This window comes from Mesorhizobium sp. P3_A10 (genome assembly GCF_056403175.1).
Genome location: NZ_JBFUFZ010000010.1, coordinates 57672 through 114557 on the forward strand (window position 1 = coordinate 57672; position 56886 = coordinate 114557).

At 62.4% G+C, this 56886-nt stretch carries 54 protein-coding genes and 1 tRNA gene (2 of these 55 running past the window's edge); 38 read left to right on the top strand and 17 right to left on the bottom strand.

Going from position 1 to position 56886, the window contains the following annotated elements:
• From kduD to recQ, 3 genes are all read left to right on the top strand, one after another.
• A protein-coding gene (gene kduD, locus AC1DXU_RS28015) for a 2-dehydro-3-deoxy-D-gluconate 5-dehydrogenase KduD (RefSeq protein ID WP_477374370.1) crosses the window boundary here: on the top strand, positions 1-367 show its end. Its footprint begins 413 nt before the window's first position; only the last 367 of its 780 coding nucleotides appear in the window; its start codon lies off the left edge, out of view; its stop codon occupies positions 365-367.
• An 8-nt stretch (positions 368-375) separates the two neighbouring features.
• Positions 376-714: a cupin domain-containing protein gene (locus tag AC1DXU_RS28020; RefSeq protein ID WP_477374231.1), complete on the top strand. Its 339-nt coding sequence runs from the start codon at positions 376-378 to the stop codon at positions 712-714.
• Positions 715-987: 273 nt separating this feature from the next.
• Positions 988-2826 carry a DNA helicase RecQ gene (recQ, locus tag AC1DXU_RS28025; protein ID WP_477374233.1) on the top strand — a complete coding sequence of 613 codons (1839 nt, stop codon included), beginning with the start codon at positions 988-990 and terminating at the stop codon, positions 2824-2826.
• A gap of 143 nt (positions 2827-2969) precedes the next feature.
• Here recQ and AC1DXU_RS28030 read toward each other — a convergent pair whose 3' ends face one another.
• The 3 genes from AC1DXU_RS28030 to AC1DXU_RS28040 form a co-directional block, all read right to left on the bottom strand.
• Positions 2970-4568, bottom strand: coding sequence for a caspase family protein (locus tag AC1DXU_RS28030; protein ID WP_477374235.1), 1599 nt, complete (start codon positions 4566-4568; stop codon positions 2970-2972).
• A 174-nt stretch (positions 4569-4742) separates the two neighbouring features.
• Positions 4743-5015, bottom strand: a complete 273-nt coding sequence (locus AC1DXU_RS28035; RefSeq protein ID WP_477374237.1) for a hypothetical protein — start codon at positions 5013-5015, stop codon at positions 4743-4745.
• 1007 nt (positions 5016-6022) lie between these two features.
• Positions 6023-6241, bottom strand: coding sequence for a hypothetical protein (locus AC1DXU_RS28040; RefSeq protein ID WP_477374238.1), 219 nt, complete (start codon positions 6239-6241; stop codon positions 6023-6025).
• Positions 6242-6838: 597 nt separating this feature from the next.
• Between AC1DXU_RS28040 and AC1DXU_RS28045 the strand changes: the two genes are divergently transcribed.
• The gene (locus AC1DXU_RS28045; protein ID WP_477374240.1) at positions 6839-7048 is read left to right on the top strand and encodes a hypothetical protein; all 210 of its coding nucleotides are present in this window, start codon (positions 6839-6841) and stop codon (positions 7046-7048) included.
• A 71-nt stretch (positions 7049-7119) separates the two neighbouring features.
• Here AC1DXU_RS28045 and AC1DXU_RS28050 read toward each other — a convergent pair whose 3' ends face one another.
• Entirely contained in the window at positions 7120-8244 is a 1125-nt protein-coding gene (locus AC1DXU_RS28050; RefSeq protein ID WP_477374242.1) for an acyltransferase family protein, read from the bottom strand.
• A gap of 464 nt (positions 8245-8708) precedes the next feature.
• On the opposite strand from AC1DXU_RS28050, the gene AC1DXU_RS28055 reads away from it, so the two are divergent.
• Entirely contained in the window at positions 8709-8909 is a 201-nt protein-coding gene (locus AC1DXU_RS28055) for a hypothetical protein (RefSeq protein WP_477374244.1), read from the top strand.
• 236 nt (positions 8910-9145) lie between these two features.
• On the opposite strand, the gene AC1DXU_RS28060 is transcribed toward AC1DXU_RS28055, so the two are convergent.
• The 6 genes from AC1DXU_RS28060 to AC1DXU_RS28085 all read right to left on the bottom strand — a co-directional run bounded on the left by AC1DXU_RS28060 (position 9146) and on the right by AC1DXU_RS28085 (position 15073).
• Positions 9146-10156, bottom strand: a complete 1011-nt coding sequence (locus tag AC1DXU_RS28060; RefSeq protein ID WP_477374246.1) for a hydroxyacid dehydrogenase — start codon at positions 10154-10156, stop codon at positions 9146-9148.
• 487 nt (positions 10157-10643) lie between these two features.
• Positions 10644-10856: a hypothetical protein gene (locus tag AC1DXU_RS28065; protein WP_477320285.1), complete on the bottom strand. Its 213-nt coding sequence runs from the start codon at positions 10854-10856 to the stop codon at positions 10644-10646.
• A 1673-nt stretch (positions 10857-12529) separates the two neighbouring features.
• Positions 12530-12781, bottom strand: a complete 252-nt coding sequence (locus tag AC1DXU_RS28070) for a hypothetical protein (RefSeq protein WP_477374248.1) — start codon at positions 12779-12781, stop codon at positions 12530-12532.
• A gap of 331 nt (positions 12782-13112) precedes the next feature.
• A complete protein-coding gene (locus tag AC1DXU_RS28075) occupies positions 13113-13652 on the bottom strand; it encodes a DnaJ domain-containing protein (RefSeq protein ID WP_477374250.1) in 540 nt (179 codons plus the stop codon).
• Positions 13653-13810: 158 nt separating this feature from the next.
• Positions 13811-14521, bottom strand: a complete 711-nt coding sequence (locus AC1DXU_RS28080; protein ID WP_477319972.1) for a pentapeptide repeat-containing protein — start codon at positions 14519-14521, stop codon at positions 13811-13813.
• A 462-nt stretch (positions 14522-14983) separates the two neighbouring features.
• Positions 14984-15073, bottom strand: a tRNA-Ser gene (locus AC1DXU_RS28085).
• Between the two features lie 371 nt (positions 15074-15444).
• On the opposite strand from AC1DXU_RS28085, the gene AC1DXU_RS28090 reads away from it, so the two are divergent.
• The 4 genes from AC1DXU_RS28090 to AC1DXU_RS28105 all read left to right on the top strand — a co-directional run bounded on the left by AC1DXU_RS28090 (position 15445) and on the right by AC1DXU_RS28105 (position 17758).
• Complete coding sequence (locus AC1DXU_RS28090) at positions 15445-16125, top strand: 50S ribosomal protein L21 (protein WP_477374252.1); 681 nt, start codon at positions 15445-15447, stop codon at positions 16123-16125.
• Between the two features lie 101 nt (positions 16126-16226).
• Positions 16227-16496 carry a 50S ribosomal protein L27 gene (rpmA, locus tag AC1DXU_RS28095; protein ID WP_013529063.1) on the top strand — a complete coding sequence of 90 codons (270 nt, stop codon included), beginning with the start codon at positions 16227-16229 and terminating at the stop codon, positions 16494-16496.
• Between the two features lie 119 nt (positions 16497-16615).
• Complete coding sequence (locus AC1DXU_RS28100; protein WP_477374254.1) at positions 16616-17203, top strand: GNAT family N-acetyltransferase; 588 nt, start codon at positions 16616-16618, stop codon at positions 17201-17203.
• Between the two features lie 6 nt (positions 17204-17209).
• The gene (locus tag AC1DXU_RS28105; RefSeq protein WP_477374255.1) at positions 17210-17758 is read left to right on the top strand and encodes a GNAT family N-acetyltransferase; all 549 of its coding nucleotides are present in this window, start codon (positions 17210-17212) and stop codon (positions 17756-17758) included.
• An 11-nt stretch (positions 17759-17769) separates the two neighbouring features.
• Here the strand turns inward: AC1DXU_RS28105 and AC1DXU_RS28110 are convergent, their stop codons facing one another.
• On the bottom strand, positions 17770-18633 hold the full coding sequence (locus AC1DXU_RS28110; protein ID WP_477374257.1) for an endonuclease/exonuclease/phosphatase family protein: 864 nt from the start codon (positions 18631-18633) through the stop codon (positions 17770-17772).
• Between the two features lie 158 nt (positions 18634-18791).
• Here AC1DXU_RS28110 and obgE point away from each other — a divergent pair, with 158 nt between their 5' ends.
• Positions 18792-19823 carry a GTPase ObgE gene (obgE, locus tag AC1DXU_RS28115; RefSeq protein WP_477319964.1) on the top strand — a complete coding sequence of 344 codons (1032 nt, stop codon included), beginning with the start codon at positions 18792-18794 and terminating at the stop codon, positions 19821-19823.
• A 2-nt stretch (positions 19824-19825) separates the two neighbouring features.
• Positions 19826-20953, top strand: coding sequence for a glutamate 5-kinase (gene proB, locus AC1DXU_RS28120; protein WP_477374259.1), 1128 nt, complete (start codon positions 19826-19828; stop codon positions 20951-20953).
• Between the two features lie 26 nt (positions 20954-20979).
• Here proB and AC1DXU_RS28125 read toward each other — a convergent pair whose 3' ends face one another.
• Complete coding sequence (locus tag AC1DXU_RS28125; RefSeq protein WP_477374261.1) at positions 20980-21465, bottom strand: hypothetical protein; 486 nt, start codon at positions 21463-21465, stop codon at positions 20980-20982.
• Between the two features lie 78 nt (positions 21466-21543).
• Here AC1DXU_RS28125 and AC1DXU_RS28130 point away from each other — a divergent pair, with 78 nt between their 5' ends.
• The 12 genes from AC1DXU_RS28130 to AC1DXU_RS28185 all read left to right on the top strand — a co-directional run bounded on the left by AC1DXU_RS28130 (position 21544) and on the right by AC1DXU_RS28185 (position 34228).
• The gene (locus AC1DXU_RS28130) at positions 21544-22824 is read left to right on the top strand and encodes a glutamate-5-semialdehyde dehydrogenase (protein WP_477374263.1); all 1281 of its coding nucleotides are present in this window, start codon (positions 21544-21546) and stop codon (positions 22822-22824) included.
• 163 nt (positions 22825-22987) lie between these two features.
• Positions 22988-23575 carry a nicotinate-nucleotide adenylyltransferase gene (locus tag AC1DXU_RS28135; RefSeq protein ID WP_477374264.1) on the top strand — a complete coding sequence of 196 codons (588 nt, stop codon included), beginning with the start codon at positions 22988-22990 and terminating at the stop codon, positions 23573-23575.
• The gene (locus tag AC1DXU_RS28140; RefSeq protein WP_477374266.1) at positions 23572-24342 is read left to right on the top strand and encodes a glycosyltransferase family 32 protein; all 771 of its coding nucleotides are present in this window, start codon (positions 23572-23574) and stop codon (positions 24340-24342) included. Before AC1DXU_RS28135 ends, AC1DXU_RS28140 begins: the two co-directional genes overlap by 4 nt.
• A gap of 76 nt (positions 24343-24418) precedes the next feature.
• Positions 24419-25708: an MFS transporter gene (locus AC1DXU_RS28145; protein ID WP_477374268.1), complete on the top strand. Its 1290-nt coding sequence runs from the start codon at positions 24419-24421 to the stop codon at positions 25706-25708.
• A gap of 177 nt (positions 25709-25885) precedes the next feature.
• Positions 25886-26263 (top strand): ribosome silencing factor, encoded by a 378-nt coding sequence (rsfS, locus tag AC1DXU_RS28150; RefSeq protein ID WP_477246006.1) that lies wholly within the window; start codon positions 25886-25888, stop codon positions 26261-26263.
• A gap of 34 nt (positions 26264-26297) precedes the next feature.
• The gene (gene rlmH, locus AC1DXU_RS28155; RefSeq protein ID WP_477374270.1) at positions 26298-26780 is read left to right on the top strand and encodes a 23S rRNA (pseudouridine(1915)-N(3))-methyltransferase RlmH; all 483 of its coding nucleotides are present in this window, start codon (positions 26298-26300) and stop codon (positions 26778-26780) included.
• Between the two features lie 127 nt (positions 26781-26907).
• Positions 26908-28251 carry a murein hydrolase activator EnvC family protein gene (locus AC1DXU_RS28160; RefSeq protein WP_477374272.1) on the top strand — a complete coding sequence of 448 codons (1344 nt, stop codon included), beginning with the start codon at positions 26908-26910 and terminating at the stop codon, positions 28249-28251.
• A 1-nt stretch (position 28252) separates the two neighbouring features.
• Positions 28253-29578, top strand: a complete 1326-nt coding sequence (locus AC1DXU_RS28165; protein ID WP_477319948.1) for a S41 family peptidase — start codon at positions 28253-28255, stop codon at positions 29576-29578.
• A 201-nt stretch (positions 29579-29779) separates the two neighbouring features.
• Positions 29780-30961: a divergent polysaccharide deacetylase family protein gene (locus AC1DXU_RS28170; RefSeq protein WP_477374274.1), complete on the top strand. Its 1182-nt coding sequence runs from the start codon at positions 29780-29782 to the stop codon at positions 30959-30961.
• Between the two features lie 155 nt (positions 30962-31116).
• On the top strand, positions 31117-31635 hold the full coding sequence (locus AC1DXU_RS28175) for an RNA pyrophosphohydrolase (RefSeq protein ID WP_477374276.1): 519 nt from the start codon (positions 31117-31119) through the stop codon (positions 31633-31635).
• 85 nt (positions 31636-31720) lie between these two features.
• Positions 31721-32872 carry an alanine racemase gene (gene alr / locus AC1DXU_RS28180; protein WP_477374278.1) on the top strand — a complete coding sequence of 384 codons (1152 nt, stop codon included), beginning with the start codon at positions 31721-31723 and terminating at the stop codon, positions 32870-32872.
• Between the two features lie 99 nt (positions 32873-32971).
• Positions 32972-34228 carry a D-amino acid dehydrogenase gene (locus AC1DXU_RS28185; RefSeq protein WP_477374280.1) on the top strand — a complete coding sequence of 419 codons (1257 nt, stop codon included), beginning with the start codon at positions 32972-32974 and terminating at the stop codon, positions 34226-34228.
• Positions 34229-34331: 103 nt separating this feature from the next.
• Here AC1DXU_RS28185 and AC1DXU_RS28190 read toward each other — a convergent pair whose 3' ends face one another.
• The 3 genes from AC1DXU_RS28190 to AC1DXU_RS28200 form a co-directional block, all read right to left on the bottom strand.
• On the bottom strand, positions 34332-36470 hold the full coding sequence (locus tag AC1DXU_RS28190) for a phospholipase D-like domain-containing protein (protein ID WP_477374282.1): 2139 nt from the start codon (positions 36468-36470) through the stop codon (positions 34332-34334).
• Positions 36471-36484: 14 nt separating this feature from the next.
• Positions 36485-36925 carry a hypothetical protein gene (locus AC1DXU_RS28195; RefSeq protein WP_477374284.1) on the bottom strand — a complete coding sequence of 147 codons (441 nt, stop codon included), beginning with the start codon at positions 36923-36925 and terminating at the stop codon, positions 36485-36487.
• Between the two features lie 135 nt (positions 36926-37060).
• Positions 37061-37942 carry a LysR family transcriptional regulator gene (locus AC1DXU_RS28200; RefSeq protein ID WP_477374286.1) on the bottom strand — a complete coding sequence of 294 codons (882 nt, stop codon included), beginning with the start codon at positions 37940-37942 and terminating at the stop codon, positions 37061-37063.
• A gap of 379 nt (positions 37943-38321) precedes the next feature.
• Here AC1DXU_RS28200 and AC1DXU_RS28205 point away from each other — a divergent pair, with 379 nt between their 5' ends.
• Both AC1DXU_RS28205 and AC1DXU_RS28210 read left to right on the top strand, forming a co-directional pair.
• A complete protein-coding gene (locus AC1DXU_RS28205) occupies positions 38322-39818 on the top strand; it encodes a CoA-acylating methylmalonate-semialdehyde dehydrogenase (protein ID WP_477319934.1) in 1497 nt (498 codons plus the stop codon).
• A gap of 280 nt (positions 39819-40098) precedes the next feature.
• Complete coding sequence (locus AC1DXU_RS28210; protein ID WP_477319932.1) at positions 40099-40416, top strand: hypothetical protein; 318 nt, start codon at positions 40099-40101, stop codon at positions 40414-40416.
• A 9-nt stretch (positions 40417-40425) separates the two neighbouring features.
• On the opposite strand, the gene AC1DXU_RS28215 is transcribed toward AC1DXU_RS28210, so the two are convergent.
• On the bottom strand, positions 40426-41079 hold the full coding sequence (locus AC1DXU_RS28215; protein ID WP_477319982.1) for a GntR family transcriptional regulator: 654 nt from the start codon (positions 41077-41079) through the stop codon (positions 40426-40428).
• A gap of 108 nt (positions 41080-41187) precedes the next feature.
• On the opposite strand from AC1DXU_RS28215, the gene AC1DXU_RS28220 reads away from it, so the two are divergent.
• From AC1DXU_RS28220 to AC1DXU_RS28230, 3 genes are read left to right on the top strand one after another with little or no spacing between them, the layout of a single operon-like run.
• Complete coding sequence (locus tag AC1DXU_RS28220) at positions 41188-42081, top strand: dihydrodipicolinate synthase family protein (RefSeq protein ID WP_477374288.1); 894 nt, start codon at positions 41188-41190, stop codon at positions 42079-42081.
• 39 nt (positions 42082-42120) lie between these two features.
• Entirely contained in the window at positions 42121-43371 is a 1251-nt protein-coding gene (locus AC1DXU_RS28225) for an NAD(P)/FAD-dependent oxidoreductase (RefSeq protein ID WP_477374372.1), read from the top strand.
• An 11-nt stretch (positions 43372-43382) separates the two neighbouring features.
• Positions 43383-44384 (top strand): 4-hydroxyproline epimerase, encoded by a 1002-nt coding sequence (locus tag AC1DXU_RS28230; protein WP_477319926.1) that lies wholly within the window; start codon positions 43383-43385, stop codon positions 44382-44384.
• Here AC1DXU_RS28230 and AC1DXU_RS28235 read toward each other — a convergent pair.
• Complete coding sequence (locus tag AC1DXU_RS28235; RefSeq protein WP_477374290.1) at positions 44377-45294, bottom strand: LysR substrate-binding domain-containing protein; 918 nt, start codon at positions 45292-45294, stop codon at positions 44377-44379. The genes AC1DXU_RS28230 and AC1DXU_RS28235 overlap by 8 nt on opposite strands.
• A gap of 174 nt (positions 45295-45468) precedes the next feature.
• Between AC1DXU_RS28235 and AC1DXU_RS28240 the strand changes: the two genes are divergently transcribed.
• The 10 genes from AC1DXU_RS28240 to AC1DXU_RS28285 form a co-directional block, all read left to right on the top strand.
• Entirely contained in the window at positions 45469-45855 is a 387-nt protein-coding gene (locus AC1DXU_RS28240; RefSeq protein ID WP_477374292.1) for an ectoine synthase, read from the top strand.
• A 435-nt stretch (positions 45856-46290) separates the two neighbouring features.
• Positions 46291-47193: a branched-chain amino acid ABC transporter permease gene (locus AC1DXU_RS28245; protein ID WP_477374294.1), complete on the top strand. Its 903-nt coding sequence runs from the start codon at positions 46291-46293 to the stop codon at positions 47191-47193.
• A 4-nt stretch (positions 47194-47197) separates the two neighbouring features.
• Positions 47198-48820 (top strand): high-affinity branched-chain amino acid ABC transporter permease LivM, encoded by a 1623-nt coding sequence (gene livM / locus AC1DXU_RS28250; protein WP_477374296.1) that lies wholly within the window; start codon positions 47198-47200, stop codon positions 48818-48820.
• Positions 48820-49935, top strand: coding sequence for an ABC transporter ATP-binding protein (locus AC1DXU_RS28255; RefSeq protein WP_477374298.1), 1116 nt, complete (start codon positions 48820-48822; stop codon positions 49933-49935). The genes livM and AC1DXU_RS28255 overlap by 1 nt, the downstream gene beginning before the upstream one ends.
• Complete coding sequence (locus AC1DXU_RS28260; protein WP_258606637.1) at positions 49935-50663, top strand: ABC transporter ATP-binding protein; 729 nt, start codon at positions 49935-49937, stop codon at positions 50661-50663. Before AC1DXU_RS28255 ends, AC1DXU_RS28260 begins: the two co-directional genes overlap by 1 nt.
• Before the next feature lie 112 nt (positions 50664-50775).
• Positions 50776-51123, top strand: coding sequence for a DUF6867 family protein (locus AC1DXU_RS28265; RefSeq protein WP_477319913.1), 348 nt, complete (start codon positions 50776-50778; stop codon positions 51121-51123).
• A gap of 137 nt (positions 51124-51260) precedes the next feature.
• Positions 51261-52379: a branched-chain amino acid ABC transporter substrate-binding protein gene (locus tag AC1DXU_RS28270; protein ID WP_477246042.1), complete on the top strand. Its 1119-nt coding sequence runs from the start codon at positions 51261-51263 to the stop codon at positions 52377-52379.
• Positions 52380-52670: 291 nt separating this feature from the next.
• A complete protein-coding gene (gene pyc / locus AC1DXU_RS28275) occupies positions 52671-56129 on the top strand; it encodes a pyruvate carboxylase (protein ID WP_477374300.1) in 3459 nt (1152 codons plus the stop codon).
• Between the two features lie 149 nt (positions 56130-56278).
• Positions 56279-56539 carry a DUF2312 domain-containing protein gene (locus tag AC1DXU_RS28280; RefSeq protein ID WP_477246046.1) on the top strand — a complete coding sequence of 87 codons (261 nt, stop codon included), beginning with the start codon at positions 56279-56281 and terminating at the stop codon, positions 56537-56539.
• Positions 56540-56716: 177 nt separating this feature from the next.
• On the top strand, positions 56717-56886 hold the 5' portion of the coding sequence (locus AC1DXU_RS28285; RefSeq protein WP_477374302.1) for a hypothetical protein. 277 nt of this gene lie beyond the right edge of the window; only the first 170 of its 447 coding nucleotides appear in the window; the start codon lies at positions 56717-56719; its stop codon lies beyond the right edge, outside the window.

Sequence of the window (56886 nt, forward strand, 5' to 3'; positions counted from 1 at the left end):
CGAGCCGGGACGGCGCGGCAAGATAGTCAATATCGCCTCGGTGCTGAGTTTCCAGGGCGGCATTCGCGTTGCGTCGTATACCGCCTCGAAACATGGCGTGCTCGGCATCACAAGGCTGCTCGCCTGCGAGTGGGCGGCAAAAGGTATCAACGTCAATGCCATCGCGCCGGGCTATATCGAAACCAACAACACCGAGGCGTTGCGCGCCGATCCCGACCGCAGTGCGTCCATCCTGGCGCGCATTCCCGCCGGGCGCTGGGGCGGACCGGAAGACATCGGCGACGCCGCCGTGTTCCTGCTGGCGCCGGCGTCCAACTACATGCATGGCGCGGTGGTGCCGGTGGATGGCGGCTGGCTGGCGCGATAGGAGTAGCAATGAACAAAGCAAAGATCTTTGCGCATGCCGGCGAGGGCGCGTGGACGCCGACCCCGGACGGCAATCGAAGGCGGGTTCTGCTGCACACCGATGAGCTGATGATGGTCGAGTTCGGCTTCGACGCGGGCGGCGTTGGCGCGCTGCATTCGCATCCGCATGTCCAGGCGAGCTATGTCGCCGAGGGCCGCTTCGAGGTGACCGTCGACGGCAGAAGCGAAATCCTGGAGACGGGCGGCAGCTTCATCGTCCCGTCGAACCTCGTGCATGGCGTCAAAGCGCTCGAGGCCGGTCGGCTGGTCGACAGCTTTACCCCGCACCGCGCCGATTTCCTGGACTGACACAGTCTTCTCCAGGGTTCCGAAACGAAAAGCCCGCGCCTCGAGAGAGGCGCGGGCTTGTTGCCTGGGCGCTTGTGGCGCCGCGGTACTCGATACATCACCGCAGGGTCGGGACGGTGCCGCAAGATGGTGAAAATAGATTTAACAGGGCTGGATTAGCCCCGCTTTATCGGCCAAGCAGGACGGCAGGTCTTTGGCGAGCCGAATGCCGGCGGAACGAATGGCGCGGGCGGACTCAACCATGCATCCGCTTCAACAGCAGGCGACAAGGTGATGCAAATATCGGCGGCGAGCCTCCCGGCGCAGGATCCCAAGCGGCGTGTCTTGAAGGACGTGTTCGGCTTCGACGACTTTCGTCCCGGCCAGGCCGATGTGATGGAGGCGCTGCTGGCCAGGCGTCATGTGCTGGCCGTCATGCCGACGGGTGCGGGCAAATCGCTCTGCTACCAGGTTCCGGCGCTGGTTCTGGGCGGGCTCACCATTGTCGTTTCGCCGCTGGTGGCGCTGATGCAGGATCAGGTCGCGGCCTTGCGGCTTGCTGGCGTTGCCGCCGATACGATCAACTCCTCGATCGAGCGCGATGCCAATATCGCGGCGTGGCGCCGTGTCGCGGCGGGCCAGACGCGCCTGCTCTATCTCGCACCGGAGCGGTTGATGACCGCACGCATGCTCGAGGCGCTGGCCAGGCTCGATGTCCGGCTGATCGCCGTCGACGAGGCGCATTGCATCTCGCAATGGGGGCCGGCGTTCCGGCGCGAATATGAAGAACTGTCGCGGCTGCGCGATATTTTCCCCGATGTGCCGATCATTGCGCTGACGGCGACGGCCGACGAGGCCACGCGCACCGACATCGAAGCGCAATTGTTTGCCGGACGCGTCGAAACCGTGGTGCTGGGTTTCGACCGGCCGAACATCAAGCTTGCCATCGAGGCCAAGCAGGACAGCAAGCGCCAGCTCTTGAGCTTCGTCCAGGGTCATCAAGGCCGCAGCGGCATCGTCTATTGCCTGTCGCGCAAGAAGACCGAAGAGATGGCGGCGTTCCTCGACAAGAACGGCGTCACCGCTCTGGCCTATCATGCCGGCATGAGCAAAGAGGCGCGTGACGCCAACCAGAACAGTTTCATGACCTTGTCCGGCGTCGTCATGGTAGCGACCATCGCCTTCGGCATGGGCATCGACAAGCCGGATGTCGCCTATGTCTTCCACACCGACCTGCCGGGCAGCCTGGAGGCCTACTATCAGGAAATCGGCCGTGCCGGCCGCGACGGGCGGACGGCCGAGGCGCATATGCTGTTTGGTCTCGGCGATATCCGCATGCGCCGGCTTTTCATCGACGACGAGGACGCGCCGGCGGAACACAAAAGGCGCGCCCATGGCCGACTCAATACGCTGATCGGCTATTGCGAGACGGCTGAGTGCCGCCGCCAGGTCCTGCTTGGCTATTTCGGCGAAGAAGCATCGGCTTGCGGCAATTGCGACACCTGTCTCGACGAGGCGCCGCGCGCCGATGGCGGCGCGGAGGCGCGGATCATCCTCGCTGCTGTGCGCGAGACCGGCGAACGCTTCGGCGCGGGCCATGTCGTCGACATTCTGCTCGGCCATGAAACCGAGAAGGTGCTGGCCAGGGGGCACCAAAGGCTCGCCAGCTTCGGGACCGGACTGGCACACAAGAAGGATTTCTGGCTGTCGCTGATCCGCCAGCTTGTCGCAGGTGGCTTTCTGGTACCGGATCCCGGTGGCCATGGCGGCCTTGCCATCGCGGAAAAAGGCCATGCGCTTGGGCGAGGCGAAATGGCGTTCCAGTACCGCGTCGAAATGCGACTCCGTGCATTGCGCGGCAAGGCCCGCGCCGGCCAGACTCCCAAGGGCGAAAATGTGGATGCGTCGCTGCTGGCCACGCTCAAGACGCTGCGCCTGCGTCTCGCCAAGGAACGCCGGGTGCCGGCCTACGTGGTGTTTTCCGATCGCACGCTGATCGACATGGCCGAGCGTCGCCCGCATGACCTCGACGCCTTCGCCGAGGTCAATGGCGTGGGTGCGGCGAAGCTCAAGGAGTTCGGCGAGATTTTTCTGAGCGCGATCGACGCGCATCCGGATCCGGCGTCCGGTTGAGAGGGTTTGGGCCCTAGTCCGGGTAGCTAGCGCCCTGCTGCAACGGGAGTGGCCAATTTGCGCCGCACATGGCTGGGGTTATCGAAACACCTAGCGCGGGAGGCTATAGCCTGCCGGAGAAAAGGGGCGACGACAATGACACATTAACGAGCGGCGTAGCCGCTTACCGGGCAGTTCTGCGTTATGGGAACAGAATAGGGACCTTCAATGCCCTTGCAGGTGCGAAACTTTCCCGTCGCTGGCTTGGCCGGCTTTGGCTTCGGCGCCTGCCGCGGATTTGCCGCCTCGCGTTGTGGCTCACGTCTCGGCTTCGCACGGACAACCGGCTGCGGTTTCCCCGCCTTTTGCGGCGTGACGCTGTCCTGCTTGCTCGCCTCCGCCGCGGACGCCCGTTGGGCGCGATAGGTCTTCAGGGCGGCGTCGGAATCGAGCTTCAGGCGAGCATATTGCTTTGGGGTCAAGAAGGTGGTCGCGGACAGGCCGTTCGCTTCCTGCCAGAGGCCGATGGCCCGGCGCGTCTTGGCGCCGAAAGTGCCGTCGGCATCGTCCAGATCATAGCTGAGCGCCAGCAACCTCTCCTGCAGCTCGACTTTTGCCTGACGATCAAGCCCGAGCGCACTCTCCGTCAATTCCGTGCCGGTCTCGTTGCCGGGATCGGCGTTCGCGGCCGGAGTTTGCTCCGGGGTGGTGGATCTTGCCGTATCGGTTTCCGCCTTGGCCGCCACTTTCCCCTTCTCGATCTCATCCAGGTTGAGACGCGCCAGAGCGGCGAAAGCTCCGTTCGGAAACTGCTTCAGATAGGCTTCATAGTGGGCAACCGTGTTGCGCTTGGAGGCCTCGTCCCACACGCGTTGTTCGACGTCCCATGAGCGAGAGTCGCTGCCAGCGGCCTGGTTCGAAGGTTCGCCGCTCGGCGCCTGCGGAGGTGCAACCGCTGCCGCCGGCGCCTGCGGCCCGAGGAAGACCTCGCGACCAAGCGAAGCATTGTGCCAGGGCCGCTGGCGGCCGTTTGTCTCGGCCGCCACCTCACCCCGCACGCGGGTCAGCGCGCTCTGGATTTCCACGCCGGGCTCGGCGAGATGCCTGGCGAGAGAGGTCGTATAGGGGCTGTTGGCGCCGTTGCCGTCATAAGACACCGCGCCGGGGTCGGTCGCAAAGGCGATCAGCACGCCCCCGGTGCCAACATCCGTCGGGCTGATATTGATCGGCGCCAGGCCCGGCGCTGTGGTCGAGCGGCTCTTCGGCAACGAAGCGGCCAAGGTTCTGGCCAGAGGATTGTCCCGGCAGGCATCGAGGATGACGATGCCGACGGCCGGATCCGGCGGCAGGGCGGCCAGCAGCTCGTCGATCTGGATGGTGCGCGTCTTGAGATGCGACGGCGCCGTCAATTCGGCGTCGACCGGAATGAGGTAGTTCTTGCCGTTCACCTGCATGCCGTGGCCGGCATAGTAGATGAGCGCCGTGTCCGCGTCGTAGGAGGCCTCGGTAAACCTGTTGAGCCGGTCACGCATGCCGGCATAGTCGAGGTCGACGCCTTCGATGACATTGAACCCGGCATGCCGCAGCGTCTCGGCCATCAGGCGCGCATCGCTTGCCGGGTTGGGGAGCGCCGGCGCATAGACATATTTGCTGTTGCCGATGACCAGGGCCACGCGATTGCTGTCAGCCGCGAACAGGCTTGCCTGCGACAGGTCTGCCGCAGTCAGCAAAAGCAATCCAACAATGATGGCCCAGAACCTCATCGGTCGCACTCATGATCAAGTTGCGTGCTTTGCCAACTTAACCCGTGCTGCCAGTCTCCACTATGAGATGGCTCACTCTTCGCGCCAAGCAACCAGTGTAGCACACCAGGGTGGCCTTCGCATTCAATTCAGCGAACTGCTTACGGCGATGCCGGGTTTATCTTCGGCACGGCCTCACGGCCAGGAACGCACCATTGCGTTCGTCGAAAGCCAGGCCATCAACGGCAGCGCCACCAGGAGCGCCAGCGGAGCCCCCGCCAATCGTGCCGCGTTCAGGTCGTCATGCTGGAGCCGGCGCCATATTTGTACGGTCGCCGAGACAATGAGCAATGCGTAGAGGCCTGCCAGAACCCAGCCGAGTTGCTTGCCCGTAACCGGAATGCCGGCCCGATTGAGCGCGTCAGGGTATTGGCGTCGATGCTGGCGCAGTCGCCTTCCAGCAAGCAAGCTCGGCCACCGTCAACGATGGCAACTGGCACACCGTCGCCTTGAATTACAACACCAACAATGGTGGCGCGAACTCGTACTATATCGACGGCAACTCGGAATGGTCGGCAACTCTGCATTTACGTGGACGCTAGGCTCCGGCCCGCCACGGATTACTCTCGGCAACGGCTATAATGCCTTCTGGCCCCAGTTCGTCGGCGATCTGGCTGAGGTCGCTGTCTGGAACAGGCAGTTGGATGCGGCTGAGATCAATGCACTAACAAAGGACTTTTCGCCGGCAGGTGTGGCGAAGAACGCCCTGAAGTTCCATGCGCCGCTGGTTCGGCCGGCGCGTGATCGGTTCGGCTCCACCATGACGGCCCGACAGGAACGACGGTCAGCGACCATGGTCGGGTTGTCTATCCGGCGTTCTAGGCGAGAGCCGGCGATTGCCACGCCGCCGGCTGCGGCCTTTCCGAGATCCTAGTTGTCGATCGTGACGCGACCGGCAGGTCCGGTCGAGGCGAAAGTCTGTTGGATGCTGCTAAAAATCTGATCCGTATACCGGCCATTGTTTGCCACAAGGTCCAGTGCGAAGAACGCGAAAACCGCGACCAGCATCAGCATAAACGTCCGCATCGGAACTCCCTCAAGAGGGAATTAGGCCGCCTGAAGGTTCCAGACAGCGTGTTTGCGCATCCTCAACACCAGCAGGCGCGTAGCCGCAAACGGTGTCATGACGAGGAACGCCATGGCGACGCTGATCATGAACGACAACAAACAGAATGCGCTGGGGACGTAACAAACGGCTTCCATAAACCTAACCCCTTCAAAACCACCCATTTACCCTGGTGGCCTCCTCCGTCCGCTCTCTAAGAATGATCCTGCTTCGGGAGAAATACAAGCTGCCGCTAATACACGATAGCGAGATGATTTAGGATGCGTGACAGCGAGCTTACGGAGCGTCCCGGCCGCGGCTGGTCTCGCTGGGCCGAGGGTTGCCCGGCGATATCGAGCGCAAATAGTTTTCAGTTACGGTTCGGCGGCTTGTAGCTCTCCCACCGCGATAGATCGGTCTCGATGTCGAAGCGGGACGCCTCGAAGTTGGTGCCGCCGCTGATGACCTTGTTTTTGACGTCGATCAGCCGATACAGCTCGTCGACCTCGTCGTCGACAGGGCGGGTCGATCGCACTACCCGCAGCCATAGCGATCGTGCTCGATCGCAAACGTCCTTGACCCGGCTCATTTCTTCCTCCCGTCAGTCTCCGTGCTGCTCGAGGTTCTCTAAGCATGATCCCGCCTTGGATCGAATGCAAGCGGTCGCTAATGGAGGCGAGATCGGAGGCGAGATCAGCCGGCGATTGCCAGTCCGAACGCTATTCCCAAGCCGATAGCGAGGCCCATCATGAGCTTGCCGGCCATATCTAGGGCGATGGTGCGGACGGCAGCGCGCACGTCTGTGCGGGGCTGCGAGAGGGCTCTGGAGAGGTCATCAAATACCGTGTCCATGCGCCGATAGTAGATCGGAAAGCGGCGAATGTGAATCCCAGCCTCATGGTGTTACCGCACCAGTGCTTAGCGGCTGCTAATTTAAGCCGCGCTGGCGAGGCTCCTACCCAGGCAGGTAGGGGCTAAGGTCTTACACCATCGCGCAAAAGTCTGATGCGCCAGAACAGGCTGGAACAATAGCGCACTCTGCAGGTTGGACCTGCGCCGGGCCTCCAACGCCCTGAGCCAACTAGCGCCTGCCGCTACCGTGAATGGAGCGGCAGGCTTTTCCGTAATCAGGCGAGGAAGACTTTCGGCATGCCTCGCTGCAGGATTTTCAGGAGGAGGAGTAACCATGCCTATCAGGCGAAAGGCTGTGGATGCCGGGATTCTTGATACCGCCGAACTAGCCTTGCTGGGGCGGGTTTTCGACCATCTCAAACTCGCTGACCAATCAGCTGATGCGCTGGGCAGACTAGCCTCACGGATCATCGCCAACTACATGGCCGGCGTGATTGATGAAGCGGAACTGATATCGCTTTCTAAGCAACCGCTAGGCCGGTAGCAGAGCGACAGAAAGTCGTTGCGACCTGTGCGCGAGCGTCAGGACGCGATGCGGACCCATGGCCTGATCAACTAAGGCCGCCTGCCTTCGACCGCCTCAAAGCGGCGCTTGAACTGGGCGATCCATTTTTCGAAGGCAAAGTAGCTGACGCTGGCAGCACTCACCGCGAGCGTCAGCGCTGTCAGCCAAACCATCCAATAGTCCGAGGCATTGTTTCCGATATCGATGGGTCGACCTTGCATCATTGCAACCCTGCCGATCGAAAAGACGATGCAGAAGAAATGGAACACGTAAAGCCCATAGGAAATTCGGCCCAGGTAGCGCATCGGGGCGGTTGAAAGAAACCAGGCCAGAAGGGGTGCTCGCAAACCGGCATCCACGGTTGCTGCAAACATGAGCGCGGCCAACGGATAGCTCAAGGCGGAGCCGGTAGCTGATGCCCAAGGCGGGGTCATATTCAGAAAAGCCACGGCCGCCGCTACAGCCGCCGCCAGGGAATAAACCCAATGCCATTGCGGCCGAATGACGTACAGGGCCATCCCGGCAAGTACGGACTCCGGCCGCAGGAACGGTGTTACCCACACCAGCGGGTGCCTGATCCCGAGGCTGAAGAAAAGCATTCGAGCGAGGAAGCAATAGGCGAACACTGCCGCAAGCGCCGCCAGGAATGCGCTCCTGCCGCAGCGACGGTAGGCCAGGAAGACGAACGGGATAAGCAGGTAGATCTGGAACTCGAAGGATAGCGTCCAGAGATGACCTGTGTTCGGGATAGAGATGTCGACGCCATGAAACCAGGCGATGACATTGTCGAGAAAGAGCGCATGGCCCGCCAAGCGTAGGAGGCCATTCCCATCGGTACTGCCATACACTGCAAGCATGATCACCGGAAACACGATCATGAGCGGGTAGATGCGCAGGAAGCGGCGCACATAGAAGTTTCGAATGCTGATGCCGCCTGTCTTCAGCCGCTCAGCGTCGAGCAAATGAAAAAATAGAAACGACGAAATTACGAAGAACAACTCGACACCGACCCAGCCGTGGTCGTGCAATATCGTCAGCGCGCTGGAATGTGCGAATGGCGGGACATGGTGAAAGAAGACGGCCAGGAAGGCCAGGAAACGAAGACCGTCCAGTGGTGCGATATAAAGGCGAGGCGTTATCGTCGGCGCCTCTATTAACTTTTGCTGAATATTCACCCGCAAGTCCCGTGAAAGGAGTACCCCCTAACTTGGTCACAGCAGCTTAGCAAGGGCGCAAGCATCGCCCCGGCCGGCTGGGCAGGCGAGGCGCTCACAGGAAGCATTAGGGCCACGGCGCCGTGCTCAGCGAGGTAGAGCGAAAAACAGCCAATGGATCTATGCGGGCTCATTCGCCCAGCGCTCAACCACCTTGCACAGGAAAGGATGCGCCGTTCATTCGCTGGTCGGACTGGCGCATTGGGGCTTTCGCGATGCCAAGTGGACCATGCGCTTGCCGCCTGCCGATTGGAAGTCTATGCCGGCCGGATATGGGCAGGAGGCCGAGCAGGCTTGGTTGCGGTGGCACGCTGCCACAGGCGCGCGCTAGGACGCGCGGCACGCTTGCGAACACCCTCGAATGGCTAAGCTCACAGCTTATGGCGATCGTGCTACCGCTACTCGATCGGTGACTGGGTGCGACCATGGACGGCAAGCATGCGATTGCGGACGCCGCTCAGGATATCATGGATCAGCTTGATGCCACGCTGCGGGCACTTCTTGCGACAGGCATACCGGACGACACGAAATTGGCTGTTGGCCAGCATATCAGCTATGCAACTCTGTCACTCGAGCACTTTATCCAGCAACTGCACGACGCATTCGATGCCCAACCCGACGAGTGATCCTCGGCCCTTGTGATATCCCTTGAGGATCGGCCTTATTCGCCCCGTCACCGACTGAAAACTCTTTTACGAATTGCCAGGAGCATGCAGGGACGGCGCCCAAGGGCATGAAGCGACCGGCGACGCAATGGGTCAAGCCGGGGCTGATTGGCCGTGTGAAGCACCTACGGGGCGAGGATGACCTGCGGCATGCCTCGCTGCAGGATTTCTAGGACGAGCCATCGTAGCGCGGCTTACTACACTGCTCTCAAGCGCTGTCTGGCTTGCGGGTTGACGATATCAGCGCGTCCTTCCCCGCTCATCATCGCCCACAGGTTCTTGGCCGCATGCCAGCCGATTGCTTGGGTTCCTTCTGTCGTCCAAGCCGCTACATGCGGTGTGCACAAAACATTGGGTAGCAAAAACAATGGGTCGTCGGTCTTCGGCGGCTCCTGGTCGAACACGTCGAGGGCCGCACCAGCGATCTGCTTGTTGGCTAGCGCTGCCCGCAGGGCGGTGTAGTCGATAAGCGATCCGCGCCCGGTGTTAACCACGATTGCCGACGGTTTCATCTTCGCGAACGCGGCGGCGTTCAGGATGTGATGGTTATCAGGACTCGGCGTTGCGTGCAGCGTCAGGAAGTCGGATTGCTCGACAAGTGTGGAGAACTCGACGAGTTCGATGCCTAGAGGCACTTCCTTCAGGAAGGGATCATAGGCGAGGATGCGGGCCTCCCAGCCCGACAGCCGTTGCGCCACGCCGCGGCCGATGCGGCCGAGGCCAAGGATGCCGACGGTGGCGCCGCGCAACGTCGCGCCATGGGTCAGGCCTCGCCATCCGCCACTCCGCATGAACTCGGGCGTCCATGTGCCAAGTTGTTTCGCCACTGCCAGCATGAGGGCGACGGCGTGCTCGCTGACCGTGAATATCTGAAAATCGTTGGGCGTGCTGGAAACCAGAATGCCGTGCTCGGTGGCAGCGTCGATGTCGATGCTGTCAACGCCAATGCCGTATTTGGAGATGTAGCGCAGATCCGGAAGCGCCTGCATGACGCGCCTGGTGATGCGCGTGCCACTTGCCCCCATCAAGGCGACGCATCCGCGCGCCTTGTCGATCAGCTCATCCTCGGTGAAGCGTTTGAACGGCATTTCCCAGAGCGCGTTGCCGAAAATGACGTTGACCCCACGCTCGCGCAGCCAGCCAAGCGAGGCGTCTGTTGGGTCGTAGCGTTCGAACGCGAGAACGTTGAGCAAACCTTGATTGCTCATGATGGTTCCCCTCAATTTGCCTCTCGAAATACCCCGGCGAAAAAGTTTCTGCCGATTTCAATCCGCTTGGGGCACCTCTACCTAGCCAAGGCATACGTTACGGCCAAATGCAGGATCGGTACATAGATGTTGCCATCCAACGTCGCATAGCGATGGTTAGGCCACTCGCGGCTGATCGCGGAAGCCCTTGGCAATTTCCCCGACATCAGGAATATAATCCTCCCGTTGCGGCGATCCCCTCAAACGGAGTTCGCTACCATGGCCAGGACCAAGCTTTCCAAGCAGCTATCAGAGACTGAAATCGAGCGCTTTCTCGTGGCAGCCGAAGCGCTGCACAGGAGCGTTGTCCAGCCGCTGCTGTCGCCTGGCTGCGATCACTTCCGAGCGCTTCAGGAAGCCCATGGGGCCATGCTGAAGACGGTCAAGGATATCACCGGCAAGGATGCGCCGTTCATTCGATGGAACGGGACAGGACCGGTGCGGCCCCCTACGGCTGGGTAGCGCCGGCTACCTTCCGCAAAATCCAATCCAGTAAGTCTGAATCGACATCATCGCTGTCGGTAAACTCGCTGATCAAACGCGCGGCAACCGACCGCCATTTGTCTTCAGGGATATTCTCTTCGATGACGGATTTTCTAAAAGCTTCGCGAATGATGTCGCAATCAAAGGCGGAAACGTAATTGTGTTGAACTTGGTCCACGCCAGCCTCCCGCGTTCATTAAAGGCGGGAGCACCTGAGTTGACTTCCAAGCGCTCGTTGCCGTGCAGACTGAGCGACAATCTAACTCTACGCTTTGGCGGCGGTTTGGCGAGTCATTTATCTGCGGAACTGGAAGCCCGTTGGCACGTTGCGCCGTTGGCATGACCGAAATACCGCCGAGCGCTGTAACCGTTGCAGTTCAGCGCTTGGTCAAAGAGACAGGCATCACCGAAGCACAAGCACGCGAGCTTATCGGCTTCCTTGGCCCCTACAATTGGTCGTCGCTGTTGCGCGAAGCGCGGATATTAAGGAAACCTACCGCCCGATGATCCGGCTGATAATGCTCTCGTCTGGCTCGTGGTCGAGCAAGTCCTGAAAGAGCATCTTGACGTGGCTTGCCCATTCGAGACGATCATGGCGAATCCCGGAGAAGCGCAGGCGAAATTTCAGGAAGGCTGAGGTCGGAAAGACCCGCGCGGCCTGGCTTTCGCTTCTGGCGAGCTTTCCGATGGGTTTGCAGCCAATCTGGCGGATCGCCGATCTTTTAGGAACAGGGATTTCTCTTTTCTAGCCAGCTTATCCTCTGTGGTCGCTCGGGCATGCCTCGCAGCAATCACGTAGTCGGCTCTGTTGGTTCGATAATCTTCTTTTGGCGCTGACATCGTTGTGATCTCCTATCGAGATCAACGCAGCGTCGCGGCAAGCCGTTCCAAAGAGTTTTCGATTTGGATTGCTCTTAGCCGCCACCGCCTCCAAGGCGCTAGCGCAACAGCATATAGGTGCCCATGCCGGCCATTAGGAGGCAGCGGCCATGCCGACCATGTCGCGCTGCCTGTAACGCCAGACGGCGCCAGCGAACATGGATGCAGTGATGGCGGCGAGGTAGAGAGGTAGCAAATGCAAGGCGCAGCCTGGAGGCCTATTGGACAGTTGGTTTGGGTATGAACTTGGGCGATTGTAAATCGTGGCCCAACTTTGTTGCCTGATCAATGCTAAGGACGATCGGGAATGGTTCACCTGCTGTCGGGAACATGAGCAAGACAACTTGGCCCATTTCTTCGCTCATAGCTACATTCCATTTCTGGAGAGCTATTGTCCTTTTCTCGAGAGCTATTGCCCTTTTTCCGGCCGTCATTTGATCCCCTCCGTCCATCCCCAAGGGAATAGTCGCGCAACCTGAAGGCGAGCGCAAGTGGACTCCTCGCGCGGGAGCTTATGGTCGGGGCGTCGGCGCCGACGTCATCTCAGTTGCCGAGCTACGCCTATTGGACGAGGCCCGGCATAACTCGATATAGCGGGACCACTTTCCGTTCGTGAAACGTGCAAGACACGTTCTTACGTTAGGTAATGCTAAACAACCCGCTGCCATGCCCCTGGCAGCGGGCCGTTGTCAGTCAAGCGGCTATTCACCTCCGCTGTCCAATAAGCTAACAGACGCGGCCGACAGCGCCTATGGTGTGATCGCGCTAAGCTATGCCGCCATCAACCCGGCCCACACCAGCAGGCGATAGACCGCAAAAGCCGACCAGATACAGCGACAGGGGGCGCAAGAACTGGCGATGGCCCAGGACGGAGTCAAGGTGCAGATCGAGGAGATCGCGCCAAAGTCGAAGAAGCGCTAGCAGCCGGCAAGAACGCGCTTGGTGAGGCTGCTCGACCGGCAGAGTGCTTCGTCAATCGTCTTTGTTTGGGTCGCTGCCAGAGTGCAATTTGGCTCGGATAGCTTCAAGCTCGGCGTGTCTCTTCTTGCGCTTGGCGTCCCTGGCCTTTTGCTCGGGAGTAGCAGTGCCGTTTGCTATGGCTGCTTCGTCGGCTGCTATCTGCAATTGCTTCCTGAGGCCCTTCCCCTTGGCCATAGCCGGTTGCGGAAAGGTCATGGCGCTTACAATTAAGACGGTCAAAATTGTCAGTAATGCCTTTCTCATGTTCCACCTCCTTCGCTTGATCGGGCAGGGTGCAACGCCTCGGCGGGGCCGTTTTCGACCCAACGGTGAGCGCCCGACGCTCGCCGAAGCTGGAATCGAGAGACGGGTGAAGCCCCCAAGCCCCGTCTACAATGTGCCCCTAACATAGGCCGGTGGCAAACGCGCGCTTTGCGTCTATTTCTTCCTCAGCCTAACCCCCGGCGCCGCCGCCATTCTCGGCGATGAACTCGACGCCGGCCGAGACCAAAGCACGCTCGATCGCAACCAATGCATCTTTCCGAGCCGCCGTATATCAGGAAGAACGTGCGTTGGTCGGGTGCCCAGGGCCGCCCTAATGAGCGTGATCCAGTAGTCTGGTCACCGCAGCCCTACGAGGATATTCGGAGTTCGCGCGATCTATGCCTTCAATGGTGATCGCAATGGTTCCGTTTTCGATCCTCGAAATCCAGCCTTTTGCTTTCATATACCAGATATGAAACTCCAGATGTTCCCGAGGGCAGCCTGACAATCGTTCGATTTCCACGTCGCCAATGCCCGAATCGTTGACATCCTTTCGACGTTTTACATACAGCAACGAGAGAACTTTAGCCTGGATGACGCTATCGCGTTCGATGCCTTTGGTGTCGGTGGCTTCCTGGGTCAGCTCGCGATGTATATTCAGCTGCTCATTGTAGTGAATGTCATATTGCGCGCGCTTGACGGGATCTTTGAGCGTATCATGTGCCTCGACGATTTCGCTGAAGCGCGCTTCGTCCCCGGTATTCTGGTTGTCGGGATGATAGCGCATGGCAAAATAGCGAAACACGCGCTCTATCGTTTCTGAGTTGGCGTTTCGGCTGACTTCTAAAAGCTCGTAGTAGTCAACGAACAAAGCGGTGCTCCCTCCAGCGCTATTATAAAAGCACTCGCCGAACGGCACGGCAAATTAATCATTAGTAAAGGGTTAATCACCTCCACCAGCACCGCAGGCTTCGCCCCAGCAAGGGCGCGCTTGACGATTTCGGCCTCGGCAGCGACACGGCGCCGAGCCTATGGCTCGCTACAGGGCCAATCTTCAGGCCTCGTCAAGCCAGAAGGCAACTCGGTCCGGGCGTCTCCGCAAGCCATGTTGAGCTGCCACTGGGACAGACCCGCCGAATCGGAAAGATCGAGGCCCTCGATACGGGTCAGAAAGAAAAAAGCGCTGTCAAAGTCTATCGGCGCGGTGAACGTCGCTCCTCGGAAGTCCGCCCGCGCGAGATTGGCAAACGAAAAGCGGCTGCCGCTGATATCGGCGTCATGGAACTGCGCTCGCCCCAATTCCGCCTTTGTGAAATCAGCATTGGTCAGATTGGCGTCCTGGAAATTCGAGCGCTGCACTTCCGCGCTCGTAAACACAGCGCCCTGCGCGTCCATACGGCTGAAGTCGGTCCTGTAAGCCTCGATTTTGTCGAACCGGGCGCCCTTGGCGGTCGAGTCGGCCAGGGAAGCACGCACAAGCGTTGCCTTCTCAAAATTTGCCCCAAGGAGATTGCTGTTCCTTAGGTCGGTCGAAGTGAAATCAACACCAAACAGGTTCGCCCCGCTCAGGTCCTGTCCTTTTAGGATGAGAAGCTTTTTGTCACAGTCCTGCCAATTGACGCCTGGCGTCGCCGCTGCGTCGCAATCTTGAGCGGCAGCGGCGTTCTGCCAAGCAAATACAATGCAAACCGCTAGAACCAAGCCGGATGCGCCGTAAGCTCTGGTTCGTCTCAAAGTCATTGTCGCTGGACCTCTGCTACTCGCCGACAATCAACCTTACCACATCTGCTGACACTCGAAAGCGACGGCGTTTTGCCCGCTAATCCCGCTAGTCCCCACCGCCAAATGAACAGCCCGCCACCGTTGAGGCAGCGGGCTAAAATGGTGGGCGTCGGACCTATTGAATGCAAGAGCCCGGCGGGTAGCGCTCAGGGTCGTAGTGCGACGGCGAGACGAGCATGAAATCGTCTTGAGTGCGCACAGGGATCATTCCGAAGTTGTTGCGGTAAGCGTGGTGGAACGGCAGAACGATCATGTTGGGTGCACAATTGCCAGTTCACTGAGGGGCCATAACGTGCAGCCAAGAAAACGTGGGGGAAAGCCCGGAAAATAATTTGGTGGGGCACCGCCGTGGGGCACCAGCATCAGGCCGCGCCGTAAATGGCGAAGCAAAATCAATTAGTTAGGAGGGCATCGGAAGAATGGCGGAGAGGGAGGGATTCGAACCCCCGATGGGCTTGCACCCATGCCGCATTTCGAGTGCGGTGCATTCGACCACTCTGCCACCTCTCCGCGGTCATGGTCGGCCGTTGCCGGCGCGGCGCACTAGATAACGGCTGCATCGGCAGGTTACAAGGCCCAATCTGCCTGTTATCCGGCTTCTTCGGCACAGCACCGTTTCCGAGGGGTGCGAACGTCCGGCGCCTTACCGTTTTGGGGGCGATTGCGGGACGTGGATGGTGTACAGCCGCAAACAGCCGGCGCAGAGGCGCTTGTCCTGGCCGATTGCCTTGACTTCACCGCAACCTTCGGTTAGGGACAGCGCGCAATCGGCGTGGAGGGTTCTTCCGCGCCGCTTGTTTTTTGAACCCGCAGACTGACAAAAAGACGGCCGAACCGCCAACGCGGTTCATCAAGGCCGACCGAACAGCGAAAGGCAAAAAATGTTCGCAGTCATTAAAACGGGCGGTAAGCAGTATCGCGTTGCCGCCAACGATCTCCTGAAGATCGAAAAACTCGAAGCCAATGTCGGCGATATCGTCGAAATCGGCCATGTTCTCGCCCATGGCGAGGGCGAGAATGTCACCTTCGGCGCACCGTTCGTCGATGGCGCTCTGGTCACGGCGGAAGTCGTCGAGCAGGGCAAGAACCGCACCGTCATCGCTTTCAAGAAGCGCCGCCGGCAGAATTCGCGCCGCAAGATCGGCCACCGCCAGCTTCTGACCACCGTGCGGATCGCCGAGATCCTGCTGGGTGGCGCCAAGCCGACGAAGAAGGCCGCCGTGAAGGCTGAGGCCAAGGCCAAGGCAGAAATTGCCCCCGAGGCGAAGGCCGAGGCCGCGCCGAAGGAGGCCAAGGCCAAGAAGGAAGCCAAGGTCGAGGCTGCTGAAGCCGTCGCCGCGCCGCTGTTCAAGGCGCCGAAGGGCGAGCCGGACGACCTGACCGTGATCAAGGGCATCGGCCCGGTCGCCGCCAAGGACCTTGCCGAGCAGGGCATCATCACCTTCGCGCAGCTGGCCAAGCTGTCGGACAAGGATGTCGCCAAGATCGACGAGCATATGCCGTTCAGCGCCGAGCAGATCAGCGACTGGCGCGAGCAGGCCAAGGAACTGGCGAAGAAGTAAAACGAACCGGCGAAACGATCGCCGGATCGGACTTGAAACGGAACGCGAACGCGTTCATAAGACCATTCAAGCGCCCTCGAGGGCGCATCGGAGTTAGTTAGATGGCACACAAGAAAGCTGGCGGCTCGTCGCGCAACGGTCGCGACTCGCATTCCAAGCGCCTGGGCGTGAAGAAGTTCGGCGGCGAAGCCGTGATTCCGGGCAACATCATCATTCGTCAGCGCGGCACCACGTGGCATCCCGGCGTCAATGTCGGCATGGGCACGGATCACACCCTTTTTGCGCTCGAAACTGGCGCAGTCACCTTCAACAAAAAAGCCAACGGCCGAACCTACGTATCGGTCAATCCGATCGCCAAAGCCGCGGAGTAGCCGGTTCCGTACGAGAACACCGGCACCCATCTCGGGAACCGGTGTCTGGCCAAGCCAGGAAATGGATCAGGGGAGATGGGTTTTCCATCTCCCCTTTTTCTTGTGCCTGGAGGACTGACATGGTTGCCGAAGCGGAAGACACGGACGACGAAAGTTACGCGATAGACTGCCCGGTGCTAGCCACCGAGCGGCTGGTGATGCGTGCACCGCGTGAAAGTGACATCGGCCAACTGGCCGCACTCGCCGACAACCGTCATGTCGCCGAAATGCTGGCCCGCATGCCGCACCCCTATGGCGAGGCCGAGGCGCGTACCTTCCTGGCGATGACGGCCTCGCGCCGGGCCGGAATCGCCTTTGCCTTGACGCTGGCGGGAACCGACACTTTCGTCGGCTGCGCCGGCCTCAACACCACCGATCGCGGGCTGGAACTCGGCTACTGGATCGGCGAACCCTTCTGGAAGCGCGGCTATGCGACAGAGGCCGCGCACGCGCTGGTCGACCTCGCCTTCCAGAGGACGACGATCCAGGTGCTGCATGCCTCGACGCGGGTCATCAATCCGGCTTCACGCAGGGTCATCCACAAATGCGGCTTCCAGTATGCCGGCCAGGGCATGCTGAACTCGATCGTCGCCGGCCAGGTGCCGGTCGAGCGCTACCGGCTGGATCGCAAGACCTGGACCAGCCTCAGGAACTGGGTGCATTTTTGATGGTTTATGCCGGTCAAGCCGATGGCTGATCATAGCAACGATATCGAAGCAGTCACGATTGCGCCGATAACGCCGCGCGATGTCGAGAGTTTTCACCAGGCGCTCGACATCGTTGCGCGTGAGCGGAAGTACCTGTCTTTCCTGGAAGCGCCGCCGCTCGATCAAACCCGAACATTCATATTGGACCGCATCGAAAGAGGCGATCCAGGGTTCGTGGCCGTTGTCGGTGGCGAGGTTGTCGGTTGGTGCGATATCTCGCGGCATGATCGGCAGATACATGCTCATCGCGGCACCCTTGGAATGGGAATTGTACCGGACTATCGGGGACGTGGCCTGGGACTGCGGCTTATCAATGCGGCCTTGGTGGAAGCGAGCAAGATCGGCTTTGTCCGTATCGAGCTTTCCGTGCATTCCGACAACGCCCGCGCCATCTCCCTTTACGACAAGGTCGGGTTTGTCACCGAGGGTGTGCAGCGCGACGCGGTCAAAATCGACGGCCAATACCTCAATACGATCATGATGGCGATCGTCGACCACAAAAACGCGGCCAGATGAACAATCGCCGGTCAGGCCGTCTCGAGCCAGACCGGCAGATGGTCGGAGCCGACTGCTTGCCGGTCGACCCACAGGCGCTTCAGCGATCCGGCGAGCGAGGCTGAGGTGAAGACATAGTCGATGCGTTTGTGGCGGCTCACATCGTCCGGCCGTTCGGGATCGACCCAGGTGACGAGACCGGGCGTGTCGAGGCGCTGGGCGACGTCGACGGCGAGATCGGCGGTCAGCGGCATGCCGAACTCATGATCCGGGCGGCCGGCGAGTTCGACATATTCGGGCGATCCGGGCAGCATGTTGAAGTCGCCGAGCACGATGAAGGCCTCGGGATAGGGCAGATCCGGCAGGCCGATCTCGGGAATGCCGGAGAGACCGCCGCCCTCGAGCGCATAGTTCAACAGGCGCTGGCGCAGGAAACGGATTTGGCTCGTGCGTTCGACCGGGCTGCGATGGTCGAGATGCGTGGAGTAGAAACGGATGAAACCGAGCGGCGTCTCGATCAACGCTTCCAGCGCGCCGCGCTGGAAGTTCATCGCTTCGAAACTGCGGCTGCGCGGCAAAAGCAGGTTGCGCGACAGATGAATGGGACTTTTCGACAGCACCATGTTGCCAAGCTGGAAGGTTGTGGTGACAGCCCGGCCGTTCTCGACGCGCGAGCCGACATTGACCTCGAAATTGCTGCCATAGGCGGCGAAATATTCGGGCAGCGCCTCGCCGATCTCGGCCACCATGTCACGGTTGCCGTTCCTGGGGTTGTTGCGGGTGACCTCCTGCAGGGCAATCACGTCGGCGCCGCGCACGGCGTCGGTGATGCGGCCGACATCGTATTGCCCATCGAGGCCGATGCCATACTGGATGTTGTAGGTTACAACCCGCATTCCACATCTCCCCGGCCCGGGCAAATTGCAACAGCGCCGCAAAAAATCACGCGGCGCCGTTGTCGCAAAACGGCCTCGCCCTTCGCCCCACCTTGGTTTAGAGCAGTGCCGAGGGTTAGAGCAATGCCGCAAGGCCAATAGAGAAACTACGAAATCCGATGAAATTTCTCGATCAAGCCAAAGTTTACATCCGCTCCGGCGACGGCGGCGCCGGTTCGGTGTCGTTTAGGCGCGAAAAATTCATCGAATTCGGCGGGCCGGATGGCGGCGATGGCGGCCGTGGCGGCGATGTCTGGCTGGAGGCCGTCAACGGGCTGAACACGCTGATCGACTATCGCTACCAGCAGCATTTCAAGGCCAAGACCGGCATTCACGGCATGGGCCGCAACATGACCGGCGCTAAGGGCGCCGACGTGACGCTGAAAGTGCCGGCCGGAACCCAGGTCTTTGCCGAGGACAATGAGACGCTGATCTGCGACCTGACCGTGGTCGGCCAGCGCTATCTGCTCGCCAAGGGCGGCAATGGCGGTTTCGGCAACCAGCATTTCAAGACCTCGACCAACCAGGCGCCGCGCCGCGCCAATCCCGGCCTGCCGGGCGAAGAGCTCAACATCTGGCTCAGGCTCAAGCTGATCGCCGATGCCGGCCTGGTCGGCCTGCCCAATGCCGGCAAGTCGACCTTTCTGGCGGCGGTTACCGCTGCCAAGCCGAAGATCGCCGACTATCCCTTCACCACGCTGCATCCCGGCCTCGGCGTCGCGCGCATCGATGCGCGCGAATTCGTCATCGCCGACATTCCCGGCCTGATCGAGGGCGCGCATGAAGGCGTCGGCATCGGCGACCGCTTTCTCGGCCATGTCGAGCGCACGCGCGTGCTGCTGCACCTGGTCTCGGCGCAGGAGGAAAACCCTGGCAAGGCCTACAAGACCGTGCGCGCCGAACTCGATGCCTATGGCAACGGGCTGATCGAAAAGGTCGAGATCGTCGCGCTTTCGCAGGTCGACATTCTCGATGCCGCCGAACGCAAGAAGAAGGTCGCGGCGCTGAAGCGTGCCGCCGGCCGTGCGCCGATGCTGCTGTCTGCCGTCACCGGTGAAGGCGTCGAGGCGGTGCTGCGTGCGCTGATGGCGGTGGTGGGCGAAGCCCGCGCCGCCACCGCGGCCCCGGTCGAGACACGCTGGGATCGCTAAGCATGGCTGCGCAGTCGCTGAAAAAATACCGGCGCATCACCGTCAAGATCGGCTCGGCGCTGCTCGTCGACCGCACGAGCGGCCTGAAGCGCGACTGGCTGGCGTCGCTGGCCGACGATATTGCTGTGCTGGCTGAGGGCGGCGCCGAAATCCTCGTCGTGTCCTCCGGCGCCATCGCGCTTGGCCGCACCATTCTCGGCCTTGGCAAGCGGGCGCTGAAGCTGGAAGAGAGCCAGGCGGCCGCTGCCGTCGGGCAGATCGCTTTGGCCGGCGCCTGGTCGGATGCGCTCGGCAAGGGCGGCCTGAAATCGGGCCAGATCCTTTTGACGCTGGGTGACACCGAAGAGCGCCGCCGCTACCTCAACGCGCGGGCGACGATCTCGACCTTGCTCAAGATGAAGGCGGTGCCGGTCATCAACGAGAACGACACGGTGGCGACCTCCGAAATCCGCTATGGCGACAATGACCGGCTGGCGGCGCGGGTGGCAACGATGATGGGTGCCGACCTTTTGGTGCTGCTCTCCGATATTGACGGGCTCTACACGGCGCCGCCGGCCAGAGATCCTGATGCCAGGTTCATTCCGGTGGTCGACCGCATCACGCCCGACATCGAAGCGATGGCGGGGGCGGCGGCGTCCGAACTGTCGCGCGGTGGCATGCGGACCAAACTCGACGCCGGCAAGATCGCCACCGCCGCCGGCACCGCCATGATCATCACCGCTGGCACGCGGCTGTCGCCATTGATGGCGATCGAACGCGGCGAGCGGGCGACCTTCTTTCGGCCGAGCGCCAATCCGGTCAAGGGCTACAAGACCTGGATCGCCGGCCAGCTCGAACCGGCGGGACGGCTGACCGTCGATGCCGGCGCCATCGGTGCGCTGCTGTCGGGCAAATCGCTGCTGCCGGCCGGCGTCAAATTGGTCAGCGGCAATTTCTCGCGCGGCGACACAGTGGCGATCCTGTCGCCCGAGGGCCGCGAGATCGCGCGCGGGCTGGTTGCGTACGATGCCGCCGATGCGGTGAGGATCGCAGGCCTGAAGACGGCCGAAATCGAAACTGTGCTTGGTTACGAAGCGCGCTCGGCGATGATCCACCGCGATGACCTTGTGGTGAGTGGCGCGGCCGACTGAGATGTGATCCCGCCATTCAAGGCGCGCTACTGGGCAGGTTCACGTGGCCATTTCGGTGGGTTGCGGTAGCGATCCTCTAGGTCCTGCTGCATCTTCAGAAGTTCGCTGCAACCTCCCAACTCTCCTTCAATGACAGCTTTGGCACGTCTATCTATTTCGGCTTGGGGGAGGTCCGTCCCATCTACGATGAGGTCGTGCATGACGGACTCGGCCATCATTGCGTCTGTCGCTTTTTCCTCCTCCATCTTTTTCTTGAATTCTGCCTCAAGCCTCACACGCGGCCCACATCCGTGTCCCTCCTCAACTACGATGTAGATTTGGGAAAGCGGCGTCGGTGGCGCGCCGCAATAGCGCTCGGCGAGTACGAGGGACATCATCGAACTTACCATGGTCATGGCCTTGCCATCCGGGCTCTCGCTTGGCTCGATCTTGTCGTCGCAATAATCGGCGGCGCGAAGGCCAGTCGATGCGAGCATCGCGCTCAGAGCAATGAGGACTATCGCGCTCTTCATTCCGCTTCCTCAAATCTGCGGCCATTGCCGCGAAGGCCGGCCGCGTGTAAATCCACCAAGCTTCACCGGAGCGGTCAGATGCTGAACAAACACCAAGGCGAAGATGTAGCCAGTTTGATGGCACGGACGGGCCGCAAGGCCCGCGCCGCCGCCCGACCGTTGGCTATCGCCACCACCGCCGCCAAGAATGCCGCGCTCATTGCCATGGGCGACGCGATCATTTCCCGTGAGCAGGAGATTCTCGACGCCAACGCTATCGATGTCTCGAACGGCCACGAATCGGGCTTGTCCTCCTCCTTCATGGACCGGCTGAAGCTCGATCCGGCGCGCATCCGCGCCATGGCCGACGGCATCAGGGAAATCGCCGAATTGCGCGACCCGGTCGGCGACGTCATCGCCGCCTGGGATCGCCCCAACGGCCTGCATATCGAACGCGTGCGCACACCGCTCGGCGTCGTCGGCGTCATCTATGAGAGCCGGCCGAATGTGACGGCGGATGCCGGTGCGCTCTGCCTCAAGGCCGGCAATCCGGTGATCCTGCGCGGCGGTTCGGATTCGCTCAACTCGTCTGCCGCCATCCATGCCTGCCTGGTCGAGGGGCTGAAGGCCGCCGGGCTGCCTGAGGACGCCATCCAACTGGTGCCGACCACCGACCGCGCCGCCGTTGGCGAGATGCTGAAAGGTCTTGGCGGTGCGCTCGACGTCATCATTCCGCGCGGCGGCAAGAGCCTGGTCGAGCGCGTGCAGAGCGAGGCCCGGGTGCCGGTGTTTGCTCATCTCGAAGGCATCTGCCATCTCTACATCGACCGCTCGGCCAAGCTCGACATGGCGGTTCAGATCGCGGTCAACGCCAAGATGCGGCGCACCGGCGTCTGCGGTGCCGCCGAGACTTTGCTGGTCGACCGCGCCGTTGCCTCGACGCATCTGGTGCCGATCCTCGACGCCTTGCGCGCGGCGGGCTGCGAGATTCATGCCGATCAAGAGGTGCTCAAACTGTTCTTTGACGCCAAGCCGGCGACCGATCTCGACTGGGTGACCGAATATCTCGATGCCATCCTCGCGGTGAAGCTGGTCGACGGCGTTGCCGGCGCGATCGAGCATATCGAGACGTTCTCCTCGCATCACACCGAGGCGATCGTCGCCGAAGATGCCAAAACGGTCGAAAGATTCTTCAACGAGATCGATTCGGCGATCCTCCTGCACAATGCCTCGACGCAGTTTGCCGATGGCGGCGAGTTCGGCATGGGCGCCGAGATCGGCATCGCCACCGGCAAGATGCATGCGCGCGGACCGGTCGGCGTCGAGCAACTGACCTCGTTCAAATACCGCGTGCGCGGGTCGGGGCAGGTGAGGCCTTGAGCGCTGGTCTTACCCTCCCCCTTGTGGGGAGGGTGGCGAGCGCAGCGAGCCGGGTGGGGGAACGACGCTGAATTCTACGATACCCCCACCCCGCTCCGCTTCGCAGATCGACCCTCCCCACAAGGGGGAGGGTGAGAACGCCGTTTCTTCCCCCTACCTCCGCATGCCGCATGCCGAAAAGGGTCTGACCGTCGGGCTGTTCGGCGGTTCGTTCAATCCGCCGCATGCCGGTCATGCGCTGGTCGCCGAGATTGCGCTGCGGCGGCTGGCGCTCGATCAGCTGTGGTGGATGGTCACCCCCGGCAATCCGCTGAAGAGCACGCGGGAATTGGCGCCCCTCGCCGAGCGGTTGCGCTTGTCGGAGGAGATTGCCAAGAACCCGCGGATCAAGGTCACTGCCTTCGAGGCCGCTCAGCATATCCGTTTTACCGCCGACACGCTGGCGCTGGTCAAGGCGCGCAACCCAGGCGTCGATTTCGTCTGGATCATGGGCGCCGACAGTTTGCGCGATTTCCATCGCTGGCAGCGCTGGCGCCAGATCGTGATGACGTTTCCGATCGCGGTCATCGATCGTCCAGGGGCGACGCTCTCCTTCCTGTCATCGGTCGTCGCCAAAACCTTCGACTATGCCCGCGTCGACGAGGGCGATGCGCCGCGGCTTGCCCGCATGAAGGCGCCGGCCTGGACTTTTATCCATGGCCCACGCTCGTCGCTGTCGTCGAGCGCGATCCGCAATATGGCAAAGCCGTGATCGACCCGGGCCTGCCCGCGATTCATGCTTTCTGGATCGGCGGGCCACTCGGGCCGATGCATGTCGCCTGCCTCAAATCCATCGTACGCCTTGGGCATCGCACCGTGCTGCATGTCTACGACGATCCCGGCGACGCGCCGTCGGGCGTAGAGCTTGCGGACGCGACGAAAATCCTGCCGCGGGAGCGCGTTATCGTCCACCGCAACGGCAGCTACTCGCTGTTCGCCGACATTTTTCGCTACAAGCTGCTTGCCAGCGGGGCCGAGGTCTATGTCGACTGCGACATGTATTGCGTGCGGCCTTTGCCGCGCCGTTCCTACATGTTCGGCTGGGAGAGCCAGACCCGCATCAACAATGCGGTGCTGAGCCTGCCCGTCGGGTCGCCGATCCTGTGCGATCTCGCTGAAGCGGTGGATCATCCCGAGCGGCTTCCGGAATGGTTTTCATGGACCAAGCGCTTGCGCTTCGGCGCCCGGCGGGCGTTCGGACGGATGAAGGGGTTCGAGAACCTGCCGCATGCCTCGCTCGGCCCGCCCTTGCTGACCTATCTGGTGCGCAAGCACGGCCTCTTGGCCGAAGCCTCGCCGCTGGATGTTTTCTACACCAACATCGAGGGGCAAGGCACTCTGCTCGATCCGCAACAATCTCTCGCGGACCTGGTCAGGCCGAACACTTTGGCTATCCACCTCTGGCACGGGTCGCTGCGCAAACTCTCCTTCGCCGATGTGCCGCCGACCTCGCCGCTGGGCGAAATTCTGGCCATGTGAGGATCCGCGCTGCTGGCCGTCCGGCGATGTCGCTTTTGCGGCGGCTTTTCGCCATGCGGTGGGCGATGGTGCGCGAATGCTGGAGAAGGACCGCGCCACAATCGATCAGGAGCAAGGCAAGCCGTCGGCGCCGCTGATCGCCATTGCCAGCGTCGTCTTGTCGATGGCGCTGATCGCGGTCGGCAACGGGCTGATGTTCGCCTACATTCCGGTCCGGCTCGGCGCCGAGGGTTTCGATCCGACCTGGGCCGGACTGATCATCACCGGGCTGTCGGCGGGCGGTCTCGCCGGCTGCATCCTGACCGGACCGCTGGTCAGAAGGGTCGGCCATGCCCGCGCCTTCATGGTGCTGTCGGCGCTGATCGCGCTCTCCAACGCCGCTGTCGGCGCCGGGACGCATCCCATCGTCTGGATTGCTGCGCGGGCTCTTTATGGCTTCTCGATCTGCGGTCTCTTCATCGTCGCGCAGAGCTGGCTGAACGACGCCGTCGCCAACGCCATACGTGGCAGGGTGATGGCGTTCTTCTACGTCGCCTATGTCGCCGGACTCGGTTTCGGCTATGCGACACTGGCGCTGGTCGACATCAATACGGCCGAGGCACCGCTGGTCGGCATCGCGTTCACCGCTTTGTCGATCCTTCCCGTCGGCATGACACGGCTGGCGCAGCCGCCGGCGCCCAGGGCGGCATCGGTGGCGCTCGGCCGCGCCTGGCGGATTTCGCCGGTGGGCGTTGCCGGCATGCTGGCCGTCGGCGGCCTGTCGATGGCGATCGCCGGCTTCGCGCCGATCCATGCCACGGCCAAGGGCTACAGCCAGGCCGATGTGGCGCTGCTGCTTTCGGCAATGCCGGTCGGCACGCTGATCCTGCAGATCCCGCTTGGCTGGATTTCCGACCGCACAGACCGGCGCTATGTGCTGATCGCCGCCTCGGCGCTTGCCGCCGGTGCGGGAGCGTTTGCCCTCGGTTTCGATGGCGGCGCGCTGGCGGCACTGATCGTCATCTATGTGGTCTGGGACGGCGCCTCCGAATCGATCTACTCGCTGGCCAGCGCGCATGCCGCGGACCGCGCCGGCAAGGACGATATGGTGGCGCTGTCCAGTTCGCTTTTGTTTGCCTGGTCGCTGTCGGGTTTTGTCGTGCCCGGTATCGTGACGGCGCTTTCGGCGATCTACGGCACGCAGGCCTTCATCTATGTGGCAATCGTCATTGCCACCGGTTTTTGCCTGTTCGTGCTGTGGCGGGTGGCCACCACGCAGGCGGTTCCCGCCACTGAAACCGGCAGTTTCGCGCCGATGACGGCGCAGGCGCCACTGCCGGTGGAGCTTGCCTTCGCGTCGGAAGAGCATGGCGGGAAAACGAGCTGATCGCCAAAACATCCGCCGTTTCCAGCGCTTGAGGCCAATGCTTTGAGGGCTCCGTCTTGAAACTGCAACGGAACTCTGCCTATCTAAGTGGTGTCACCTGCTTTGAAGGGTGATTTGGTTGTTCTTGCTGCGAAAGGAAATACACTGAGAACAGCACTGCGGAAGAAGGCCGACATCGTGCCTTCGCCGGCCGGGATCAGCGTAAACGACGCCGTGTCCCGCGCCATCAAGACAGTCCTTGCCAGTCTGGAAGACTCCAAGGCCGAAAACATCGTCTCAATCGACATTCAGGGGAAATCGAGCCTCGGCGACTACATGGTCGTTGCGTCGGGCCGATCGCACCGTCATGTCTCGGCTGTCGCCGACCATCTGCTCAAGGCGCTCAAGGATGCCGGTCTCGGCATGGCGCGCGTCGAAGGGCTGGCCGGTGCCGACTGGGTCCTGATCGATTCGGGCGACATCATCGTCCATGTCTTCCGCCCCGAAGTCCGCGACTTCTACAATCTTGAAAAGATGTGGCAGGCGCCGGATCTCGAGGAAGAGACCCTGCACTGAGCAGCTTTTGTTCTAGCTGCTTTTTGAGGCGAGGATGAAGATTACCGTTCATGCCGTGGGCCGGATGAAAGCCGGCCCCGAGAAGCAACTTGCCGACCGCTACTTCGAGCGTTTCGCCAAGAGCGGCCCGGCGGTGGGGCTCGAATTCTCAGGCGTTGTCGAGATTGCTGAGGGACGCGCCCAGACCGCCAATGAGCGTCGCCGCGAGGAAGGTCAGAAGCTGCAGACGCTGTTGCAGCAAGGCAGCGCGCTGATCCTGCTCGACGAGCGTGGCAAAAACCTGTCCTCCGAGGATTTCGCCGGGCGCATCGGCCTGTTGCGCGACGGCGGCCGCAAGGCCTTGGTCATCGCCATTGGCGGTGCCGACGGTCACGATCAATCGCTGCGCGATCAGGCGGAATTGACGGTGTCGTTCGGCGCGCTGACCTGGCCGCATCAATTGGTGCGTGTGATGCTGGGCGAGCAGCTTTACAGGGCCGCCACCATTCTTTCCGGGCATCCCTATCACCGCTCGTAATCCTGCGAACTGGTGCGAACCGCCCGGATTTCCGCCCCAATGCGCAGCGAGATTGCGTTGGAGACGGCCCACCTTTCGAACATGGTTGATTGTTCGTTAACGATGCCGCGCATAGAGTCGGGCTTCAATGTCTGAAGACTGGAAATCAAGAACGAGCTCCTGGCGCGCGCGCTGCGGCATCGCTGCGGCGGCGGTCGCTTTGTCGCTCGGCGCCGCGCAGGCCGAGAACACGCTCGACATGGCGCCCGACCCCGATCAGAGCCGGGCCGAATATGAGCAGGTCTCGAAAGAGATCACGCTGTCGTCCGAGCGGCTGGGCAAGCTCGCCGCCGACATAGCGGCGGTCAAGAAGGATCATGCCTCGATCACCGCGGCGCTGATCCAGTCGGCGATGACCGAGCAGAAGCTCGGCCAGGACATCGAGGACATCGGCGCCAAGCTCGAAGGGCTGAAGGGGCAGGAGCAGAAGCTCCGCACTTCGCTGCTGGCGCGGCGCGACGTCCTGGCTGAAGTGCTGGGCGCGCTGCAGCGCATGGGGCTCAACCCGCCGCCGGCAATCCTGGTCAAGCCCGAAGACGCGCTGTCGTCGGTGCGCAGCGCCATCCTGCTCGGCGCGGTGGTGCCGGAACTGCGCCAGCAGACCGACAGCTTGCTGGCCGACCTCAAGGAACAATCGCGGGTGACCGCCTCGATCGAGGCCGAGCGGGTACGGCTGACGGCGGCGGTCAGCGAGCAGGCGGCGGAAAAGAAGCGACTCAGCATGCTGCTCGAGGCCAAGCAGAAGCTCGAAGCGGACACCTGGACGGCTATGGTGGCCGAAAAGCAGCGATCCCAGGCACTTGCGGCCAAGGCCGGCAGCCTGAAAGAACTGATCGCCTCGCTCGAGGCCGACAAGAGCCGCAAGGCGGCGGATGCGGTCAAAGCCGGCGAGCAGAAGGCGGCTGACGCCGACAAGGCGGACACAGGCACGACCGCGTCAACGGAACTGGCGTCGCTGCCCGTGCCGGAAGGCAACCAGTTGACCGCCGCGGTCCCGTTTTCGGCGCTTCAGGGACAGGTCGCGCTGCCGGTCACCGGCAAGATCAAGCGGCGCTTCGGAGCCGATGACGGTAACGGCGCAGTGATGCTTGGCGACATGGTTGCGACACAATCGGGAGCCATCGTCACCGCACCGGCGGATGGAAATGTGCTTTATGCGGGGCCGTTTCGCTCCTATGGACAACTCTTGATCCTGAACGCAGGTGACGGCTATCATGTCGTCCTGGCGGGGATGAGCAGAATCAGCGTCGCGTCTGGCCAGTCGGTGCTCGCAGGAGAGCCGGTGGGCGCGATGGGAGAGGCCCGGGTGGCAAGCACCTCGGCCTCGAAGAATGGAAATGCCACGCCGGAACTCTATGTCGAGTTCCGCAAGGATGGAAAACCCGTCGATCCGACCCCATGGTGGGCGGACCGTTTTTCTGGAAGGACGTGAAATGATGCGGAAACTGTCGCTTCTGTTTGCCGGTGCGCTGATGGGCGCATCAGCGATGAGCCTGGTCTACGGCGCGCCTGGCTCGACGGCGAACGCTGCGGGCTCCGAAACGTACAAGCAACTGGCGATCTTCGGCGACATCTTCGAGCGTGTGCGGGCGCAATATGTGACGCCTCCGGACGACAAGTCGCTGGTCGAAAACGCCATCAACGGCATGCTCGCCTCGCTTGATCCGCACTCGTCCTACATGAATGCCGAGCAGGCGCAGGACATGCGCGTGCAGACCAAGGGTGAGTTCGGCGGCCTCGGCATCGAGGTCACCATGGAGAACGACCTGGTCAAGGTGATCACGCCGATCGACGACACACCGGCCGCCAAGGCTGGCGTGCTGGCCGGCGACTATATCGCCAAGATCGACGGCGACGAGGTGCGCGGGCTGACGCTGAATGACGCGGTCGAGAAGATGCGCGGGCCGGTCAACACGCCGATCAAGCTGACCATCCTGCGCCAGGGTGCCGACAAGCCGATCGAACTGACGGTCGTGCGCGACATCATCAAGGTCAAGGCGGTCAAGTTCCGGGTTGAAAACGACGTCGGCTACATGAAGATCACCTCGTTCACCGAAAAGACCTATGACGACCTCGAGAACGCCATCGACACCATCAAGAAGCAGGTGCCGAACGACAAGCTCAAGGGCTATGTGCTCGATCTCAGGCTCAATCCGGGCGGTTTGCTCGACCAGGCGGTGAGCGTGTCCGACGCCTTCCTCGACCGTGGCGAGATCGTCTCGACCCGCGGCCGCGATCCCAAGGACGTCACCCGCTTCGACGCAAGGCCGGGCGACGACATCGGCGCCAAGCCGCTGATCGTGCTCGTCAATGGCGGCTCGGCCAGTGCCTCGGAAATCGTTGCCGGTGCGTTGCAGGATCTGCGCCGCGCCACGGTGGTGGGCACGCAGTCTTTCGGCAAGGGTTCGGTGCAGACAATCATCCCGCTTGGCGAGAATGGTGCGCTGCGTCTGACGACGGCGCTCTACTACACGCCATCCGGCAAATCGATCCAGGGCAAGGGCATCACGCCCGACATCAAGGTCGACCAGCCGTTGCCGCCGGAATTGCAGGGCAGGGACCTGACCCGCGGCGAATCGGACCTCAAGGGCCATATCAAGGGCGCCGACGAGAGCGATACCGGTTCGGGCTCGGCTGCCTATGTGCCGCCGGATCCGAAGGACGATCTGCAGCTCATCTATGCCGAGCAGCTGTTGCGCGGCCAGAAGACCGATCCGGCGTTCCCGCCGAATCCGGACAAGGCTGTGCTCAACCAGTAAGGTTGGCCGGCCGGGCAAACAGCTCTGGCCGCCTGATCGAAGCGATGCGATGCTGCCGGGACCGCGAGGTTCCGGCAGTTTGATTCGGGGGACGTCGTTGTGGTGGCGTCGCGTCTCTGACGCGCCAACAGTTTTGAATTTGCGCAGGTCCTTTGCGACAGGGGTTTCCCTTTTAGCCGATCATGCGCCCGGGGATGCGGCTTGGCTGACATCGTAAAGGATATCGAACGCCCGCTTGGACAGACCGCCGCCCGGCCGCCGCGCGCGGCGTCGCGCACGGTCAGCGCCGGAGCGGTCGCAGCCACGCTTGCCGTGCTGGCGGTGGTCGGCATCTCCGGCGCGATCGCGCTGCGCGAAAAGCCGTTCCGCAAACCGGAAGCAGCCACTGTGTCGACGCCGAAAGTGACGGCGGCGGCGGAGCCTGCGGCAGCGCCGGCCACTGCACCGGCGGCGCCGAAGGCGGACGCGCCGGCCAAGACCGGCGGGCCGCAGATCATCCATGTGCAAACGGAAGAGGGCGACGGTCCGCCCAAGGCGGCCATCGTCATTCACGATCCGTCGACGCTCGGCCAGAATCTGAAGATCGCGCATATTCCCGATAAGGCGCTGATCGAGCCCAGCGACACCGGGCCGCTGCCGATCCGTGCCGCCGACGGAAGGCGGCCTTTCGATGTCTATGCGCGGCCATGGTCGGGCGCGCGCGGTGCCCGTGTGGCGATCGTCATTGGCGGGCTTGCCGTATCGCAGACCGGCACGCAGGCGGCGATTGCCAAGCTGCCGGCCGAGGTGACGCTGGCCTTCGCACCGCAAGGCAACAGCATCGGCCGCTGGATGCAGGCGGCGCGGCAGAGCGGCCATGAGATCGTCCTGCAGGTGCCGCTGGAGCCGTTCGACTATCCAAACGTCAATCCCGGCCGCAACACGCTGACCGTTTCGGCGACGCCGGAAGAGAATCTGAAGAGCCTGCACTGGGCTCTGTCGCGCACGACCAACTATACCGGCGTCATGAACTATATGGGCGCGCGCTTTTCGGCCGATGCGACAGCGATGGGGCCATTCATGGCCGAGCTCGGCAGACGCGGCCTGGCCTATATCGACGACGGCTCGTCAGCGCGGAGCCTGGCGCCGGACCTCGCCTTGAAGGACGGCGTGCCGTTCGTCGCCGGCGACACGGCGATCGATGCCTTACAGGATCGCGGCGCGATCCTGAAAAAGCTCGACGCGCTGGAAGCCACCGCGCGGGCCAAAGGCTCTGCCGTCGGCATCGGCTCGGCTTTCGACCTGACGGTCGACACGGTGTCGTCCTGGGTGGTGGAAGCCAAGAAGCGCGGCATCGAGATCGTGCCGATCTCGGCGGTGGCCATTGACCCGGAAAAAGGCTAGCAGCCGTCTTGATAATTCTACTCCGGCGGGCATCTGGCGGCGTTTTCTGCGCTTCCGGTGCTCATGTACTTTAAGTACGCTCCGCTCCGATTCTCGAAACCGCTCGCCACCTGCCTCGCCGGAGCGAATTCTCAAAACGGCTGGAAATCTGACCGATGTCAAAGAAGAAAATCGATCCCGAGACGCTGCCTTATCGTCCCTGCGTCGGGCTGATGATCCTCAATGGCGACGGCCTGGTCTGGGTCGGCCATCGCATTGCCGAGCCGGACAGCGAATTCGCCGGCACCACACAACTCTGGCAAATGCCGCAGGGCGGCATCGACAAGGGCGAGGAGCCGCTGCAGGCGGCGGAGCGGGAACTCTACGAAGAGACAGGCATGCGCTCGGTCTCGCTGCTGGCCGAGGCGCCCCACTGGATCAACTACGACCTGCCGGCCGACCTGGTCGGCATCGCCTTCAAAGGACGCTATCGCGGCCAGACGCAAAAGTGGTTTGCCTTCCGCTTTCACGGCGAGGCGAGCGAAATCCTGATCAATCCGCCGCCGGGCGGCCATACCGCCGAGTTCGACAAATGGGCCTGGCAACCAATGCAGGACCTGCCCGACCTGATCGTGCCGTTCAAGCGCAAGGTCTATGAGGACGTGGTGGCGGCGTTCCGGCATCTGGTGGCGTAGGGCGGCCAGGGACGGCATCGTCTCCGCATGGTTGCGGCGCCCGCGCGGCGGCCCTATTGATGGGTTGACGCAACAAGGGGCTGGCATGAGCAACGCCGCCGAAGGGTCTTTCCCCGAACCTGTCGACACAGCCGGCGAGCCGGTCAGCGAAGCGGCGGCCGGCGCGATTCTGACCATCGACCTTGGTGCCATCAGGGAAAACTACCGGCGATTGAAGGCGCAACTGGGCGGCGTGCGGTGCGCCGGAGTCGTCAAGGCCGACGGCTATGGTCTGGGCGCGGCGCCAATCGCACGGGCGCTGGCAGAAGAAGGCTGCACGATCTTCTTCGTCGCGCTTCTGGCCGAGGGTCTGGCGCTGCGCAAGGCGCTCGGACCCCAGCCCGTGGTCCATGTCCTCAACGGCCTGCCGTCCGGCTCGGAACCAGAAGCGGTTGCGGCGGAGCTTGTTCCCGTCATCAACAGCGCTGGCCAACTCAAGGCCTGGGGTGAAGCCTGCCGACAGGCCGGACGCAAGCTGCCGGCAGCGATCCAGGTCGACAGCGGCATGTCGCGGCTCGGCATGGCACCTGCGGAAGTGGAAGCGATTGCTGCTGATCCGCATGCCTTCGACGGCATCGCCGTTACCCTTGTCATGAGCCATCTCGCTTGCGCCGACGAGCCGGAGCATCCAGCCAACGAGCGGCAATGGCTGGTCTTCGAACGCCTGCGCAAGGTGCTGCCCGAGGCTCCCGCTTCGCTCGCCAATTCCTCCGGCATCTTTCTGGGGTCGGCCTTTCATTTCGACCTCGCCCGCCCGGGGGCGGCGCTCTACGGCATCAATCCAACGCCGGGCGAACCGAACCCGATGCTGCCGGTGGTGCGGCTGCAGGCGAAGGTCGTACAGATTCGCAGCCTGCAAACGGGAGCCGGCGTCGGCTACGGCCACACCTTTCACGCAACGGGTCCGTTGAGCGCGGCGACGATTTCGCTTGGCTATGCCGATGGCTGGCATCGCCGCGCGGCCTCCGCCGCCTGGTTCGAAGGCGTGCGCTTGCCCTTCCTCGGGCGCGTGTCGATGGACTCGATCATCCTCGACATTTCCGCGCTGCCGGAGGGCAAGCTTGCGGAAGGTGACCTCGTCGAACTGCTCGGCCCGTCGCAGAGCGTCGACGATGCCGCCGGCCATGCCGGCACCATCGGCTATGAAATCCTGACCAGCCTCGGGTCACGCTTCCATCGCCGCTACGTGAACGGATAGCGGCAGAGCACACAGGCACTTGGCGAGCACCATAAAATCCGGCAGACAGAAGTCAGGACGATCCGGGCCTGAAAAGACGTCGTCGTGGAGAATGGTGCGATGAAGATCCTGGTGTTGGGCGGCGGCGTGATCGGGGTCACCACCGCCTATTTTCTCGCCGAGGCCGGCCACGAAGTGACGGTTATCGATCGCCAGAAAGGCCCGGCGCTGGAAACCAGTTTTGCCAATGCCGGCGAGGTCTCGCCCGGCTACGCCTCGCCTTGGGCGGGACCCGGCATCCCGCTGAAGGCGATCAAGTGGCTGCTGATGAAGCATGGGCCGCTGGTGGTGCGGCCGGCCTTCGATCCTCATATGTGGATCTGGCTGCTCAAGATGCTGCGCAACTGCACGGCGGAACGCTATGCGGTGAACAAGGCGCGCATGGTGCCGCTGGCCGAATACAGCCGTGATACGCTGAAGGCGCTGCGCGAAACGAACGGCATTGCCTATGACGCACGGGCCAAGGGAACGCTGCAGCTTTTCCGCACGCAAAAGCAGCTCGACGGCACATCAGGCGATATCGAGGTGCTGAAGACCTATGGCGTTCCCTACGAGGTGCTCGATCCCGATGGCTGCATCGTGGCAGAGCCGGCACTGGCGGGCGTGCGCGAAAAGTTTGTCGGCGGGCTCAGGCTGCCGGGCGACGAAACCGGCGACTGCAAGATGTTCACCGACCGTCTGGCCGAGCTGTGTGTTGCGCGCGGCGTCACCTTTGAATACGGCACGACGATCCGACGCGTCGTCAAGAACCGCAACCGCATCACCAACATTGCCACCGACAAGGGCTGGCGGGTGGCCGACGCCTATGTGATGGCGATGGGCAGCTATTCGGCGAAATTCATGCGTCAGCTGAAACGGCCGATCCCGGTCTATCCGGTCAAGGGCTATTCGATCACCGTGCCGATCAAGGATGCAGCCGCAGCACCCGAATCCACGGTCATGGACGAAACCTACAAGGTGGCGATCACCAGGCTCGGCGACCGTATCCGCGTCGGCGGCACGGCGGAGATTTCAGGCTTCGATCTCAACCTGCACGAATCGCGGCGCCGCACGCTCGAGCACTCGGTTGGCGACCTGTTTCCGGAGGGCGGCGATCTCAAGGCGGCGACGTTCTGGTGCGGACTGCGGCCGATGACGCCAGACGGGCCGCCGCTGATCGGCCGCACCGAATTTTCCAACCTCTATCTCAACACCGGCCATGGCACGCTCGGCTGGACCATGGCCTGCGGCTCGGCCAAGGTGCTGGCCGACATCATCTCCAGCCGGGTGCCTGACATCAATGCGCGCGACCTCGGGCCGGAGCGATACGTCAAGTAACTAGAGCCTGTTCCATCCCGATGGAAATCGGGATGGGGCTCTATCTCTTTGTTTGAGCATGATCTTTTCCGAAAACCGGATTCCACTTTTCGGGATCATGCTCTTAGAACGCTTCCTTCACCCAGCCTTTGCTAAACAGCAGGCGGTAGGCCCAGGGGATCGTCACCTTCGTCGAGACCGGGTTGGAGTGGGCGACATAGTCGTCGTAGATCGGCTGCATCTTGGCATAGAAGGCGGGATCGAGAACCATCATGCCGTTCTCCGAGTCGTGGAAGAAGCTGCGGTTGTTGAGGTTGACCGAAGAGATCGTCACCAGCCTTTCGTCGATCATCATGATCTTGGAATGCAGCACGACATCGGGCGCCTTGAATTCGCGAATGTTGATGCGGTCGCCGTATTTCTCGACGAACAGCTTGTTGAGCGCTGTCAGGAACTTGCCGCCGATGTCGCCCTTGAGGTCGATGCGGCCGACAATGTCGATCCTGACGCCGCGGGCCAGCGCCCGGTCGAAGGCCAGAGCCAGCTTCGGCGTCAGATTGAGATAGGGATTGACGATCTCGATGTGGTGCTCGGCGGTGTCGATCAACTCGACGAAATACGCCTCCAGCGCATGCCCGTCCTCGTAGGGCACGGAGATGAAATGCCGCGCCGTGCCCAGCGGCCGCTTGCCGCCTGAGCGGACCGGAATGGAGAACGGCCGGGCGATGTTGGTGTCGGCGTCGCGCAGCCACAGCGTCGAAAGATGCGCGGCGAGCGTCTCGACCGTGGCCCGGTCTGATATCTCGATGTCGAAGTCGCTCCAGTTCGAATAGTAGTTCAGCGACAGCCCGTCGGTCCGACCATACTGCTGGAGGTTCGGGTAGCGCGACAGGTCGACCGGCTTGTGGAACAGGAAGCCGTCATGGATGTTGCGGCCGCCGATGATGACGCGTGAGCGGCCGGGATCCTGCGCCAGCGTCGCCAGCATCTTGACGTGGTGGGTCTTGTGGAATTGCGACAGCTGCTCGTCGATCGGCGCGCCGTGGTCGGCCCGCCAACGGTATTCCTGCAGCTCGACATTGGGGAATTCGGCCGCCAGCCGATGCAGCATGGCGTCGTCCTTGTCGCGCTCCAGCACATCGGTCACCATGATGCGCACCTTGGTGCCAAGTGCGGCGTGATGGCGGATCAGCCGCTCGATGATGCGACCGGAAAAGTCCGCCTTGAACTCCAGCGACGACAGGTAGATCAGCTTGAGCTTTGGCGCCTGCGAGAAATCGAGTGGCAGTTCCGGGTCGCCCCTGTCGAAGGCGCTGTCGGGCAAGGCCGCGCCCATCAGCGCCTCGACCTTGGCATTGAAGCCGTCGCGCGACTTGCGCAACAAGCGGGGCTGAGCGAGCGGCAGAGCGCAGGTCTGCGACAGCCAGCGGCTGGCGTAGAAAACGCGGTCCAGCTCTTCGAGGCCGGCCGGATCGGGGACCGGACAGAGCTGGTAGCGGCTGTCGAAGGCGGCCAGCGCAGGGTCGGCGATTTCTTCGCGCAGGACGGTGAGCGGCGCGCCGGCCGGGGCAAGACTGGAACGGATTTGCAGGTTGCAGCGGTTGAGGCTGCCGCTCGGCAACAGGCTGACGGCGACGCCCTCCCCGGACAGGTGGAACCGAAATGCCGCGCCCTTAGCGATAGTACGCGAATGGCCGCCGGCGCGGAGCGCCAGCGCCCCGTCACATGTGCCGCCGATGTCGACCGGCTGCCGGCCCGCCTGGCGCAACAGGATTTCGACCGACCGCGCCTGCAGGCCGGAAAAGCTGAAAGTCTTGGGTAGGGAAGGTCGGGCGGCCGCGTCGACATAGAGTGTCTGCCGCGACACACGCCAGCGGCCGTCGAAACGGCCTTCGCCGGCTTTGCCGCTCGTCGGCGGCACCTGCGGCGCGGCGACCGGCTTTGCCATTTGCTCCAATGCCCGATAGGTCGCCTGGAAGTCGCTGTTGGCGATGGCGTGACGATCGTGGCCGAAAGGGCCGGTGCCGTTGGTGCGGTCGATGGCGCCGATCTGGTTGTGGGCGAGCAATGCCAGGAACTGCTTTTCGTAGTCGCTGATGCCGGCATTGCCGAAAAACTGGGTGGCCGCGATTTGCGGTCCTGATGCGCCCGCCGACAGTGACGGTCTCGTGCAATCCTTCCCGTCTGGGAAGAAATCACAGCCATGGCGAAGTGGACCGGCGCAGCCGGCAAGCGCGGCAAACGCCAGTCCGAGCAGGGCCATGCATGCGGCCCGGTTCAACCCGCTGCCTCGTTCAATTCCTTCAACTGGGCGGGATCGCGCGGCGGCATGAAGCCTTGCGGAAAGACCTTGCAGACCGGAAGCGCGAAGGTGGCGATCAAAAGCTCTGCCTCGCCGCGCATCTTTTTTGGCGCCGTCCTGTCATCGCGGATCGTCTTCGCCGAGGCGATGAGAGCACTGTCACAATCGCAATGATTGTGACGGGCGATGTAGCAGGCGTCATGGGTTTGGCAAGCGCTATCAAGACGATCGACCGGCCGGGCCGAGAGGTCGCCGGTGCGGGTGCCGGGGCCGCAGTAATTGCCGAAGACGAAAGGCGACGGGCGCGCCATCGCAGTGCGGATCGGCTTGGGCAAGTCCGCTTCCGGCACCTTCGTCCACGGGTTGGCGCAGGCGGAGACGAAAACCAGCGGCAGGATGGCAAGAACGGCTCGCATCTTTTCCGCGCCAATTTTCCGAAAATGTCCCCACCCAGCGCTTTGGCCACGTGAATCGGGAACGCCTGCACCTGATGCCACACAGCCCGATTTTGTGGCAAGGGCAAGGCGGCAGGAGCGGCACAGTTTGTGCTCCTATACGAACAGGCTTCGTTCCCGCTCCACCGCCTTGGTGATGAAGTTGGCGACGATCTGGACGCGGCGCAGCGGCCTGACCGATTCGTGATAGACCAGCCAGTAGGCGCGGCGGATGGGCGCGACGATGTCGACCGGGAGCAACTCCGGCATCGAGCGGGCGACGAATGTGTGCAGGATGCCGATGCCGGCCCCGGATCGCACCGCCTCTGCCTGGCCGAGCGCCGAGGAAATGGCGAAACTGGTGCGCCAGTCGGGGCTGAACTCGGCCGCATAGTCGAGCGACGGACTGACGATGAGGTCCGGCACGTAGCCGATCAGATTGTGCTGGCCAAGCTCGGCGGCTGTTTTGGGCAAGCCATGCGCCTGCGCATAGGCGTGCGACGCGAACAGGCCGAGCGTATAGTCGACCAGCTTCCCCGCCACCAGCCGGCCTTCCGTCGGCCGCTCTACGGTGATCGCTATGTCGGCCTCGCGCCGGGACAGCGAGAAGGAGCGCGGCACCGGCACCAGTTGGATGGTGAGTTCGCGGTGAAGCGCGGTGAGCACACCAAGATGTTTGGCCAGGAAGGCGACGCCGAAACCGTCCGGCGCACCGATCCGCACAGTGCCGGAGACATCGTCGCCTTCGCCAGCAACGGTCGAGCGCGCGGCGATCATGTCGCCCTCCATGCGCTCGGCGATGTCGAGGAAGCGCTCGCCGGCCGGCGTCAGCTCGCTGCCGGTGGTAAGCCGGCGAAAGAGTTTTGTCCTAAGCGCGTCCTCGAGCGCGGCGATGCGGCGCGAGACGGTGGCATGGTTGAGCTCCAGCCGCTTGGCCGCGCCAAGGATCTGGCCAGCGCGCGCCACGGCAAGGAAGATGCGGACGTCATCCCAGTTCATGGGGATGGTCCCGGGGACAACGATCAAAGCCGCGTTCCTTCGCGCCCCCCTCTGTCCTGCCGGACATCTCCCCCTCAAGGGGGGAGATCAGCAGTTTCGCCGCCGGCCTTTTCCCTGCGACGCTGGAGATTGGCGAAAGCAGAGATGACAAGGCAATCTCCCCCCGTGTGGGGGAGATGTCCGGCAGGACAGAGGGGGGCGTGACGAAGCTCAAACCTAAGAGTTCCTTTGACGATGGGCCCACCCTATCATTTGCGGCAATTGATGCACAGCCGCCAACTGCTATCGATTTCACGCACAACGGTTGCGTTCTCCCTCGCGTTGCCATCGACCGCGCAAAGGCGTTGAATGATCCCATCACAACAAAGGGAGAGAAATCATGATCGACTACGGTCATTTCATCGGCGGCAAGCATGTCGCCGGCACCAGCGGCCGCAAGCAGGATGTCATGCAGCCGATGGATGGCACCGTGCGTGGCACGGTAGCGCTGGCTTCGCAGGCGGAACTGCGCGCAGCGGTAATCAATGCCAGGGAAGCCCAGCCCAAATGGGCGGCAACCAACCCGCAGCGGCGCGTGCGCGTCTTGATGAAGTTCCTCGAACTGGTTGCAAGAGAATACGACTCGCTGGCCGAAATCCTGGCGCGCGAGCACGGCAAGACCATCGCCGACGCCAAGGGTGACATCCAGCGCGGCCTCGAAGTGGTCGAAGTCTGCATCGGCGCGCCGCATATGATGAAGGGCGAATTTACCGACGGCGCCGGCCCCGGCATCGACGTCTATTCGATGCGACAGCCGCTCGGCGTCGTCGCCGGCATCACGCCGTTCAATTTCCCGGCCATGATCCCGCTGTGGAAGATCGCGCCGGCCATTGCTTGCGGCAACGCCTTCATCCTGAAGCCTTCCGAGCGCGACCCGGGCGTGCCGATGCGCATTGCCGAGCTGTTCATCGAGGCCGGCCTGCCGGCAGGCATCCTCAACGTCGTCAATGGCGACAAGGATGTGGTCGACGCCATCCTCGACGACCCCGATATCAAGGCCATCGGTTTTGTCGGCTCGACGCCGATCGCCCAGTACATCTATTCGCGCGGCACCGCGTCGGGCAAGCGCGTGCAGTGCTTCGGTGGCGCCAAGAACCACATGATCATCATGCCCGATGCAGACATGGACCAGACCGTCGACGCACTGATCGGCGCCGGCTACGGCTCGGCCGGCGAGCGCTGCATGGCGATCTCGGTGGCGGTTCCGGTCGGCAACGACACCGCCAACCGGCTGATGGAAAAGCTGGTCCCGCGCGTCGAAAGCCTGAAGGTCGGTCCTTCTACCGACTCGTCCGCCGATTTCGGCCCGCTGGTCACGGCGCAGGCGCTGGAGCGGGTCAAGGGTTATGTCGACATCGGCGTCAAGGAAGGCGCCAAGCTGGTCGTCGACGGCCGCGGCTTCTCCATGCAGGGCTATGAAGACGGCTACTATATGGGCGGCTGCCTGTTCGACAATGTGACCGCCGACATGCGCATCTACAAAGAAGAGATCTTTGGCCCGGTGCTCTCGGTGGTGCGTGCACCGACCTATGAGAGCGCCATCAAGCTCGCCAACGACCACGAGATGGGCAATGGCGTCGCCATCTTCACTCGTGACGGCGACGCGGCGCGCGATTTCGCAAGCCGTGTCCAGGTCGGCATGGTCGGCGTCAACGTGCCGATCCCGGTGCCGATCGCCTACTACACCTTCGGCGGCTGGAAGGGTTCCTCGTTCGGCGACCTCAACCAGCACGGCCCGGACGCGTTCCGCTTCTACACCAAGACCAAGACGGTGACCTCGCGTTGGCCGTCCGGCGTCAAGGACGGTGCCGAATTCGTCATCCCGACGATGAACTGAGGTCGGTAACATTTCAAAATAAAGAAAGAGGCGGGTTATCCCGCCTTTTTCGTTTTTGTAGGTCCGGTGGCGCAGGTGACGGCAAGGCAATGGTGCTTGTTTTCGGTTCGGGACCTCACCATATCGAATCCAGGGAATGTGATAAAATTCCCAGACGACAGACCGGAAACCAGAAGGAGTGACGTGATGACGACGTCGGACCCGGCCTGGAACGCTCCGGCATATTGAGGCTGCCTATGTGCCTCCCTTTGCCGGAACGTGAAGGCGAAGGAGGTGCCAAATGGCACACAAATTTTCGTTTCGATGGATCAGGATAGCCGCGATCGCCGCCGCGCTGGCGCTGTCGACGCTGCCCGCACAGGCGCAACTCGTCTGCGGCGGCCACAGTGATGTTATCGCCGGACTGGCGCAGGCCTTTGAACAGAGGCAGACCGGCTACGGTGTTGTCGGGCAAGCTGCCATTGTTGAAATCTATGTCTCGGCAAGTGGGACATGGACCTTGCTGATAACCGACGTAAACGGCCAAAGCTGCATCCTCGCGATCGGTGAGGGATGGGAGAATACCCAAACTGTGACCGCGATGGCGCACGGGAACTGAACAGCCTGATCAGCGCGTGGCCGCCATCTCGGCATGGCCGCGCAGCAGCGCCATCAGGCGCTTGGCATCCTTGGCGGCGGCCTCTTCGTCGCCGGCGAGGATCGAGCGGATCAGCGCGACGTGGTGCTCGGCGGATTCGGCTAGACCCGTATCGGCCTTGTAGCGGAACCAGAAGCGGCGGCTGTGGGTCTGCAAGGGCGCGGCCAGCCGGGCGGCGAACGGATTGTCGGCGGCCAGCGCCAGCGCCTCGTCGAGCGCCTTGTCGGCCTGGATGAAGGCAAGCACGTTGCCGGAGATCACTGCCCTCTGCATGGCCAAAGCCGCATCGTGGAACAGGTCGGCGGCCTCGCGGGTGACGAAGCGGGCGGCCGAGCGGGCCAGCACCACCTCGACTCCGCGACGGGCGTCGAGAACGCGCAGCCAGTCGCCGGGATGGAGCGGGGCAATGGCAATGCCGGCGCGCGGCCGAACATCCAGCAGGCCTTCCCAGGCCAGCCGCTGGATGGCCTCGCGCACCGGTGTGCGCCCGAGCTTGAGCCGCTCGATCAACGCGCCTTCGGTGACGAAACTGGCGGGTGCCAGTTCGAGCGTCACGATCATGTGCTCGAGCACGCGGTAGGCTTTTGCCGCCACCGGCTCGGAGCTTTGGCTTTCATCGACCAACGCCAAGGGTCATCTCCTGATATATTTTGGATATATCACAACGGAATCTGCATTGACAGCGGCTTTCGCTTGAAATATATCACTGATATATCAGATGGAGAGATGACCATGTGGACCGGAGTTTTCCCCGCCGTCACGACCAAATTCACCGCGGACGACCGCCTCGACCATGCCGAGATGGAGCGCTGCTTTGCGCTGCAGATGGAGGCCGGCTGCGACGGCATCATCGTCTGCGGCTCGCTCGGCGAAGGGCCGATGCTGTCGCCTGACGAGAAGATCGAAGTGCTGAAGACGGCGCAGAAGATCGCCGGCAAGAAGCCGGTGTTGCTGACCGTCAACGAGGCCGGCACCCGCGAGGCTGCCAGCATCGCACGCCGCGCCGCGAAAGAGGGCGCCAACGGGCTGATGGTGGTGCCGAGCCCGATCTACCACACCAATGAGGAAGAGACGGTTGCGGCGTTGCGCGCCGTCGCTCAGGCCGGCGACCTGCCGGTCATGATATACTCCAACCGGCTTGCCTACCGCGTGGACGTCACCGTCGACCAGATGGAAGAGCTGGCGGCGGACAAGCGGTTTGTCGCCATCAAGGAATCCTCGGACGACATCCGCCGTTCGACCGAGATCATCAACCGCTTCGGCGACCGCTACGATCTGTTCACCGGCGTCGACAATCTGGCGTTCGAGGCGCTGTCGGTCGGCGCCATCGGCTGGGTGGCCGGACTGGTCGTGGCATTCCCGCGCGAGACGGTCGCCATCTACCAGCTGATGAAGCAGGGCCGCCGCGAAGAGGCGCTGTCTATCTACCGCTGGTTCCGGCCGCTGCTCGACCTCGACGTGTCGACCTATCTGGTGCAGAACATCAAGCTCGCCGAAGTTTTTGCGATTCAAACCAACGACCGGGTGCGCATGCCGCGCCAGCCGCTGTCGGGCGAACGCCGCAAGGCGGTCGAGAAGATCGTCAAGGACGCGTTGGCGGTGCGGCCGAATCTGCCGCAGTTCTAAGAGGACCGTCAGAGCAGATATGCAGCGCGGCGCATGGCAATGAATGGTGATGCTACACTCGACGTCGCCATTGTCGGTGGCGGCATCATCGGCATCTGCGCCGCGGCCTTTCTGGCGGAAGCCGGGCGTAACGTCACGATCTTCGACCGCACCGGCATTTGCGAGGAGACCAGCTCCGGCAATGCCGCCGCCTTTGCCTTTTCCGATGTGCTGCCGCTCGCCCACAAGGGCATGATCAGGCAACTGCCGAAATGGCTTGCCGATCCGCTCGGCCCGCTCAGCATTCCGCCGGCCTATCTGCCGAAGCTGCTGCCTTGGCTGTTCCGCTTCTGGCGCGCTGGGCGCAGCGACCGCTACGAGGGCAGTCTTGCGGCGCAAGTGGCGATGATGCGGCTTGCCGAGGCCGAATGGGCCGGGCTGATGGCGCGCTCCGGCACCGGAGACATGCTGCATGAGGACGGCTCGCTCGAACTCTATGAGAACGAAGCCGAGTTCAAGGCATCGCTGCCCGGCTGGGCGGCAAGGCAGCGTTTTGGCATCGTCTTTCGCCATGTCGAAGGCGAGGAACTGGCGCGGCTGCAGCCAGGGCTGTCACCACGCTTCATCAAGGGCACGTTCGTGCCAGGATGGAAGACCGTCGCCGACCCGAAATTGCTTGGCAAAGCCATCTGGGCCTATGCGCAGAGCAAGGGCGCCCGCTTTGAAAGGGCGCGGATCGAGCGTGTCGATGCGGCTCAGGACGGCGCGACGCTGACACTGGCCGACGGCACGACCAGGCAGGCAAAACACCTCGTCATCGCCGCCGGCGCCTGGTCGCATCTTTTGGCCAGAAATCTCGGCGATCGCATCCCGCTCGAAACCGAGCGCGGCTACAACACGACGCTGCCGAAGACTGCCTTCGACGTGAAGCGGCAGCTGATCTTCTCCGGCCATGGCTTCGTTATCACGCCGCTTGTATCAGGCGTGCGCGTCGGCGGCGCGGTCGAGCTCGGCGGCATCGAGCGGCCGCCCAATTATGCTCGCTCGAAGGCGCTGCTGGAAAAGGCGAAAAAGTTCCTGCCCGGGCTCGATCCCTCAGGTGGCCGCGAATGGATGGGTTTTCGTCCTTCGTTGCCGGATTCGCTGCCGGTCATTGGCTGTGCGCAAAAAAGTCCGTCGGTGATCTATGCCTTCGGTCACGGCCATCTCGGCCTCACCCAGGCTGCGGCGACCGGACGGTTGATCCGAGAGCTTGTTCTCGGGCAAAGTCCGGCGCTTGATCTTTCTGCCTTTTCGCCAAACCGCTTCTGACAGGGTCCAAAATGGCACGCCATTCCTTCTTCTGCATTGACGGCCATACTTGCGGCAATCCGGTTCGGCTGGTCGCAGGCGGCGGGCCGTTGCTCCAGGGTTCGACGATGATGGAGCGGCGCGCGCATTTCCTGGCCGAGTATGACTGGATCCGCACCGGACTGATGTTCGAGCCGCGCGGCCATGACGTGATGTCGGGCTCGATCCTCTACCCGCCGACACGTGAGGATTGCGACATCGCCATCCTGTTCATCGAGACGTCGGGCTGCCTGCCGATGTGCGGCCATGGCACCATCGGTACGGTGACGATGGCCATCGAGCACGGGCTGATCAAGCCGAAGACGCCGGGCATGCTGAGGCTCGACACGCCGGCCGGCCTGGTCACCGCCGAATACAAGCAGGTTGGCGAGTATGTCGAAGAGGTGCGCATCACCAACGTGCCGTCCTTCCTCTATGCCGAGGGGCTGACGGTCGACTGCCCCGGGCTCGGCGAGATCAGTGTCGATGTCGCCTATGGCGGCAATTTCTACGCCATCGTCGAGCCGCAGAAAAACTATCGCGACATGGCCGATCATTCAGCCGGCGACCTGATCGCCTGGAGCCCGGTGGTACGGCAGCGGCTCAACGAGAAGTACACATTCGAGCATCCGGAAAATCCCGGCATCAACCGGCTGTCGCACATGCTGTGGACCGGGGCGCCGACGGTGGCGGGTGCGGATGCGCGCAATGCCGTCTTCTACGGCGACAAGGCGATCGACCGCTCCCCGTGCGGCACCGGCACCTCGGCCCGGATGGCGCAGCTTCATGCCAAGGGCAAGCTCAAGGCGGGCGACGACTTCGTCCACGAATCGATCATCGGCTCGCTGTTCAAGGGCCGGGTCGAGAAAGAGGTCACACTTGCCGGCAAGCCGGCGATCATTCCGTCGATCGGCGGCTGGGCGCGGATGACCGGGCTGAACACCATCTTCATCGACGACCGCGATCCGTTCGCGCATGGGTTTATCGTCAAATGACGTCGAGTTGCCCGGCCCGGGAGTCACCTGCTTCCTTGTCAACCGAGACCTCCTGGCGAAACCAGTCGGCGAATTTGAACGCTGCCGGTGAGGCTTGCGCCAGCATGGTCAGGAAGTAGCCCTTGTCGCGGTTGGTCGCGATCTCCGACAAGACGATCAGGTCGCCGCGCTTCAGCTCGTCGCGAAAAACTTCGACCGGGCAGAGCGCCACGCCGTGACCGGCGATGACCGCCGTCGCAAGAATATTGAAGTCGGCGAACACCGGCCCATTGCCGACATCGACGCCGGGCAAGCCGGCTTGCGAAAACCATTCGCGCCAGCCGTCGCGGGTCTCGTCATGCAGCAGGTCGGCGCCGGCGATGCCGGCCGGCGTGCGCAGATGATCCTTGCCGGCGAGATAGTGGGGGCTGCACACCGGCTGGTTGAGGCGGGAAAACAGCTTGAGGCTGGTGACGTCAGGAGAGGGGTCGGCGCCGAGCGTGATCAGCACATCGTTCTGGCCGTCGATGAACCTCTCATCGGCCTTGGCATAGGCGACCCGCATACCGATGCCGGGGTGGCGGGCGGCAAAGTCGGATAGACGCGGCACCAGCCAGCGGCTGGCGATGGAAGGAATGCAGCCGACCGACAAGGTTTCCTGGCCGGCATTGCGGCGAATGCGGCGGCAAGTGGCGCCGAGTTCGGCAAGCGCACCACTGGCCGAGATCTGCAAGATCAAGCCGGCTTCGGTCAGCCGCACCTTGCGGGCATCCCGGTGAAACAGCGAGACGCCCAGCCATTCCTCAAGCCGCCGGATCTGGTGACTGATGGCCGGGTGGGTGACGTGAAGCTCTTCGCCAGCAGCCGAAAAGCTGAGATGGCGGGCAGCGGCTTCGAAAGCGCGGACGGCATTCAACGGGATGTAATCCATCCGTCAAATTTACTAACATATCGGATGAGAAGCAATCATTTGAAAGCGCCCCGCAGCTGCGGCATTCCTGCGGCCGGATCCCGGGACTATCGCAAAAACAGCAGACCAAGCAGCGCGATTCCCTGTCCGCTTTGCGTGTCGTGGCCTGTGGCCGTAGCTTTCGAAAGAGCGATCATGTTTACAAGACAACTGACTGATGTAGAAAAATCTGACTTCTTCGTCGATTGGGGCAATGGCACCAGCCATCGCCTGCTGACGCAGCAGGACGGCATGGGGTTCACCGTCTGCCATACCGTGGTGCGCGCCGGCAGCGAATCACGCCTCCATTACCGCAGGCATTTCGAGGCCTGCTACTGCATCGCCGGCGGGGGTGAGGTCGAGGATATGTCCGGCCTGGTGCATCGCATCGAACCGGGCACGATCTATGTGCTCAACGAGCATGACGAGCATTTTCTGCGCGCGGATGCCGCCAGCGACATGATCCTGGTCAGCGTGTTCAACCCGCCATTGAAGGGTACCGAGCGGCACGTTCTTGGCCAGGACGGCGGCTCGGCCTATTGAGGCCGGGGCGGAGCGATCATTGCTTCGATGGGATGGCCGGGCTGAAGGCCATCTTTATCGCCGACGACGATCCGTTTTCGCGCAGGTTTGGCGCCAGCTAACAGAATCCGGCCCCCCGGGATGCGAAAGGCGCGAAAATCGGATCGCCTTCAATGACGCAACGATCCTGCTCATCACCTAATCTTGACGGTGATTTCTTCGAAACGAGGCGCATGATGCGGCTGAATCGTCAAAGACATTGCGTTATGCCAATGATAGGGTCCGCGATAGTCCAGGGGCCGGATAAGAAAAAACGGGCAATCTGATGGCGTGTCGGGAAAACACGCATGGCCATCGAAAAATCACGTTGCAATCCGGGCTCGAAACTTTACGACTAGGGGAAATACGAAAAGGAATGCGTCTGCATGGGCGACATTCCAGGGGAGCCACGACAGCATGCAGTACTTTGTCCAGCAGCTTATCAATGGGCTGACGCTGGGATCGATCTATGGGCTGATCGCAATCGGCTATACGATGGTCTACGGCATCATCGGCATGATCAATTTCGCCCATGGCGACATCTTCATGGTCGGCGCCTTCACCGCCCTCATCGTCTTCCTCATCCTCGGCGCCATGTTCACTTCGGTGCCGATCGTGCTCGCGCTGCTGATCATGATGATCGTGGCGATGCTGCTTACCAGCCTCTACAACTGGACGATCGAAAAGGTGGCCTACCGGCCGCTGCGCGGTTCGTTCCGGCTGGCGCCGCTGATCACCGCGATCGGCATGTCGATCGCACTGTCCAATTTCGTCCAGGTGACGCAAGGGCCGCGCAACAAGCCGGTCCCGCCGATGGTGTCCAAGGTCTTCACGATCGACGGTGTCAGCGTTTCGCTGAAGCAGATCATCATCGTCGTGGTCACCGCGATCCTGCTGGCGCTGTTCTGGTACCTCGTCAACAGGACCGCGCTTGGCCGAGCGCAGCGCGCCTGCGAACAGGACCGCAAGATGGCGGCACTGCTCGGCATCGATGTCGACCGCACCATTTCGATCACCTTCATCATGGGCGCCGCCCTTGCCGCCGTCGCCGGCACGCTGTTCCTGATGTATTACGGCGTGGTGGTGTTTTCCGACGGCTTCACGCCCGGTGTTAAGGCATTTACCGCGGCGGTGCTCGGCGGCATCGGCTCGCTGCCCGGCGCCGTGCTCGGCGGGCTGCTGATCGGCTTCATCGAGAGCATGTGGTCGGCCTATTTCTCCATCGACTACAAAGACGTCGCCGCCTTCTCCATCCTGGCGATCGTGCTGATCTTCCTGCCGTCCGGCATTCTGGGCCGGCCAGAAGTCGAAAAGGTCTGAGATCATGGCGGTTACCGTTTCTCCGGAAAGCGACGTCGTCGCCAGCCCCATCCAGCGCGCCTTTCGCGAGGCGCTCTATGCCGGCGCCATCGCGCTTGGCCTGTTCGTCCTGTTTATCGGCCTGAAGACCGATCAGAACATCTCCAACGAACTGATTCTGGTGCAGCGCTGGGGCCTCCTCGCCGTTGTGGTCGTCACCGTGGCGGCCGGACGTTTCCTCTACGTCGCCTATGCCTTGCCGTTCATGGCTCGTCGAACAGCGGCCGATGCCGGCACAGGCAGCCTGGCGACGCGATTCTTCACGCTCCCCTATTTCATCGTCGCCGTCGTCATAGCGACCGCCGTGTTCCTTCTGGCCTTGACCGGCTCGCTTGAGGAGTTGCTGGGACCGTTCCTGGCCGACTTTTCCCGGTTCCTGCGCGGGCTGGCCATCGTCTATGCCTTTGCCTCGGTGCTGTACTACTTCCGCAGGTTCATTCGTACCCGCGGTTCCATATTGGGCATCATCGCACTGCTGCTCTATCCAGTTTGCGTCGTGCTGGTTCTCGCCGCCTTGTCGCGGTCGTGGTCGGCCGGTTTCCAGGGTTCGCTGCTGCTGGTTGACAATTTCGGGATCCAGATCCTGATCTACGTGATGCTGGCCTGGGGGCTAAACATCGTCATCGGCCTGGCCGGGCTGCTAGACCTTGGGTATGTCGCCTTCTATGCCGTCGGGGCCTATGCCTATGCGCTGCTCGGCACGCATTTCGGCCTGTCATTCTGGATCCTGCTGCCAGCAGCCGGCCTGATGGCCGCGTTCTGGGGCGTGATGCTCGGTTTTCCGGTGCTGCGCCTGCGCGGGGACTATCTGGCGATCGTGACGCTGGCCTTCGGCGAGATCATCCGGCTGGTGATCATCAACTGGCGCGAGGTGACCAACGGCTCGGCCGGCATTTCCGGTATCCCGAAGGTCTCTTTTTTCGGCCTGATGTCGTTCAACGTCTCGGACCCGAACTATATTTCCAAGGTGCTGGGCATCGCCCAGTCGGGCGCCTACTACAAGATTTTCCTCTATTATCTGATCCTGGGGCTGTGCTTCCTGACCGCCTTCGTCACCGTGAGGTTGCGCCGCCTGCCGGTCGGGCGCGCCTGGGAAGCGCTGCGTGAGGATGAGATCGCCTGCCGTTCGCTCGGCATCAACACCACCACCACCAAGCTGACGGCGTTTGCCACCGGTGCCATGTTCGGCGGCTTTGCCGGTGCGTTCTTTGCCGCACGGCAAGGCTTCGTCAGTCCGGAATCCTTCGTCTTCCTGGAATCGGCGATCATCCTGGCCATCGTGGTGCTCGGCGGCATGGGCTCGCTGATCGGCATCGCCATAGCGGCGATGGTGATGATCGGCGGCACGGAAATTCTGCGCGAGTTGGATTTCCTCAAGAGAGGCCTGGTCTGGGGCGACATAACGGTCATCCCCGGCTTCGGTCCTGACTTCACACCGGAGCTCTACCGCATGCTTTTGTTCGGCATGGCTATGGTCATCGTCATGTTGTGGAAGCCGCGCGGCTTCGTCGGCAGCCGTGAACCGACCGCCTTCCTCAAGGAGCGAAAAGCGGTCTCGGGGTCCTTCACCAAAGAGGGACACGGCTGATGAGCATGAACTCGATTCAGAAGACCAATCCGGGCATGAAAGACGCCATCCTGCAGGTCGACCATCTGTCGATGAAATTCGGCGGTCTGGTGGCCATCGGCGACCTCTCCTTCCAGGCCAGGCGCGGCGAGATCACCGCGCTGATCGGACCGAACGGCGCCGGCAAGACCACGGTGTTCAACTGCATCACCGGCTTCTACAAGCCGTCGGAAGGCATGATCACGCTCAACCGCAGCGACGGTTCGAGCTTCCTGCTCGAACGGCTGCCGAACCATGAGATCCCGGCGCGCGCCAAGGTGGCGCGCACCTTCCAGAACATCCGCCTGTTCTCGGGCATGACGCTGCTGGAAAACCTTCTGGTCGCCCAGCACAACAAGCTGATGAAGGCGTCGGGTTATACGATGCTGGGCCTGTTCGGCTTCCCGAGCTATCGCAAGGCATCGGCCGAATCGATCGACTTGGCCAAGCATTGGCTGGAGAAGGCCAATCTCGTCGACCGTGCCGACGATCCGGCCGGCGACCTGCCCTATGGCGCGCAACGGCGCCTGGAGATCGCGCGCGCCATGTGCACCGGTCCCGAGCTTCTGTGCCTCGACGAGCCGGCCGCGGGCCTCAATCCGAAGGAATCGGCGGCGCTCAACGACCTGCTGATGGACATCAAGAGCAGCACCTCGATCCTGTTGATCGAACACGACATGTCGGTGGTCATGCAGATTTCCGACCATGTCGTGGTGCTGGAATACGGACGCAAGATCTCCGACGGCAGTCCGCAATCGGTGCGGACCGACCCGCGCGTCATCGCCGCCTATCTCGGTGTCGATGACGAAGAGGTCGAGACGGTGCTGACCGAGGTCGGTGACGAAGCCGTCATCGAGCAGTTGGACACCGGTCCCGACAAGGCGCACGGGTCCGACATGTCGTCGTCGATGATGGCCGGCCCGGTGACCGACACTATCGGCCACAGCGAGGGCGAGCGCATCACAGTGGCAAAGGGCGCTTCGAAGGCAGCGCAGGTCGATGCGAGGGCCAACTTGCCAAGAAAGCCGTCCGAGCGGGCCACGGCCAAGTCGACCGGGAAGTCCTCGACAACCAAGCCGCGCGGAGGACGCAAATAATGGCCGGGACAACGCTGCTCGATATCAAGGGCGTCCAGACCTACTACGGCAATATCCGGGCGCTGAACGGCGTCGATGTCACCGTCAACGAGGGTGAGATCGTCGCGCTGATCGGCGCCAACGGCGCCGGCAAGTCGACGCTGATGATGACCATCTTTGGTGCTCCACGCGCCCGCGCCGGCACCATCACCTTCGCAGGCACCGACATCACCCAGATGCCCACCCACGAGATTGCGCGCATGCGCATTGCGCAATCGCCGGAGGGGCGCCGCATCTTCCCTCGCATGACGGTGATGGAAAACCTACAGATGGGCGCCAGCCTCGACAACCTCAAGCACTATGACGAGGACGTCGAGAAGGTGTTCACGCTGTTCCCGCGCCTCAAGGAGCGCATCGCCCAGCGCGGCGGTACGCTGTCGGGCGGCGAGCAGCAGATGCTGTCGATTGGGCGCGCGCTTATGGCGCGGCCGAAGCTGCTCTTGCTCGACGAGCCTTCACTGGGTCTTGCACCGCTGATCGTCAAGCAGATCTTCGACGCCATCCGCGAACTGAACCGCACGCAGGGGTTGACCGTGTTCCTGGTCGAGCAGAACGCCTTCGGCGCGCTGAAGCTCGCCACTCGCGGCTATGTCATGGTCAACGGCAACGTGACGATGAGCGGCACCGGCAAGGAGCTGCTCGCCAATCCGGAAGTGCGCGCCGCCTATCTCGAAGGCGGCCACCACTGAGTTTGGAGCGGAATATGTGCATCCGGTATTCCGCTCCAAGTCGTTTGTTAGTCGCATGATCTTTATCCGAAAAGTCTGCAACTTTTCGGGACCATGCTAGGGAGTTTTCATCATGCAGGGCATTCTCTACGAGGAACCCTCGATCTGGCAGTTCTTCTTCGTCACCTGCCTGCTTGGCGGCTGGGCGGCATGGATGACCGGCAAGGCCAGTGCCCAGACATGGCGCAGCTTCATCCAGCTGTTCGCCTACATGCTTGGCCTCGGCATCGGCATCAGGTTCATCCACCATGCGCTGTTCGGCGGCACGATGTTCTCTCTGCATTACTACATCGTCGATACCATCGTGCTGCTGATTCTGGGCTTCATCGGCTATCAATACACGCGCACCAACCAGATGGTGACGCAGTATAATTGGCTCTACGAACGAGCCTCGCTTTTGAGCTGGAAGCCGAAAGCTTGACGTTCATCATAAACGCCGTTTCGGGGATGAATCGGCGTGACAAGCGCCTGAAAATCGGCAAAGTAAACTTTCTGCGAGCAAGGGTGGGCATCGCATGAAAGCATCATCCACGCCCACTCGGTAAATGGGAGCGTTATATGAAAAAGTCACTTTTGTCCGCCGTCGCCCTGACCGCGCTTGTCGCGTTCAGCGGTAACGCGTGGGCTGACATTCTGATCGGCGTAGCCGGTCCGATCACCGGCCCGAACGCAGCGTTCGGTGCCCAGTTGCAGAAGGGCGCCGAACAGGCCGCCGCCGACATCAACGCGGCCGGTGGCATCAACGGCCAGCAGGTCAAGCTCGAAGTCGGTGACGACGTATCGGACCCGAAGCAGGGTATCTCGGTCGCCAACAAGTTCGTCGCTGACGGCGTGAAGTATGTTGTCGGCCACTTCAACTCGGGCGTCACCATCCCGGCGTCGGAAGTCTATGCCGAGAACGGCATTCTCGTCATCACGCCTTCGGCGACCAACCCGCAGCTGACTGAGCGCGGCCTGTGGAACACGTTCCGCACCTGCGGACGCGACGATCAGCAGGGCAAGGTTGCCGGCGACTATCTCGCCGCGCACTTCAAGGACGGCAAGATCGCTGTCATCCATGACAAGACGCCTTATGGCCAGGGCCTCGCCGACGAAACCAAGAAGGCGCTCAATGGCAACGGCCTGACCGAAGTCTTGTATGAAGGCATCAATGTCGGCGACAAGGACTTCTCGGCCCTCATCGCCAAGATGAAGGACGCCGGTGTCAACGTCGTCTACTACGGCGGCCTGCATACCGAGTTCGGCCTTATCGAGCGCCAGGCGGCTGACCAGGGCCTCAAGGTCCAGTTCATGTCGGGCGACGGCATCGTGTCGAACGAACTGGCTTCGATCGCCGGCGACGCCGTCGATGGCACGCTGATGACGTTCGCTCCCGATCCGCGCAAGAACCCGAACGCCAAGGAACTCGTCGAGAAGTTCCGCGCCGCCGGTTTCGAGCCTGAGGCCTATACGCTCTACTCCTACGCCGCCCTGCAGATCGTCGCCGCCGCCGCCGCCAAGGTCGGCTCGTCGGACGATGCGCAGAAGGTTGCCGCAGAGATCAAGGCGAGCGGCCCCTGGAAGACCGCTATCGGCGACATCGGCTATGACGCCAAGGGCGACATCACCCGCCCCGACTATGTCATCTATAACTGGAAGAAGGGTGACGACGGCAAGTACACCTACTTCGAGCAATAAGCCGACAAACGTCTGACTTTCGGAAATGCCCGGCGCGCTGCGCCGGGCATTTTTCATGTCGGGCACGACCCTCTTCGAAAACCGAAGATCGATCCTCGATGCGGCGGGCGAAGAGCATCCGCCCGGATAGCAAATCGGAGGCCGCTGACGCGTCCAGGCAATTGCATGCCGCTTTCGCGCGAAGAATCGATTTAAATCGGTTTAATCGCCTCCTGATTTTGTTTGCACTGCAGCATTTTCGCGTTAATCATTGCCCTTAGCCCCCATCCTCTCGTGTCTGGAGCCCAGTCCTTGGCAATCACGAAGATCCTTGTCGCCAACCGGTCCGAAATCGCCATCCGCGTCTTTCGCGCGGCCAACGAACTGGGCCTCAAAACCGTGGCGATCTGGGCAGAGGAAGACAAATATTCGCTGCACCGTTTCAAGGCCGACGAAAGCTACCAGGTCGGGCGCGGACCGCATCTGACTCGCGACATGGGGCCGATCGAAAGCTATCTGTCGATCGAGGAGGTGATCCGCGTCGCCAGGCTTTCGGGCGCCGATGCGATCCATCCGGGCTACGGCCTGTTGTCCGAAAGCCCCGAATTCGCCGACGCTTGCGCCGAGGCCGGCATCACCTTCATCGGCCCCAAGCCGGACACGATGCGCCGGCTTGGCAACAAGGTCGCGGCGCGCAATCTCGCCATCGAGGTCGGCGTGCCGGTGATCCCCGCCACCGATCCGCTGCCGGATGACATGGAGGCGGTCAAGAAACTCGCCAAGGCGATCGGCTACCCGGTGATGCTGAAGGCGTCGTGGGGTGGTGGCGGTCGCGGCATGCGCGCCATTCGCGCCGAAGCCGACCTGGCCCGCGAGGTCACGGAAGGCAAGCGCGAGGCGAAAGCCGCCTTCGGCAAGGACGAGGTCTATCTCGAGAAGCTGATCGAGCGCGCCCGCCATGTCGAGGTGCAGGTGCTAGGCGACCGCCAAGGCAACGCCGTGCACCTGTTCGAGCGCGACTGTTCGATCCAGCGCCGCAACCAGAAGGTGGTCGAGCGGGCGCCGGCGCCGTATCTCGAGATGGCGCAACGCGAAGAGCTGTGCGGCTACGCGCTGAAGATCGCCCGCGAGACGGCCTATATCGGCGCCGGCACGGTCGAGTTCCTGCAGGATGCCGATACCGGCAAATTCTACTTCATCGAGGTCAACCCGCGTATCCAGGTCGAGCACACCGTCACCGAACAGGTGACCGGCATCGATATCGTCAAGGCGCAGATCCACATCCTCGACGGCTTTGCCATCGGCACGCCGGAATCGGGCGTACCGGCGCAGAAGGATATCAGGCTGAACGGCCATGCCCTGCAGTGCCGCATCACCACGGAAGATCCCGAGCATAATTTCATTCCCGATTATGGCCGCATCACCGCCTATCGCGGCGCCACCGGTTTCGGCATTCGCCTCGATGGCGGCACCGCCTATTCAGGCGCGGTCATCACCCGCTTCTACGATCCGCTGCTGGAGAAGGTGACGGCGTGGGCGCCGACGCCGGCGGAGACCATCGCTCGCATGAACCGGGCGCTGCGCGAGTTCCGCATCCGCGGCGTGGCGACCAATCTCACCTTCCTCGAGGCGATCATCAATCACCCGAGTTTTGCCGACAATTCCTACACCACCAAATTCATCGACACGACGCCGGAGCTGTTCCAGCAGGTCAAGCGGCAGGACCGCGCCACCAAGCTGCTCAACTATCTGGCCGATGTCTCGGTCAACGGTCATCCCGAGACGCGCGGCCGGCCCAAGCCGAAGGCCGATGCGGCGGCCCCTGTGGTGCCCTACCTCAACGGCAATGTACCTGGCGGCAGCAAGCAGAAGCTCGACGCGCTCGGGCCGGAAAAATTCGCCGCCTGGATGCGCGCGCAAAAAGAGGTGCTGGTCACCGACACGACGATGCGCGACGGGCATCAGTCGCTGCTGGCAACGCGCATGCGCACGCATGACATCGCCGGTATTGCCGGCACCTACGCGCGGGCCTTGCCGCAGCTTTTGTCATTGGAATGTTGGGGCGGCGCCACTTTTGACGTCGCCATGCGCTTCCTCACCGAAGACCCGTGGGAGCGGCTGTCGCTGGTGCGCGAAGCCGCACCCAATCTGTTGCTGCAGATGCTGCTGCGCGGCGCCAATGGTGTCGGCTACACCAACTATCCCGACAATGTCGTGCAGCATTTCGTCCGCCAAGCGGCTGCCGGCGGCATCGACCTGTTCCGCGTCTTCGACTGTCTGAACTGGGTCGAGAACATGCGTGTCGCCATGGATGCGGTTGGCGCCGAGGGCAAGCTCATCGAAGCGGCGATCTGCTACACCGGCGACATCCTCGATCCGGCGCGGGCCAAATACGATCTCAAATATTATGTCGGGCTGGCCAGGGAATTGCAGGCGGCGGGCGCCCATATCATCGCCGTCAAGGACATGGCCGGCCTGTTGAAGCCGGCTGCGGCCCGCGTGCTGTTCAAGGCGCTGCGCGAGGCGAGCGACCTGCCGATCCATTTCCACACGCACGATACCTCAGGCCTGTCGGCGGCAACGGTATTGGCGGCAGTGGAGAGCGGCGTCGACGCCATCGACGCGGCTATGGATTCGCTGTCGGGCAACACCTCGCAGCCGTGCCTGGGTTCGATCGTCGAGGCGCTGAAAGGCACCGAGCGCGATCCCGGCCTCGATCCGCTGTGGATCCGGAAAATCTCGTTCTACTGGGAGGCGGTGCGCAACCAGTACGCCGCCTTCGAGAGCGACCTCAAAGGTCCGGCCTCGGAAGTCTATCTGCACGAAATGCCGGGCGGACAGTTCACCAATCTGAAGGAGCAGGCGCGCTCGCTCGGGCTGGAGACGCGCTGGCACGAGGTGGCGCAGACCTATCACGACGTCAACCTGATGTTCGGCGACATCGTCAAGGTGACGCCGTCGTCCAAGGTTGTCGGCGACATGGCGCTGATGATGGTGAGCCAGGACCTGACCGTCGCCGACGTCGAGAACCCCAGCAAGGACATCGCCTTCCCGGACTCGGTGGTGTCGATGCTGCGCGGCGATCTCGGCCAATCGCCCGGCGGCTGGCCGGAGGCGCTGCAGAAGAAGGTTTTGAAGGGCGACAAGCCGATCACGGTCAGGCCAGGCTCGCTGCTGAAAGCAGCCGACCTGAAGGCCAGCCGCAAGGAGATCGAGGAGAAGCTCGAGCGCAAGCTGTCAGAGTTCGAGTTCGCCTCGTGGCTGATGTATCCGAAGGTGTTTTCCGACTTCGCCGGCGCGCAGGAAACCTACGGGCCGGTCAGCGTGCTGCCGACGCCGACCTATTTCTACGGCATGAAGTCGGAAGACGAGATCTTTGTTGACATCGAGAAGGGCAAGACGCTGGTGGTGCGGTGTCTCGCCATCGGCGATGTCGACGAGAAGGGCATGGTGACCGTGTTCTTCGAGCTCAACGGCCAGCCGCGCCGCATCAAGGTGCCGGACCGCGCACATGGTGCTTCCGCGGCCAAGGCGCGACGCAAGGCCGAGCCTGGCAATGAAGCGCATGTCGGCGCGCCGATGCCGGGCGTGGTCTCCGCACTCGCGGTTGCCGCCGGTCAGGCGGTCAAGGCCGGTGACGTGCTGCTGTCGATCGAAGCGATGAAAATGGAGACGGCGCTGCATGCCGAGCGCGACGGCACGATCGCCGAGGTGCTGGTCAAGGCCGGCGATCAGATCGACGCGAAGGATCTGCTGATCGCGTTTAATTGACGCGCCGATCGATCGCTCTGGGGACGGCTGGCAGCAGCCGTTCACGAAGCGCCGATAATGTCTTGACCCGCCGCGCCCGCTCGGGCATCGAACCCGCTCCAATTTCGCCGCACCAGAATCGCGGCGTTTAAAAAGAAGCGGAGAAAAACATGGCCGACGACATCACCGATACCAGCCAGACTGTTGCCGCCGGCCAGTTGCGCGCCTTCATCGAGCGCATCGAGCGGCTCGAGGAAGAGAAGAAGACCATTTCTGACGACATCAAGGAAGTGTTCGCCGAGGCCAAGGGCACCGGCTTCGACACCAAGGCGATGCGGTCGATCATCCGGCTGCGCAAGAAGGATCAGGCCGAGCGCCAGGAAGAGGAAACCATCCTCGATCTCTACAAGGCCGCGCTCGGAATGGTGTAAGAGACTGTCTGGAAATTCTACTCCGGCGGCCATCTGATGGCGGTTTCTGCGCTTCCGTTGCTCACGGACCCAAATGTCCGCTGCGCTCCGGTTCTCGAAACCACCACCATATGACTCGCCGGAGCGAATTTGGAAACAGTCTCGGGCCGAGCGTGGTGCTGGAGCGGGCATCGAACCATGAGCGAATTCGATTTCGGCGCCCGCCGCGCCTCTGAATTTCGCCAGCGCGGCTTCTGGACGCTGTTCGCCGAACGGCATCCGGAAGAACGGGCTCTGATGGCGCGGCGCGGACCCTGGTTCTGGCAGCGCGGGCTGCCCGACTTTGCACTGGTGCTTTCGATGTATGT

Coding starts and splice junctions, on each gene's coding strand:
- AC1DXU_RS28225 (WP_477374372.1), top strand. CDS start 42,121: ATGAATGGTGATGCTACACTCGACGTCGCCATTGTCGGTGGCGGCATC.
- AC1DXU_RS28055 (WP_477374244.1), top strand. CDS start 8,709: ATGGACGGCAAGCATGCGATTGCGGACGCCGCTCAGGATATCATGGAT.
- AC1DXU_RS28200 (WP_477374286.1), bottom strand. CDS start 37,942: ATGAACTGGGATGACGTCCGCATCTTCCTTGCCGTGGCGCGCGCTGGC.
- AC1DXU_RS28160 (WP_477374272.1), top strand. CDS start 26,908: ATGTCTGAAGACTGGAAATCAAGAACGAGCTCCTGGCGCGCGCGCTGC.
- AC1DXU_RS28260 (WP_258606637.1), top strand. CDS start 49,935: ATGGCCGGGACAACGCTGCTCGATATCAAGGGCGTCCAGACCTACTAC.
- AC1DXU_RS28230 (WP_477319926.1), top strand. CDS start 43,383: ATGGCACGCCATTCCTTCTTCTGCATTGACGGCCATACTTGCGGCAAT.
- AC1DXU_RS28190 (WP_477374282.1), bottom strand. CDS start 36,470: ATGGCCCTGCTCGGACTGGCGTTTGCCGCGCTTGCCGGCTGCGCCGGT.
- AC1DXU_RS28280 (WP_477246046.1), top strand. CDS start 56,279: ATGGCCGACGACATCACCGATACCAGCCAGACTGTTGCCGCCGGCCAG.
- AC1DXU_RS28100 (WP_477374254.1), top strand. CDS start 16,616: ATGGTTGCCGAAGCGGAAGACACGGACGACGAAAGTTACGCGATAGAC.
- AC1DXU_RS28265 (WP_477319913.1), top strand. CDS start 50,776: ATGCAGGGCATTCTCTACGAGGAACCCTCGATCTGGCAGTTCTTCTTC.
- AC1DXU_RS28195 (WP_477374284.1), bottom strand. CDS start 36,925: ATGCGAGCCGTTCTTGCCATCCTGCCGCTGGTTTTCGTCTCCGCCTGC.
- AC1DXU_RS28110 (WP_477374257.1), bottom strand. CDS start 18,633: ATGCGGGTTGTAACCTACAACATCCAGTATGGCATCGGCCTCGATGGG.
- livM (WP_477374296.1), top strand. CDS start 47,198: ATGGCGGTTACCGTTTCTCCGGAAAGCGACGTCGTCGCCAGCCCCATC.
- AC1DXU_RS28105 (WP_477374255.1), top strand. CDS start 17,210: ATGCCGGTCAAGCCGATGGCTGATCATAGCAACGATATCGAAGCAGTC.
- AC1DXU_RS28270 (WP_477246042.1), top strand. CDS start 51,261: ATGAAAAAGTCACTTTTGTCCGCCGTCGCCCTGACCGCGCTTGTCGCG.
- AC1DXU_RS28045 (WP_477374240.1), top strand. CDS start 6,839: ATGCCTATCAGGCGAAAGGCTGTGGATGCCGGGATTCTTGATACCGCC.
- AC1DXU_RS28040 (WP_477374238.1), bottom strand. CDS start 6,241: ATGAGCCGGGTCAAGGACGTTTGCGATCGAGCACGATCGCTATGGCTG.
- proB (WP_477374259.1), top strand. CDS start 19,826: ATGGCTGCGCAGTCGCTGAAAAAATACCGGCGCATCACCGTCAAGATC.
- AC1DXU_RS28060 (WP_477374246.1), bottom strand. CDS start 10,156: ATGAGCAATCAAGGTTTGCTCAACGTTCTCGCGTTCGAACGCTACGAC.
- AC1DXU_RS28135 (WP_477374264.1), top strand. CDS start 22,988: ATGCCGCATGCCGAAAAGGGTCTGACCGTCGGGCTGTTCGGCGGTTCG.
- alr (WP_477374278.1), top strand. CDS start 31,721: ATGAGCAACGCCGCCGAAGGGTCTTTCCCCGAACCTGTCGACACAGCC.
- rlmH (WP_477374270.1), top strand. CDS start 26,298: ATGAAGATTACCGTTCATGCCGTGGGCCGGATGAAAGCCGGCCCCGAG.
- AC1DXU_RS28145 (WP_477374268.1), top strand. CDS start 24,419: ATGCTGGAGAAGGACCGCGCCACAATCGATCAGGAGCAAGGCAAGCCG.
- AC1DXU_RS28210 (WP_477319932.1), top strand. CDS start 40,099: ATGGCACACAAATTTTCGTTTCGATGGATCAGGATAGCCGCGATCGCC.
- AC1DXU_RS28090 (WP_477374252.1), top strand. CDS start 15,445: ATGTTCGCAGTCATTAAAACGGGCGGTAAGCAGTATCGCGTTGCCGCC.
- AC1DXU_RS28030 (WP_477374235.1), bottom strand. CDS start 4,568: ATGAGGTTCTGGGCCATCATTGTTGGATTGCTTTTGCTGACTGCGGCA.
- AC1DXU_RS28240 (WP_477374292.1), top strand. CDS start 45,469: ATGTTTACAAGACAACTGACTGATGTAGAAAAATCTGACTTCTTCGTC.
- AC1DXU_RS28205 (WP_477319934.1), top strand. CDS start 38,322: ATGATCGACTACGGTCATTTCATCGGCGGCAAGCATGTCGCCGGCACC.
- recQ (WP_477374233.1), top strand. CDS start 988: ATGCAAATATCGGCGGCGAGCCTCCCGGCGCAGGATCCCAAGCGGCGT.
- AC1DXU_RS28185 (WP_477374280.1), top strand. CDS start 32,972: ATGAAGATCCTGGTGTTGGGCGGCGGCGTGATCGGGGTCACCACCGCC.
- AC1DXU_RS28235 (WP_477374290.1), bottom strand. CDS start 45,294: ATGGATTACATCCCGTTGAATGCCGTCCGCGCTTTCGAAGCCGCTGCC.
- AC1DXU_RS28125 (WP_477374261.1), bottom strand. CDS start 21,465: ATGAAGAGCGCGATAGTCCTCATTGCTCTGAGCGCGATGCTCGCATCG.
- AC1DXU_RS28255 (WP_477374298.1), top strand. CDS start 48,820: ATGAGCATGAACTCGATTCAGAAGACCAATCCGGGCATGAAAGACGCC.
- AC1DXU_RS28245 (WP_477374294.1), top strand. CDS start 46,291: ATGCAGTACTTTGTCCAGCAGCTTATCAATGGGCTGACGCTGGGATCG.
- AC1DXU_RS28175 (WP_477374276.1), top strand. CDS start 31,117: ATGTCAAAGAAGAAAATCGATCCCGAGACGCTGCCTTATCGTCCCTGC.
- obgE (WP_477319964.1), top strand. CDS start 18,792: ATGAAATTTCTCGATCAAGCCAAAGTTTACATCCGCTCCGGCGACGGC.
- AC1DXU_RS28070 (WP_477374248.1), bottom strand. CDS start 12,781: ATGAGAAAGGCATTACTGACAATTTTGACCGTCTTAATTGTAAGCGCC.
- AC1DXU_RS28165 (WP_477319948.1), top strand. CDS start 28,253: ATGATGCGGAAACTGTCGCTTCTGTTTGCCGGTGCGCTGATGGGCGCA.
- AC1DXU_RS28080 (WP_477319972.1), bottom strand. CDS start 14,521: ATGACTTTGAGACGAACCAGAGCTTACGGCGCATCCGGCTTGGTTCTA.
- AC1DXU_RS28020 (WP_477374231.1), top strand. CDS start 376: ATGAACAAAGCAAAGATCTTTGCGCATGCCGGCGAGGGCGCGTGGACG.
- rpmA (WP_013529063.1), top strand. CDS start 16,227: ATGGCACACAAGAAAGCTGGCGGCTCGTCGCGCAACGGTCGCGACTCG.
- AC1DXU_RS28130 (WP_477374263.1), top strand. CDS start 21,544: ATGCTGAACAAACACCAAGGCGAAGATGTAGCCAGTTTGATGGCACGG.
- AC1DXU_RS28220 (WP_477374288.1), top strand. CDS start 41,188: ATGTGGACCGGAGTTTTCCCCGCCGTCACGACCAAATTCACCGCGGAC.